54 protein-coding genes (2 of these 54 only partly in view) are annotated in these 56,107 nt (G+C 67.5%); 31 read left to right on the top strand and 23 right to left on the bottom strand.

The features are described from left to right. On the bottom strand, nt 1–750 hold the 5' portion of the coding sequence (lhgO, locus tag ACLFA2_RS16010) for an L-2-hydroxyglutarate oxidase (RefSeq protein ID WP_426621613.1). The gene continues 441 nt to the left of window position 1, outside the view; only the first 750 of its 1,191 coding nucleotides appear in the window; the start codon lies at nt 748–750; its stop codon lies off the left edge, out of view. 129 nt (nt 751–879) lie between these two features. Between lhgO and ACLFA2_RS16015 the strand changes: the two genes are divergently transcribed. The 3 genes from ACLFA2_RS16015 (at nt 880) to ACLFA2_RS16025 (ending at nt 3,510) form a co-directional block, all read left to right on the top strand. Continuing rightward, nucleotides 880–2,010: a DegT/DnrJ/EryC1/StrS family aminotransferase gene (locus ACLFA2_RS16015; RefSeq protein WP_021199807.1), complete on the top strand. Its 1,131-nt coding sequence runs from the start codon at nt 880–882 to the stop codon at nt 2,008–2,010. Between the two features lie 38 nt (nt 2,011–2,048). Further along, entirely contained in the window at nt 2,049–2,975 is a 927-nt protein-coding gene (locus ACLFA2_RS16020) for an NAD-dependent epimerase/dehydratase family protein (RefSeq protein ID WP_021199808.1), read from the top strand. A gap of 82 nt (nt 2,976–3,057) precedes the next feature. Continuing rightward, complete coding sequence (locus ACLFA2_RS16025; protein ID WP_021199809.1) at nt 3,058–3,510, top strand: acyltransferase; 453 nt, start codon at nt 3,058–3,060, stop codon at nt 3,508–3,510. On the opposite strand, the gene ACLFA2_RS16030 is transcribed toward ACLFA2_RS16025, so the two are convergent. Genes ACLFA2_RS16030 through ACLFA2_RS16040 form a run of 3 tightly spaced genes read right to left on the bottom strand, consistent with a single transcriptional unit; the run spans nt 3,496 to nt 6,987 of the window. Next, a complete protein-coding gene (locus tag ACLFA2_RS16030; protein WP_426621614.1) occupies nt 3,496–4,905 on the bottom strand; it encodes a hypothetical protein in 1,410 nt (469 codons plus the stop codon). The genes ACLFA2_RS16025 and ACLFA2_RS16030 overlap by 15 nt on opposite strands. A 22-nt stretch (nt 4,906–4,927) precedes the next feature. Continuing rightward, nucleotides 4,928–5,884, bottom strand: a complete 957-nt coding sequence (locus ACLFA2_RS16035; RefSeq protein ID WP_021199811.1) for a Gfo/Idh/MocA family protein — start codon at nt 5,882–5,884, stop codon at nt 4,928–4,930. Continuing rightward, entirely contained in the window at nt 5,881–6,987 is a 1,107-nt protein-coding gene (locus ACLFA2_RS16040) for a DegT/DnrJ/EryC1/StrS family aminotransferase (protein WP_021199812.1), read from the bottom strand. Before ACLFA2_RS16040 ends, ACLFA2_RS16035 begins: the two co-directional genes overlap by 4 nt. 84 nt (nt 6,988–7,071) lie before the next feature. Between ACLFA2_RS16040 and ACLFA2_RS16045 the strand changes: the two genes are divergently transcribed. From ACLFA2_RS16045 to ACLFA2_RS16070, 6 genes are all read left to right on the top strand, one after another. Beyond that, on the top strand, nt 7,072–8,169 hold the full coding sequence (locus ACLFA2_RS16045; protein ID WP_021199813.1) for a lysylphosphatidylglycerol synthase domain-containing protein: 1,098 nt from the start codon (nt 7,072–7,074) through the stop codon (nt 8,167–8,169). Beyond that, the gene (locus tag ACLFA2_RS16050; RefSeq protein WP_021199814.1) at nt 8,166–8,816 is read left to right on the top strand and encodes a hypothetical protein; all 651 of its coding nucleotides are present in this window, start codon (nt 8,166–8,168) and stop codon (nt 8,814–8,816) included. Before ACLFA2_RS16045 ends, ACLFA2_RS16050 begins: the two co-directional genes overlap by 4 nt. A gap of 61 nt (nt 8,817–8,877) precedes the next feature. Further along, nucleotides 8,878–10,014, top strand: a complete 1,137-nt coding sequence (glf, locus tag ACLFA2_RS16055) for a UDP-galactopyranose mutase (protein ID WP_021199815.1) — start codon at nt 8,878–8,880, stop codon at nt 10,012–10,014. A 10-nt stretch (nt 10,015–10,024) separates the two neighbouring features. Beyond that, nucleotides 10,025–10,843, top strand: coding sequence for an ABC transporter permease (locus ACLFA2_RS16060; RefSeq protein ID WP_031207347.1), 819 nt, complete (start codon nt 10,025–10,027; stop codon nt 10,841–10,843). Then, the gene (locus ACLFA2_RS16065) at nt 10,843–11,577 is read left to right on the top strand and encodes an ABC transporter ATP-binding protein (protein WP_021199817.1); all 735 of its coding nucleotides are present in this window, start codon (nt 10,843–10,845) and stop codon (nt 11,575–11,577) included. Before ACLFA2_RS16060 ends, ACLFA2_RS16065 begins: the two co-directional genes overlap by 1 nt. A gap of 80 nt (nt 11,578–11,657) precedes the next feature. Next, nucleotides 11,658–12,902: a glycosyltransferase family 4 protein gene (locus ACLFA2_RS16070; RefSeq protein ID WP_347122994.1), complete on the top strand. Its 1,245-nt coding sequence runs from the start codon at nt 11,658–11,660 to the stop codon at nt 12,900–12,902. Between the two features lie 55 nt (nt 12,903–12,957). Here the strand turns inward: ACLFA2_RS16070 and ACLFA2_RS16075 are convergent, their stop codons facing one another. Then, nucleotides 12,958–13,830 (bottom strand): hypothetical protein, encoded by an 873-nt coding sequence (locus tag ACLFA2_RS16075; RefSeq protein WP_152525883.1) that lies wholly within the window; start codon nt 13,828–13,830, stop codon nt 12,958–12,960. A 102-nt stretch (nt 13,831–13,932) separates the two neighbouring features. Here ACLFA2_RS16075 and ACLFA2_RS16080 point away from each other — a divergent pair, with 102 nt between their 5' ends. Continuing rightward, on the top strand, nt 13,933–14,160 hold the full coding sequence (locus ACLFA2_RS16080; protein ID WP_152525884.1) for a hypothetical protein: 228 nt from the start codon (nt 13,933–13,935) through the stop codon (nt 14,158–14,160). Beyond that, nucleotides 14,153–15,115, top strand: a complete 963-nt coding sequence (locus tag ACLFA2_RS16085) for a 3-oxoacyl-ACP synthase III family protein (RefSeq protein ID WP_021199821.1) — start codon at nt 14,153–14,155, stop codon at nt 15,113–15,115. The genes ACLFA2_RS16080 and ACLFA2_RS16085 overlap by 8 nt, the downstream gene beginning before the upstream one ends. 88 nt (nt 15,116–15,203) lie before the next feature. Here the strand turns inward: ACLFA2_RS16085 and ACLFA2_RS16090 are convergent, their stop codons facing one another. The 3 genes from ACLFA2_RS16090 to ACLFA2_RS16100 all read right to left on the bottom strand — a co-directional run bounded on the left by ACLFA2_RS16090 (nt 15,204) and on the right by ACLFA2_RS16100 (nt 17,545). Further along, nucleotides 15,204–15,890, bottom strand: a complete 687-nt coding sequence (locus ACLFA2_RS16090) for a hypothetical protein (RefSeq protein WP_208323582.1) — start codon at nt 15,888–15,890, stop codon at nt 15,204–15,206. Nucleotides 15,891–15,992: 102 nt separating this feature from the next. Then, on the bottom strand, nt 15,993–16,580 hold the full coding sequence (locus ACLFA2_RS16095; protein ID WP_021199823.1) for a hypothetical protein: 588 nt from the start codon (nt 16,578–16,580) through the stop codon (nt 15,993–15,995). Beyond that, a complete protein-coding gene (locus ACLFA2_RS16100; RefSeq protein WP_167254473.1) occupies nt 16,577–17,545 on the bottom strand; it encodes a glycosyltransferase family 2 protein in 969 nt (322 codons plus the stop codon). Before ACLFA2_RS16100 ends, ACLFA2_RS16095 begins: the two co-directional genes overlap by 4 nt. Nucleotides 17,546–17,719: 174 nt before the next feature. On the opposite strand from ACLFA2_RS16100, the gene galE reads away from it, so the two are divergent. Further along, a complete protein-coding gene (gene galE / locus ACLFA2_RS16105) occupies nt 17,720–18,709 on the top strand; it encodes a UDP-glucose 4-epimerase GalE (protein WP_426621615.1) in 990 nt (329 codons plus the stop codon). A 13-nt stretch (nt 18,710–18,722) separates the two neighbouring features. On the opposite strand, the gene ACLFA2_RS16110 is transcribed toward galE, so the two are convergent. Together ACLFA2_RS16110 and ACLFA2_RS16115 are read right to left on the bottom strand one after the other, a co-directional pair. After that, nucleotides 18,723–20,003 carry an O-antigen ligase family protein gene (locus tag ACLFA2_RS16110; RefSeq protein WP_208323581.1) on the bottom strand — a complete coding sequence of 427 codons (1,281 nt, stop codon included), beginning with the start codon at nt 20,001–20,003 and terminating at the stop codon, nt 18,723–18,725. A gap of 14 nt (nt 20,004–20,017) precedes the next feature. Then, nucleotides 20,018–21,433 carry an O-antigen ligase family protein gene (locus tag ACLFA2_RS16115; protein WP_021199827.1) on the bottom strand — a complete coding sequence of 472 codons (1,416 nt, stop codon included), beginning with the start codon at nt 21,431–21,433 and terminating at the stop codon, nt 20,018–20,020. A gap of 68 nt (nt 21,434–21,501) precedes the next feature. Between ACLFA2_RS16115 and manA the strand changes: the two genes are divergently transcribed. From manA to ACLFA2_RS16135, 4 genes are all read left to right on the top strand, one after another. Continuing rightward, nucleotides 21,502–22,632 (top strand): mannose-6-phosphate isomerase, class I, encoded by a 1,131-nt coding sequence (manA, locus tag ACLFA2_RS16120; RefSeq protein WP_021199828.1) that lies wholly within the window; start codon nt 21,502–21,504, stop codon nt 22,630–22,632. A 164-nt stretch (nt 22,633–22,796) separates the two neighbouring features. Continuing rightward, entirely contained in the window at nt 22,797–23,117 is a 321-nt protein-coding gene (locus ACLFA2_RS16125) for a WhiB family transcriptional regulator (protein WP_081859749.1), read from the top strand. Between the two features lie 102 nt (nt 23,118–23,219). Beyond that, nucleotides 23,220–26,324, top strand: coding sequence for a glycosyltransferase (locus tag ACLFA2_RS16130; RefSeq protein ID WP_426621616.1), 3,105 nt, complete (start codon nt 23,220–23,222; stop codon nt 26,322–26,324). Continuing rightward, on the top strand, nt 26,321–27,706 hold the full coding sequence (locus ACLFA2_RS16135; protein ID WP_426621617.1) for a DUF5719 family protein: 1,386 nt from the start codon (nt 26,321–26,323) through the stop codon (nt 27,704–27,706). The genes ACLFA2_RS16130 and ACLFA2_RS16135 overlap by 4 nt, the downstream gene beginning before the upstream one ends. Nucleotides 27,707–27,736: 30 nt before the next feature. On the opposite strand, the gene ACLFA2_RS16140 is transcribed toward ACLFA2_RS16135, so the two are convergent. After that, a complete protein-coding gene (locus tag ACLFA2_RS16140; RefSeq protein WP_021199832.1) occupies nt 27,737–28,165 on the bottom strand; it encodes a hypothetical protein in 429 nt (142 codons plus the stop codon). A 78-nt stretch (nt 28,166–28,243) separates the two neighbouring features. Here ACLFA2_RS16140 and ACLFA2_RS16145 point away from each other — a divergent pair, with 78 nt between their 5' ends. The 4 genes from ACLFA2_RS16145 (at nt 28,244) to ACLFA2_RS16160 (ending at nt 31,437) form a co-directional block, all read left to right on the top strand. Then, nucleotides 28,244–28,450, top strand: a complete 207-nt coding sequence (locus tag ACLFA2_RS16145; RefSeq protein WP_021199833.1) for a DUF3499 family protein — start codon at nt 28,244–28,246, stop codon at nt 28,448–28,450. A 100-nt stretch (nt 28,451–28,550) separates the two neighbouring features. Beyond that, nucleotides 28,551–29,477 (top strand): hypothetical protein, encoded by a 927-nt coding sequence (locus ACLFA2_RS16150; RefSeq protein ID WP_426621618.1) that lies wholly within the window; start codon nt 28,551–28,553, stop codon nt 29,475–29,477. Next, on the top strand, nt 29,474–30,226 hold the full coding sequence (locus tag ACLFA2_RS16155; protein ID WP_081859744.1) for an ABC transporter ATP-binding protein: 753 nt from the start codon (nt 29,474–29,476) through the stop codon (nt 30,224–30,226). Before ACLFA2_RS16150 ends, ACLFA2_RS16155 begins: the two co-directional genes overlap by 4 nt. Further along, the gene (locus tag ACLFA2_RS16160) at nt 30,223–31,437 is read left to right on the top strand and encodes an ABC transporter permease (protein ID WP_426621619.1); all 1,215 of its coding nucleotides are present in this window, start codon (nt 30,223–30,225) and stop codon (nt 31,435–31,437) included. Before ACLFA2_RS16155 ends, ACLFA2_RS16160 begins: the two co-directional genes overlap by 4 nt. Nucleotides 31,438–31,497: 60 nt before the next feature. Here ACLFA2_RS16160 and ACLFA2_RS16165 read toward each other — a convergent pair whose 3' ends face one another. After that, entirely contained in the window at nt 31,498–32,307 is an 810-nt protein-coding gene (locus ACLFA2_RS16165) for an RDD family protein (RefSeq protein WP_029258258.1), read from the bottom strand. Nucleotides 32,308–32,323: 16 nt separating this feature from the next. Between ACLFA2_RS16165 and ACLFA2_RS16170 the strand changes: the two genes are divergently transcribed. Continuing rightward, nucleotides 32,324–33,316 carry a stage II sporulation protein M gene (locus tag ACLFA2_RS16170; protein ID WP_426621620.1) on the top strand — a complete coding sequence of 331 codons (993 nt, stop codon included), beginning with the start codon at nt 32,324–32,326 and terminating at the stop codon, nt 33,314–33,316. A gap of 16 nt (nt 33,317–33,332) precedes the next feature. Here the strand turns inward: ACLFA2_RS16170 and ACLFA2_RS16175 are convergent, their stop codons facing one another. The 5 genes from ACLFA2_RS16175 to ACLFA2_RS16195 are packed head-to-tail and all read right to left on the bottom strand — an operon-like array spanning nt 33,333 to nt 38,909. Then, nucleotides 33,333–34,640 carry a DUF58 domain-containing protein gene (locus tag ACLFA2_RS16175; protein ID WP_021199839.1) on the bottom strand — a complete coding sequence of 436 codons (1,308 nt, stop codon included), beginning with the start codon at nt 34,638–34,640 and terminating at the stop codon, nt 33,333–33,335. Continuing rightward, nucleotides 34,641–35,564, bottom strand: coding sequence for an AAA family ATPase (locus ACLFA2_RS16180; RefSeq protein WP_208323723.1), 924 nt, complete (start codon nt 35,562–35,564; stop codon nt 34,641–34,643). Between the two features lie 44 nt (nt 35,565–35,608). After that, the gene (locus ACLFA2_RS16185) at nt 35,609–36,844 is read right to left on the bottom strand and encodes a DUF4350 domain-containing protein (RefSeq protein WP_426621621.1); all 1,236 of its coding nucleotides are present in this window, start codon (nt 36,842–36,844) and stop codon (nt 35,609–35,611) included. Beyond that, entirely contained in the window at nt 36,841–37,482 is a 642-nt protein-coding gene (locus ACLFA2_RS16190; protein ID WP_029258253.1) for a DUF4129 domain-containing protein, read from the bottom strand. The genes ACLFA2_RS16185 and ACLFA2_RS16190 overlap by 4 nt, the downstream gene beginning before the upstream one ends. Further along, a complete protein-coding gene (locus ACLFA2_RS16195; RefSeq protein WP_426621622.1) occupies nt 37,479–38,909 on the bottom strand; it encodes a glycerophosphoryl diester phosphodiesterase membrane domain-containing protein in 1,431 nt (476 codons plus the stop codon). Before ACLFA2_RS16195 ends, ACLFA2_RS16190 begins: the two co-directional genes overlap by 4 nt. 119 nt (nt 38,910–39,028) lie before the next feature. On the opposite strand from ACLFA2_RS16195, the gene mtrA reads away from it, so the two are divergent. The 5 genes from mtrA (at nt 39,029) to hpf (ending at nt 44,641) form a co-directional block, all read left to right on the top strand. After that, complete coding sequence (gene mtrA / locus ACLFA2_RS16200; RefSeq protein ID WP_426621623.1) at nt 39,029–39,709, top strand: MtrAB system response regulator MtrA; 681 nt, start codon at nt 39,029–39,031, stop codon at nt 39,707–39,709. A gap of 7 nt (nt 39,710–39,716) precedes the next feature. Then, nucleotides 39,717–41,396 carry an MtrAB system histidine kinase MtrB gene (mtrB, locus tag ACLFA2_RS16205; protein ID WP_021199845.1) on the top strand — a complete coding sequence of 560 codons (1,680 nt, stop codon included), beginning with the start codon at nt 39,717–39,719 and terminating at the stop codon, nt 41,394–41,396. Beyond that, entirely contained in the window at nt 41,393–43,111 is a 1,719-nt protein-coding gene (locus tag ACLFA2_RS16210; RefSeq protein WP_021199846.1) for an LpqB family beta-propeller domain-containing protein, read from the top strand. Before mtrB ends, ACLFA2_RS16210 begins: the two co-directional genes overlap by 4 nt. A 93-nt stretch (nt 43,112–43,204) precedes the next feature. After that, the gene (locus ACLFA2_RS16215) at nt 43,205–43,849 is read left to right on the top strand and encodes a ComF family protein (RefSeq protein WP_426621624.1); all 645 of its coding nucleotides are present in this window, start codon (nt 43,205–43,207) and stop codon (nt 43,847–43,849) included. A gap of 135 nt (nt 43,850–43,984) precedes the next feature. Further along, a complete protein-coding gene (gene hpf / locus ACLFA2_RS16220) occupies nt 43,985–44,641 on the top strand; it encodes a ribosome hibernation-promoting factor, HPF/YfiA family (RefSeq protein ID WP_029258249.1) in 657 nt (218 codons plus the stop codon). A 76-nt stretch (nt 44,642–44,717) separates the two neighbouring features. On the opposite strand, the gene ACLFA2_RS16225 is transcribed toward hpf, so the two are convergent. After that, a complete protein-coding gene (locus ACLFA2_RS16225; RefSeq protein ID WP_029258248.1) occupies nt 44,718–46,043 on the bottom strand; it encodes a hypothetical protein in 1,326 nt (441 codons plus the stop codon). A gap of 105 nt (nt 46,044–46,148) precedes the next feature. Continuing rightward, complete coding sequence (locus ACLFA2_RS16230; protein ID WP_426621625.1) at nt 46,149–46,769, bottom strand: PadR family transcriptional regulator; 621 nt, start codon at nt 46,767–46,769, stop codon at nt 46,149–46,151. A 190-nt stretch (nt 46,770–46,959) separates the two neighbouring features. Between ACLFA2_RS16230 and secA the strand changes: the two genes are divergently transcribed. Together secA and ACLFA2_RS16240 are read left to right on the top strand one after the other, a co-directional pair. Next, the gene (gene secA / locus ACLFA2_RS16235) at nt 46,960–49,761 is read left to right on the top strand and encodes a preprotein translocase subunit SecA (RefSeq protein ID WP_029258246.1); all 2,802 of its coding nucleotides are present in this window, start codon (nt 46,960–46,962) and stop codon (nt 49,759–49,761) included. Nucleotides 49,762–49,825: 64 nt separating this feature from the next. Beyond that, nucleotides 49,826–51,052 carry a pyridoxal phosphate-dependent aminotransferase gene (locus ACLFA2_RS16240; RefSeq protein ID WP_021199852.1) on the top strand — a complete coding sequence of 409 codons (1,227 nt, stop codon included), beginning with the start codon at nt 49,826–49,828 and terminating at the stop codon, nt 51,050–51,052. On the opposite strand, the gene ACLFA2_RS16245 is transcribed toward ACLFA2_RS16240, so the two are convergent. Both ACLFA2_RS16245 and ACLFA2_RS16250 read right to left on the bottom strand, forming a co-directional pair. After that, nucleotides 50,976–52,217: an AAA family ATPase gene (locus tag ACLFA2_RS16245; protein WP_297554641.1), complete on the bottom strand. Its 1,242-nt coding sequence runs from the start codon at nt 52,215–52,217 to the stop codon at nt 50,976–50,978. The genes ACLFA2_RS16240 and ACLFA2_RS16245 overlap by 77 nt on opposite strands. Next, the gene (locus ACLFA2_RS16250; protein WP_426621626.1) at nt 52,214–52,834 is read right to left on the bottom strand and encodes an SAF domain-containing protein; all 621 of its coding nucleotides are present in this window, start codon (nt 52,832–52,834) and stop codon (nt 52,214–52,216) included. The genes ACLFA2_RS16245 and ACLFA2_RS16250 overlap by 4 nt, the downstream gene beginning before the upstream one ends. A 97-nt stretch (nt 52,835–52,931) precedes the next feature. Here ACLFA2_RS16250 and ACLFA2_RS16255 point away from each other — a divergent pair, with 97 nt between their 5' ends. Next, entirely contained in the window at nt 52,932–53,210 is a 279-nt protein-coding gene (locus ACLFA2_RS16255) for a helix-turn-helix domain-containing protein (protein WP_029258242.1), read from the top strand. Here ACLFA2_RS16255 and ACLFA2_RS16260 read toward each other — a convergent pair. Continuing rightward, nucleotides 53,198–53,809: a hypothetical protein gene (locus tag ACLFA2_RS16260; protein ID WP_029258241.1), complete on the bottom strand. Its 612-nt coding sequence runs from the start codon at nt 53,807–53,809 to the stop codon at nt 53,198–53,200. The genes ACLFA2_RS16255 and ACLFA2_RS16260 overlap by 13 nt on opposite strands. Nucleotides 53,810–53,940: 131 nt before the next feature. Here ACLFA2_RS16260 and ACLFA2_RS16265 point away from each other — a divergent pair, with 131 nt between their 5' ends. After that, nucleotides 53,941–54,327 (top strand): Rv3235 family protein, encoded by a 387-nt coding sequence (locus tag ACLFA2_RS16265; RefSeq protein ID WP_021199857.1) that lies wholly within the window; start codon nt 53,941–53,943, stop codon nt 54,325–54,327. A gap of 24 nt (nt 54,328–54,351) precedes the next feature. Continuing rightward, nucleotides 54,352–55,836, top strand: coding sequence for a sensor histidine kinase (locus tag ACLFA2_RS16270; protein WP_029266826.1), 1,485 nt, complete (start codon nt 54,352–54,354; stop codon nt 55,834–55,836). Between the two features lie 63 nt (nt 55,837–55,899). On the opposite strand, the gene ACLFA2_RS16275 is transcribed toward ACLFA2_RS16270, so the two are convergent. Then, nucleotides 55,900–56,107, bottom strand: partial view of a WhiB family transcriptional regulator gene (locus ACLFA2_RS16275; RefSeq protein WP_017203224.1) — the 3' portion only. The gene runs 41 nt beyond the window's last position; the window shows 208 of its 249 coding nt (coding positions 42–249); its start codon lies beyond the right edge, outside the window; the stop codon is at nt 55,900–55,902.

The raw sequence follows: 56,107 nt of genomic DNA on the forward strand, positions 1-56,107 counted from the left end.
GAACGGGAGGTCGGGGTCCGGAACCGGGTAGATCAGTCCCCGAACGAGGTGTTCCTTCTCGGCCGAGAGGTGGAAGTACTCACCGCGGAAGGGCACGATGCGTGCCGAGGGGCGCAGCCCCGCGAGTCGCGCGACCTTGTCGCTGTGCAGACCGGCGCAGTTGATCAGGAAGTCTGCACGTGTCGTGCCCTTAGTGTGCTCGACGACGACGTGCCCGTTCTCATTGCGGATCGCTGTGGCCTGGGCTCCGAGGATCATCTCTGCGCCGTGCTCGGCCGCCATCTCCGCGAGACGTCGGCTCACGGCGGCGTAGTCGATGATTCCCGTCGTCTCGACGCGAAGTGCGGCCACACAGGCGACGTGCGGCTCGTACTCGTGCGCCTCCGCGGCCGTGAGCCAGCGGGTGGGGACGCCGTTCGCCTGGGCGCGCCGCTCCAGCTCCTTGAGGTTCGGCAACTCGGACTCATTCGTCGCGACGATGAGCTTGCCCGTGAACTCGTGTGGGATGCCGTGCTCGACCGCGAACCTCCGCATGCTCGCGTTGCCCTGGACGCACATCTTCGCCTTCAGGGAACCCGGCTTGTAGTACGGTCCCGCATGAATGACGCCGGAATTGCGGCCCGTCTGGTGCAAGGCCCACGCCTCTTCCTTCTCGAGGACCACGACGCGCTGTCCCGAGCGTGCCGCGCGCTCCGCAACGGCGAGGCCGACGATGCCGCCGCCGATGATGACGACACTGGTTCCTGGCACGGTAAATCTCCTTGACGACAACAAGCGGGTAGGATGGCGGTGGCGATTCTGGTGCCCGCACCACGTTTCGATCCTACGGCTCCGAGTGCCGTGAACTCTCCGAACCCCACTTCAAGCGAAAGGTGAACGATGGCGCACACCGTCGCTCTCGGCGAACCGACTGTCGGACCAGAAGAGCTCGCGGCGGTTCAGCGCGTGTTCGATTCGGGATGGCTTTCCGGAGCAGGACCGACGTGCCGTGAGTTCGAAGGGCGCTTCGCGGAAGCGGTCGGCACCGCGCACGCACTCGCCACGAGCAACTGCGGATCTGCGCTCCACCTCGGGCTCGATGCCCTCGGCGTCAAGCCGGGGGATGAGGTCATCGTCGGCGACTACACCTTCCCTGCCACCGGACACTCCGTCATGTGGACGGGGGCGAAGCCGGTGTTCGCGGACATCCGTCCTGACATCTGGTCGGTGGATCCGGCGGCAGTCGAGGCGTCGATCACCGAGCGCACCGTGGGCATCCTCGCCGTCGACGTGTTCGGTCAGCCTGCGGATTACGACGAACTTCGCGCCATCGCCGACAAGCACGGCTTGTTCCTCATGGAGGACGCGGCCTGTTCTGCCGGAGCCTCCTACAAGGGGCGGCCCGCGGGAAGCCTTGCGGACGTGGCGACCTTCAGCTTCCACGGGCGAAAGGGCATCACCGCCGGCGAAGGCGGAGCCCTCGTCACCGACCGTTCAGACCTCGCCGAGCGCGCACGAAAGCTCCACACTTACGGCATCGCGCCCGCCCTGTCGCGCGAGGGGAGCTCGGACCTCCCGATCCCGTCCTTCGACGAAGCGGGCTACAACTACCGTCTCTCCGACATCTCCGCGGGGATCATGCTCGCGCAGCTCGATCGGCTTCCTGGGCTCGTGGCTCGCCGCGGCGAGATCGCCGCCGCCTACGCGGAGCGTCTTCGTGGCCTCGAGGGAGTCACCGCTCCGGTCGCCCTGGACGACCGCACTCACCCGTGGCAGTCGTACGTGGTGACGCTCGATGCTGATATCGATCGTGGGCTCGTCGCCGCGCATCTGCGCAACAGCGGTGTGCAGTGCAACTTCGGAACCTACGCATCGCACATCCAGCCTGTGTACGGGTTCGAGGGTTCACTGCCGGTGTCTGCAGACCTTTTCACGCGTCATCTCGCGATCCCGATGCACGCGAATCTGACGTTCGACGACGTGGATCGTGTCGTTGAGGTCCTTGCCGAAGCCATCCCGCTCGCGCGTTGACGCGGGCTGTTTCCACTTACCAAAGGAGTATCGATTCAATGAGTGACAAGAAGGTCTTCGTCGTCGGAGGCGCCGGGTTCATCGGGCTTCACGTGGTCCAGCGACTGCTCGACGAGGGATGGACCGTTCGCATCTTCGACAACATGTGGCGCGGTGACCGCGACGCAGCGAACGAACTCACGAAGACGGGCCGTGTTGACGTCATCGATCAGGACATCCGCAACGGCGCAGCCGTTCGGAACGCCATGGAGGGATATGACTACGTCATCAACCTCGCCGCGGACTCCATCAACAAGTCTGTCGCTGATCCGTACGCTTCGTTCGACACCAACGTCGTCGGCATGCACAACGTGATCGCCTCCGCATCCGAGCTCGGCGCGAAGCGCATCGTGATCGCGTCCAGCGCATCGGTGTACGGCGACCCGGAGAAGCTCCCGATGCACGAGGATGACCGCCTCAACCCCCTCACGCCGTACTGCATCGGTAAGCGCACTGCCGAGGACATGCTCGGTTACTACCAGCGTCAGACGAATCTCCCGTGGATCGCGCTGCGCTTCTTCAACGTGTACGGCGAGGGACAGAAGACGACGGCCTACTACACGTCGGTCATCAACCACTTCGTCAACCGCCTCAAGAACGGTGAGGCACCGGTCATCGACGGCGAAGGCAAGCAGTCCATGGACTTCATCCATGTCAAGGACATCGCCCGTGCTGTGGTGCTCGCCCTCACCTCGGAGAAGGCCAACGTTCCGGTCAATGTCGGAACCGGAATCGATACGACGGTCGCCGACCTCGCGCGCATCCTGATCGCCGCGGTCGGAGCTGACGTGGAGCCGCAGTTCAATCCGCGTCCGGTGCTCGTCTCGCGTCGTGCGGCAGACACGACGCGCGCGAAGGACGTGCTCGGGTTCGAAGCCGAGATCGACGTCGTGTCGGGCATGACCCGACTCGTGCAGAACTCCTGACGCGGGTTCACCCTACGAGATGGGGGCGCGATGGCCACGCCGTCGCGCCCCCAGTTCGTTCATTCGGCGCAGAGGAGCGACCATGACCAGCCTTCCGGACAACCCCTACAATCCAAATGCCTGGATCATCGGCGAGCCGCGCATCGGTGCGGGCACCTGGATCGGCGCATTCACGCTCATCGACGGGTCGGGCGGACTGTCGATCGGCGAAGGATGCGATATCTCCTCCGGAGTGCACATCTACACCCATTCGAGCGCGAAGCGCTGCGTTTCGGGTCGCGCGTACGATCAGGTCGACCGGCAGCCCGTGGCCATTGGCGACCGCGTGTTCATCGGCGCGAACGCCGTGATCAACATGGGCGTCACGATCGGTGATGAGGCGGTGATCGGTGCCGGTGCAGTGGTCACGGGGCCCGTCGCTGCGCGGAGCATCGTCGCGGGCGTACCTGCGCGGGTGATCGGTACTGTCGACTTGTCCGAGCCTGCAGATCCGAGCTTCGAGCCTGTCACGAAATCCCGTTCAGATCGCGCCTGACACCGTACCGAGACCGGTGAGCACGGCGCTGACGGCGAGTAGCATCGCGAACCAGCGGTTGCGTATCATCAGCAGTGCGAGCATCGCGAGCAGCGGTGTGAACGCGCTGGAGTAGCGATCGACGATCGGGAAGTCGAACCCGAAGTTCATCCAGTTCATGATCCGCAACGCCGGCGGATACACGATGATGGTCGCGAGGGTCCCGAGGGCGACGAGATTCACCGAGGCGTCGAAGGCGGTCGGTGCCCAGCCCCGGGCACCAGTGACCTGCGCGCGCGGCAGGAGAGCGTCGACGGTGCTGAACTTGTACCATCGCTGGAGCAGCAGTGCGACGACGATGCCACCGAAGATGAGCGTTCCGATCCAGATGGGCGCTCCTTCGGAGAAGGCGTGCGCGAGCCGCCCGATGAAGCTCTCAGGCTGGCTCTTTATCCCGTGAGTCTCTCGCCAGGGCGTGTGCAGCAGAGAGAGCTCCAGAGTCGCCCCGACCAGAATGTCCTTCTTGCCGCTGGGGGGGAGGAAGCCATACAGCGCTTCGTTCGACACCGTTGCTCTCGCAGCGATGAATCGACCCCAGGCGATGATCGGCAGCAGGACCAGCGCTGAGAGGGTTCCCAGTTGCCACCATCGTGGGTGCCACTCCAGCTCGCGGAAGAACGCGGCTCGCTTCCAGATGAGTGCGACGAGCATTGCGAGGCCGAAGCCACCAGCCGGCAGCACGACGGTGACTGCGATGGACGACGCGAACGCCACGGAGAGCGCGAACCAGACGAAGCCCCTGCCTCGCCGCATCCATAGCAGCCCGGTACCCCCGATCAGTGCCCCTGCGAGTACGGATGTCGACGTCGGGTTCACGATCGTGCCGGCGAAGACGACCATCGAGGTCGCGATCGGCACAGCGGTGACGGCGATCAACCGGGCACCCCGCAAGCCGAGCAGCCAGCCGAAGACGGCGGTCGCCACGACACCGAGGAAAAGCGTGAGGGCGCTGAAGACGCGAAAGCCCTGGAGGAGATCCTCGGAGCCGGTGATTGCGCCGAAGATCTTCTGGAACCCCGCCGCTGCGAAGAAGTAGGTGGGATAGTGCCCGTAGCCTGTGCTGTACTTACCCGATGGAATAGCGTCGGGCGTGACTCTGGGGTCGCCGCACGGGTAGGGGATGTCTCCTCCTTCGTGCCCGACGCCGCAAACCCACTCATCCAGGAGTTCCTGGCCGAGAAGCATGCCCCGGTAGGGCAACTCGCCCTGCCCCGCCTTGACCGCCGTGTCGAAGTGGATGTGCTCGTCGATGACGGAGAGCGGATGTCCGTCCTGCGCGATGGTGAACAGCCCCGCCCCGAAAAGCGAGATGAACAACGAGAGAACTACGAGGGGGATCGCCCTCCGCGCCGCCACGACGCCTCTTCTCGGGAGATCCTTACCCACGGCCTGCGAGAAGGGCAGCGATCACCATGTGCGCGGGAGCGATCGAGCTTCGCTCGGCGTCGGCGTCGGCGTCTCCGTTCACGAGGTCGACGAAGTGGTCGAACTGCGCCGCGAGCGGCTCTCGCGAGGTCACGAGTTCGGGAATGTCGATCGTTGTCTGCTGGCGGTAACCCCGTCCGTCCACGTCTACGGCATCTGCTGAGACATGCCGGTAGACGGTGACGTCGCGACGAAGGAGGTCGATCTCCACCAGACGATCGAGTTCGTGGATCAGCAGGCTCCGTTCCTTGCGCTGGCCGATACGGCTTGCTGACAACTGTGCGACCTGACCTCCGCTGAACCCGAGCGTAGCCGTCGCGACATCCTCCGCGCCGGACTCGGAGTCCGGGTGGAAGTAGCCGAGGCTTCCCTCGATCTTGGTGGGTTCTCCACCCAGCAGGCTGATCGCCAGGTCGGCGTCGTGGATGAGGAGATCCCATGCGACACCGGTTCGAATGCGCGGGGCGTAGGGGGAGTGGCGCACGGAGGTGACGTGCAACGGTTCGTTGATCAGGTGGCGAGCGGTGAGAACAGCGGGATTGAACCGCTCGAGCAGACCGCACAAGATCGGCACGCCGGCGGCTTCCGAGAGAGCGAGGATTTCCTGCGTGCGCTCGTAGCCGTTGACGACCGGTTTCTCGACGAGGAGGGGCTTGCCTGCAGCCAGGACCTGTCGGGCGAGGGCGTCGTGCGACTCGGTGGACGCGGCGACGATCACAGCATCAATGTCGTCGAGGTCGCCCAGCTCGGGTGCCCACTCGGAGTCGTACTTCGTTGCGACTGCCTCGCCGACGGAGCGTCGGCCGTCGATCACTCGCGCCAACGAGGCCCGATCGGAGGAGGCGACGACGCGGGCGTGATACGACCCCATCGTGCCGGCTCCGACGAGTGCAATACGAGGCTGGCTCATGACTCTCCTTCAGCGACGGTGCGGACTGTTGCGATGATGGTGTCGAGCTGCTCGCGTGTCAGGTGATTGTGCACGGGGAGTGAGACGACCTGGGCCGCGAGCATCTCCGCGACCGGCGTCGGCTCGATCACCACATCGGGGCGGTTGCGGTATGCGTCGTAGTCGAACACGAGTCTCGGGTAGTACACGCCCGCGCCGATTCCCGCGTCGTTCATTCGCTCGACGAACTCGTCTCGCGTCACCGCAGCGTCGGGAGTGACACGAATCGTGTACTGGTGCCACACGTGTCGGCGACCGGGAAGCTCTCCAGGGGTGATGACCCCCTTGACGTCGGCGAGACCGGCGCTGAGGTACGCGGCATTGTCGCTGCGCGTCTCGACGATGCCGTCGTAGCGATCGAGCTGCGGCAGCACCAGAGCCGCCTGGAGGTCGGTCAGACGATAGTTCTGGCCGAGCATGGCGTAGTCGTAGCGGGCGCGCATCCCCTGGTTGCGGAGGATGCGCAGGCGGTCGGCGAGTTCGTCATCGTTCGTGGTGACCATCCCGCCTTCGCCGGTGGTCAGGTTCTTCGTCGCGTAGAAGGAGAACGAGCCGATGTCGTAGCTGCCGGCCGCCTGGTCGCCGAGCTTGCTTCCGTGGGCCTGTGCTGCGTCCTCGAGGATTCGGAGGCCGCGGTCTCTCGCGATGCCGGAGATGGCTTCCATCTCGGCGATCTGGCCGAAGATGTGGACGGGCATGATCACCTTGGTGCGGTCGCTCAGGCGCGACTCGATCGAGGCAGCCGTGATGTTGAAGTCTTCCTCGGAGATGTCCGCGAAGCGTGCGGTCGCGCCGGCCTCAAGGATCGCGTTCAGTGTCGCCGCGAAGGTGAAGGGGCTCGTGATGACCTCGTCGCCGGGCTCGAGGTCGAGGCACTGCAGGGATGCGATGAGCGAAGTAGTGCCGTTGTTCACCGCGATCGCGTGTCGAACGCCCGTGAGTTCGGCGAAGCGCTTCTCGAACTCCGCGACGAGCGGACCCTGGGCGACTCGACCGGAGCGGAGGACCTCGAGCACGAGACGCTCTTCCTCGGCTCCGAACTCGACGACGGTGATTGGTATCATGAGACCTACTCATCTGGATGAACGTGAACCAGACCAGCATAACGTCGAGTGACCGTGCCCCCAGTTCACACGGCGGAAGCCCATATGTCCGGCGTCACCGCCTTGCTTGCAAAGAAAGAGGGAATCCTCATCGCTGAATCCCGCAGCGCCCGCTCCTGGGTGCTTCTGATCCTGCGCTATGTGCTGCTGGCACTGGTCCTCGGGTTTGCTGCGTACTATCTCATCTCGCAGTGGGACGAGGTCTCGGCCGCCATCAAGCTGATCGCCTGGCAGTCTGCTGTTCTGTCGTTCCTGCTCGTGCTCGCAGGCCTCGCGCTCGGCACGATCAGTTGGATCGCCATCCTGAACGGTCTCGGTGAGGACAGGGTGCCATTTCTTCGAGCGGCCCAGATCCTCCTGGTCGGACAACTCGGGAAGTACGTGCCGGGATCGGTGTGGTCGTACGTCATGCAGATGGAACTCGGGCGCCAGTACAACGTCTCGAGGCCGCGCGTGCTCATCACCGCTCTCTACTCTGCGGGCGTCGGCGTGGTGGCCTCCCTCATCCTCGGCGCGCTGGCCGTTCCGCTGCTCTCCCAGGAGCAGCCCGAGTTGCTGTGGTTGTTCGCACTGCTTCCGGTCGGGCTGATCTGCCTGCATCCCGCAGTGATGACCTGGTTAGCTTCCCTCGTTCTGAAACTGTTCCGGCGACCGCCGCTCGATCATCGGGTCAAGGTGTCGACGGTGCTCATCGCCCTCAGCACCTCCATCGGGTCGTACATCTGCTACGGCTTGCATCTGACATTGCTGGTCAACTCCCTGGCGGATCCCGACCCGCAGACCGTGGTGTTGTTGACGGGTGCGATGGCGATCGGGTTCTCGCTCAGCCTGTTCGCCTTCATCCTTCCGTCGGGGATCGGGGTGCGCGAGGCCGTGCTCGTCGCAGCGATGGCGACGATCGTCACCGTCCCGCAGGCGGCCGCCGTGAGCGCCGTGTCGCGAATGATGTTCACCGTCGGCGACGTGGCAGCGGCCGGGGTCGCGGTGCTCTTCGTCATCATCATGCGCCGTCGACTACGTGACGAAGGGTCGATCAGCACCCTCGACCTGAGCGGGGAGCACGAAGCTCCCTCACATGAGCACCCTGCAGCGCCTGTGCGCGGCGAGGATGACGCAGCCGTGAAGAAGGATTCCTCCTCGTGAACACGATCCATCCGAGCGCACATGTTTCCCGCGGGGTCGAACTCGGCAGCGGAAACGTCGTCGGGCCCGGGGTCGTCATCCATCCCGGGGTGCGCCTCGGCGACGACAACTGGATCGGTGCGGGTGTCGTCCTCGGCGCACCGCCGGAGGTCAGATCGTTCGCCCATCCTCGCGACGAGGAGGATTCGTATGGAGCTGGCCTTCTGATCGGGTCGCAGAACGTCATCCGCGAGGCGGCGCAGGTCCATCAGGGTTCCCAGCGACCGACCGAGATCGGCGACGGCGCCTTCATCATGAACCAGGTGTACGTCGCGCATGACGGCAACATCGGGAACGGCGTGACGCTCGCGTCCAGCGTGTTGCTCGCAGGTCACGTCACGGTCGGCGAGCGGGCGAACCTCGGTCTGGGCGTGGCGGTTCATCAGTTCCGCACCGTGGGCGTGGGAGCGATGGTGGGAATGGGTTCGGTCGTGACCGCCGATGTCCCCGCCTTCGCCAAGGTCTACGGCGTGCCCGCGCGGGTCGTGGGTGCGAACGTGGTCGGCATGCAACGTTCCGGCATCGCGAACGCTGATGCCGAGGATCTCGATCGCCGCTATCGGGACGGCACAGCATTCGACGATGTCCTGTCCCGGCTGCTCGGCTGACGCGGCGCTCGCTGTCTGACCCTCACACTTCGATCAAGACTGGGAAACTGACGTGTCTACATTGGATCTCCTCGTAGTCGGTTCGGGCTTCTTCGGCCTCACCGTCGCGGAACGCGCTGCCGAGGCTGGCCGTCAGGTGACGGTCATCGACAGACGTCCTCACATCGGTGGCAACGCCTACAGCGAGGCAGAGCCCGAGACAGGGATCGAGGTCCACCGCTACGGAGCGCACCTCTTCCACACGTCGAATCCGACGGTGTGGGAGTACGTCAACCGCTTCACCTCATTCACGAACTACGTGCATCGCGTCTACAGCACGCACAAGGGCACGGTCTTCCCGATGCCGGTGAACCTCGGCACGATCAATCAATTCTTCCAATCCGCGTACACACCCGATCAGGCTCGTGCATTGATAAGGGAGCAGGCAGGCGAATTCGATGTGAAGACGGCTGCCAATTTCGAAGAGAAGGGCATCGCGCTCGTCGGGCGCCCGCTGTTCGAGGCGTTCTTCCGCGACTACACCGCGAAGCAGTGGCAGACCGATCCTCAGAAGCTCTCCGGCGACATCGTCAGCCGCCTCCCCGTGCGCTACACCTACGACAACCGCTACTTCAACGACACTTGGGAGGGGCTGCCTACGAACGGCTACACGGCGTGGCTCGAGCGGATGGCCGATCACCCGAACATCGACGTGCAGTTGGAGGTCGACTTCTTCGACGAGTCGCAGCCGTTCAACAAGAAGGCCACGGTCGGACAGGTGCCCATCGTGTACACGGGGCCCGTCGACCGCTACTTCGGTTATGCGGAGGGTGCTCTGAGCTGGCGGACCCTCGACTTCGAGCAGGAAGTCCTCGACGTCGGCGACTTCCAGGGCACCAGTGTGATGAACTACCCCGATATGGATGTGCCGTATACCCGAATCCACGAGTTCAAGCACTTCCATCCGGAGCGCAAGGACGTCTACGACTCCGACCGAACGGTGATCATGCGCGAGTTCTCGCGCTTCGCGAGCCGTGACGACGAGCCGTACTACCCGGTGAACACGGCGGCTGACAGGGGCGGCCTCCTGGCGTACCGTGAGCTCGCCAAGGGCGAGACGGGTGTCCACTTCGGCGGACGCCTCGGCACCTACCAGTACCTCGACATGCACATGGCCATCGGCTCGGCGCTGTCGATGTGGAACAACAGTCTCTCGTAGACTCGACATCGTGAGTCACGCTGCTGTCGGGGCGCCCGGGACGCCCCGGCGATATCTGCATTCGTTGTGGCTGCTGTCGTCCCGTGACCTGAAGGTCCGCTACTCGACCAGCCTCCTCGGGTATCTGTGGTCGGTGCTGGATCCGCTCGTGATGAGTGCGATCTACTGGTTCGTGTTCACACAGGTGTTCAACCGCGACGTCGGCGAAGAGCCCTACATCATCTTCCTGATCAGCGCGCTGCTCCCGTGGGTGTGGTTCAACGCTTCGGTGTCCGACTTCACCCGTGCGTTCAAGAAGGACGCCCGGCTGGTGCGCTCCACCGCCATCCCGCGCTCGATCTGGGTGAATCGGATCGTGCTCAGCAAGGGCATCGAGTACTTGTTCTCGCTGCCGGTACTGGTGCTCTTCATCGTCGTGAACCTGTTCGTCGAGCTGGATCCGGGGCGAACCGTGCACGTCGGCTGGGGCATCCTGTGGATGCCGGTGGCGATGATTCTGCAGACCGTTCTCCTCGTCGGGTTGGGCCTGCTCATTGCCCCGCTCTGCGTGCTCTTCGTCGACCTCGAACGCACGACGGCACTGGTTCTGCGCGCGATGTTCTATGCGACACCGATCATCTACAACGTCACCGATCTTCCCGGCATCTTCCAGACGCTCGGGGCATTCAACCCTCTTGCGGGAATCATGATGCTCTATCGCATGCCTTTCTTCCCTGATCAATGGAACCCGTTCACCCTGACCATCAGCGTCGTCATGAGTCTGTTGATCCTCGGACTGGGCATCTGGACATTCCGGAGCCTGGAACGACCCGTCCTGAAGGAGCTGTGATGGGCGCGGCCATCGAAGTGCGGGGGCTCGGCGTCCACTTCCGTCGCAACAGGCGCGGCAGCCGCAGCTTCAAGGATCTCTTCGCCGGTGCTTCTCGGCGTTCGCGCCCGGGTGAGTTCTGGGCACTCCGCGACGTGACGTTCTCGGTCGAACCGGGGGAGTCGATCGGTGTCGTCGGGCGCAACGGTCAGGGGAAGTCCACTCTCCTCCGTCTGGTCGCGAAGGTGCTTCTGCCGGACGAGGGCACGGTCGAGGTGAACGGCGGAGTGGCTCCGCTCATCGAGATCACCGGGGGGTTCGTCGGAGATCTCACGGTTCGGGAGAACGTGCGTCTGACCTCGGGTCTGCACGGGATGTCACGCGAAGAGGTGAGTCGACGCTATGACGGCATCATCGAGTTCGCCGAGCTCGCTGGATTCGAGGACACGCCTTACAAGCATCTCTCCAACGGGATGAAGGTCCGACTCGCCTTCGCCGTCGTCTCGCAGCTCGACGAGCCCATCCTGCTCGTCGACGAGGTGCTGGCGGTGGGCGACAAGGCTTTCCGTGAGAAGTGCTACACGCGCATCGACGAGTTGCTGGCAGACGGGCGCACGCTTTTCTTCGTGAGCCACAACGAGCGCGACCTCCGGAGGTTCTGCACTCGGGGACTCTACCTCGACAAGGGTGCGCTCGTCCTCGACGCCTCGATCGGCGAAGTCCTCGACATGTACAACGCGGACCACTCGGGGTGAGATGTCCCCAGCCGGAGTCTTGTTAGGCTGGTCAGCTGTGCGCGGATTCCCGCGGTCGCACGTATCGAAATGGACTGGGCATGAGAATTGCAGTCGTAAACAACTTCTTCCCGCCTCGCCCTGGTGGCTCGGCGCATCTCGCTCAGCACCTTGCGAAGAAGTATGCAGCAGCCGGGCACGAGGTCCTCGTGCTCACCGCGACATACGGCGAGGCGCCGCGGGAAGAGACGAAGGACGGGATAAGGATCGTGCGGATTCCCGCCTGGACCCTGCCCAAGACGCGGTTCGCCGCGAACTTCGACATCGGGTTCGTCTCTTCCCCGAGCGCGAAGCGTCGTGTGTTCGAACTGCTCGATGCGTTCGCGCCCGACGTCGTCCACCAGCACGGGCAGTTCTTCGACCTCACCTGGCTCAGTGGATGGTGGGCGAGAAAGCGACGTGTGCCCACCCTCCTGAGCATTCACACCCGGCTGGAAAGCCCGTTGAGCAAGTTCAACTCGTTCGTCTACGGGGTCGCCGACCGGATGCTCGTCGCTCCTCTCATGCGGGTCCATCGGCCGAAGCTCGTAGTGATGGACATCCTGATGGATCGCTACATCGACAAGCGGTACGCGCGCTGTATCAGTGGAAAGGTGAACATTCCGGTGGGCATCGATCCCGCCGTCATGCGAGGCGGGGATGCCTCCGTCGCGATCGCGAAGCTGGGGCAGCCGGGCAAACGCATCATCGTCTCGATCGGACACGTGATTCCGCAACGGAGCCGCATCGCGCTCGTTCGCGCTCTGCCGCAGATCCTCGTCGAGCACCCCGACACCCTGGTCGTGGTCGTCGGCGGGGTCTACCACGATGAGTTCCTGAAGATCGCGGCTGAGCTCGATGTCGAGCACGCCGTCGTCGCGCTGGGCGCTCTGCCTCAGGCAGAGGTGCCCGACTATCTCGCTGCGGCGGAGATCGAAGTCCACGAACTCGAAGGTGGTGGGTTCGGGACAGCGAGCCTCGAAGCGCTCGCATCCGGTATCCCCGTGATCGCGGCGATCGAGCCGGACAACTTCCTCGATCTCGTCGTGGAGAGCGGGCGAGAACTGTTCATCGTTCCGCCCGTGAGTTCGAAGGATCCCGGAGCCGATCCCGTGGCGCTGGCCGCTCTGATCAATCAGATTCTCGACAACCCCGAAGCGACGCGCGAGGCCGTGTCGATGAATGCTCAGGCGTTCATCGACCAGAACTTCACCATCGATGCCGTCGCCGGGCGCCACCTCGAGGTCTTGAAGGAGCTCGCGGAGGAACCGATTCAGACGGGTTCACGCTCGAACCGCGCCGGGTAGGCCGGACAGCCGGCGTGAACGTGGTTGCCGTGCCGACAGCAACCACGTCTGCCCGCTAAGAGCGGGCGACCACCCGCGCGGGGTTGCCGAGGACCTGGTCGCCGGCAGATACCTCGCGAAAGACCACGCTCCCGATTCCGATACGTGCACCCGCGCCGACCCGGACCCGGTCGATGAGCGTCGCGTTGGGGCCGACCCAGACGTCATCTCCGACTGCTGTGCTTCCTGCCAGGACCGCACCCGCGGCAACGAACACGCGTTCCCCGAGCTGGCTGCCGTGGGCGATCATCACGTTGCAATCGATGCGACAGTCTGCGCCGAGGCGAGTGTGGCGACGAGAGAAGCCACGTCCCACAACCGTGAGCGACCCGATCTCGGACCCTTCGCCGATGACCGTCTCCCCGTCGTGGACGACGCTCAACACGCCGCGGCTCGTTCGCTTGTGCTCGAATCCGCTGGTGCCGATCACTGCGCCCGCCCTGATCACGGCGTTGGCGCCGATCCGGGCCGACCGCAGAACGGTCGCGTTGGCCTCGATGATCACGTTCGCGCCGATCTCGACGCCGATGGGGTCGACGAACGCTGTCGGATGGATCGAGGCGCTGTCCGCGATGACACTGGGTTCCGTCTCGAGCGTCGAGGTCAGCGCGACCTGATTGTGCAGTGAGTAGAACGCCCACCGGGGATCGTCGGTGACGACGATCACCACGTCGTGAAGAACCGCCCGTGCATCCGTCTCCAGCGGCGTCGCGACCAGGAGGACGCGGAGGGCAGGGTTGGCTGCGGCCTCCGGCAGGAAGCGGGCGTCGTCGATGAAGCTGAGAATCGACCGACCGGGATCCGTGCCTGCCATATCCAGCCCGGCAACTTCGAATGGCTCTGCGGCTTCTATGTCGGTAGCGCGGCGGAGGTCGTCGTGAGTGATCATCTAAGTGATTCTATTCGGCCCTCGACGCCTCTCTGAGAGTCCCGAGGGATATACTTTGTGTCGTGCGTCGAGAAGTTCGATGCCTGAGAGGAGTCAGCCGTCGTGATGTCATCTGCGGAACTTAAGTCGCTCATCGATGAGGCGCTCGGCGGTGTGCAGCCCGACGGTGCTCCCAGCGATCGTCTCTGGGACTCCCTCGACCAGCTCGAGATCACCACGCACCTCCACGACCACCTCGGCGACGGCGTGAGCGACATCGACGCGCTCGCCTCGTTCAAGGATTTCGACGAGCTCGCGGGCATCCTCAGGACAGAGGGCTTCATTGAGTAAGCTCTGGGTCTACGGGCCTTCGACCGCGCTTGGTTCCGAGAGAATCGATGTCGCCGAGCTTCTCGAACAGTACGGCCCGGTGCGCCCTGACTTCATGGACAAGACCGGGTTCCACACGTTGTACGCCACACCGGACGACGTCTCGGCCATGGATCTTGCCGTCGAGTCGATCGAGAAGATCGACGATGGTTGGTGGCGGGACGCGGTCGACGGACTCGTGCATGTCTCGTCGACGAGTGTCTTGACGGCCCCGGGCAACGCACATCTCCTTCAGGCGCGGCTCGATCTCAAGAAGGAGACGTTCGTCCTCGACATCAATGACGCGTGCACCGGATTCGTCCGCGCACTGGCCGTCGTCGACGCGATTATCGCCGCGGGGCTCGCGCGTACCGTGCTTCTTGTCGCCGCTGACACCTACACGAAGCTCTACGACCCGTCGGAGCTCAAAGTCTCGCCGTTGTTCTCGGACGGAGCAAGCGTGCTCATCGTGAGCGGCGCGCCTCTGTCCAACGTTCCGGACGGTGTCGTCGCACACGAGTGGGAGATCATCGCTTCGACCTTCCGATCCGAGGGAGGCCACGCAGCGGACCTCTGCATCACACCTGATGCGCTCCGCGAGTCGGGGCATCTCACGATGAATGGTGGAGCGGTCTACACGTTCGTGCTGCGCAACATCGCCGAGGTCGTCCAGGACCTGACCGACCAAGCCGGTTCGCTCGATGATGTCTCGTGGTATGTGCATCAGGGATCGAGAACTGTGGTCACCGCCGTCGAGAAGGTCCTGAACGCAGAGCAAGGCAGTCTCTTCCGCTCCGCAGGCTACGGCAACGTGGTTCAGAGCTCCATCCCGTTCCAGCTTGCGGACGCTTCGGGTGATGAGTCGACGATCGGATTCCTCGGGTTCGGAGTTGGGCTGACCATTGCGGGTGCCGTCGTCAGGCAGCGCCGCATCTGAGGTTCCTGCGCGACCCACGCGCACGATTCATCGAACCGGGGATCGGCCCGCGTTCGACGAACCGTGCGCGTGGGTCTCTTCGTTCACCTCAGCGTGCGTCTGTGAGTCGTTTCGACTCGGCCAGGCTCCACAGCGTCGTGAACTCCGCATCGAGCGTGTTCTTGGCCTCCAGCATCGACTGGATGAAAGTGCGCGCCCCAGGGGCCGTGCCTCTGAACTCGGCGGCGTCAGCTTCCGTCACGTTGCGCATGTTGCCCAGGGCGGCTTTGAGGCGCTCATACGGGCCGACGCTCGCGCTGTTGAGAGCGAAGTGGATCGGGTGGACATCGATGATCGTAATCTCATCCGACGTACCGCGATCCGTGATGAAGCGGGGCCCGTCCCAGCGGGGTTCCTCAGCGAAGAACTCGAGGTCGTCCTCCCAGACGTAAGCGAATCGAGTCAGGCTGCGTCCATGGTCCAGAGGCAGCGTCGAAGGAGAAACCCCGCTGAGGTCTCGCAGGTAGACGCTTGCGTCGACACTGATGGGGCTCGCGTCCACGACCGTCTGCAGGATCGGGGTCGATTGCACGAGGCAATGGGTCCTCATCGTGCGCGCTTCGGGGGCGAAGCGAAGACACTCGCTGATGACCTCCTCGGGGCTCTCGCCGTGGCTGGAGCCCGGGAGGAAGTTTGGGTGAACGCCGATCTCGACGAGTGTCGGGTGCTCACGCAGAACGTCGAGCATCGGAGATTCATGCGTGACGAACCACGTCGACGGTGTCTCAGCCTCCACGAGTACATCCAGTAACTGTTTCATCGCCCAATCGGGTGCCCAATCGACATCGACGGTGAGTACGACGTTGTGCATTATTGCCCTTCCGTATTGTTCTTCCGCTCACAGACCCAGGAGGGACTGAAGTTCGTGGGCGGAGGCTCGGGCTGCGGCGACAGCCGCCTTCGTCTCGTTTCCGGCAGAGGCGGCCGTGCGCAGATCTGACAGCGTCTGACCGTAGGCGGTGACGCCATCGCGCCACATCTGGTCGATCGAGGCCGGCGGTCGCGCATCCGACAAGCGCTGCGCATCCATCTGGAGGCTGTCGATCACCGACACCGCATCCTGCGCATCTGAGCTGGAAACGATATCGAGACCGCGATCGGCGGCGCCCAGCCATCCGCCCACCTGAGCACGGAAATTCTCAAGGCTCGGGTCGGTCGGCGCGGGGGGAGTGATCTCCGGCGTGCGCGTGGGAGAGCTCGACGGTGTGGTCGTCGATGACGGGTCCGGCGATGCCGTCGCCGCTGGGCTGGGAGATCCGCTGACTCCAGGCGTCGGGCTCTCGCCGCGCGGGAGAAGGAGGATCAGCAGAATGGCGAGGACCGCCAGCCCGGCGATCGCGAGGCCGACGATCAGCCAGATTCGGCCCCTGTTCCTCGGCTTCGGTTCGATCGGTGCCCACCGGAGCTCGGGGGACGGCTCACTCATGAGGCGTCTTCCAGCGCGGGCATGGGCTTCCAGGAGCGGTCGCGGCTGATCTTGCGGCCTTCCTTGAGCCCGCGGAACAGGTTGCTCGTGCCGCGGACGGTGCGCTCGACGAAGAAGAGGCGGATGAGTTCCTTCGCGAAGGTCATCCCGGTGCCGAGTCCGAACAGCACGGGGTTGTAGTTGTCGTGCGCGCGGTAGTAGTGCTTGATGTAGGCGCGATTGCGCATGATGTAGAAGCGGTAGGCGTTGCTCGAGGCGTTCATGTGGCGGATGCCCATGTCCCACTGCTTGATCTCGCGTGTGCGGCGCAGCACGAACTCGTCGACGATGACGGCCGTGGTCTTTCGCGAGGCCAGCCACCCGTACATCTGGTCATCCCAGTAGATGAAGAAGCGGTGGTCGGGCAGGCCGATCTGCTTCACGATCGATCGGTGGATGAACATGCCTTCGAAGCAACCGCTGTTCATCTCTTTGAAGCCGGAGTCGTCGAAGCCCGAGGGAGCGAAGGGGATCGGGATGCCCATGCGCTCCGCGATGCGGTACTGCCAGTAGAACTCGCTGCCGTCGTAGTCGTAACGGCGACCCTGGATGCTCTTGAAACGAGGGGCCCACTTGCCCATCTTCGCGAGACCGTCCGGAACGACCTCGACATCGTCGTCCATCATCCAGATCCACTCGGAGCCGAGCTCATACGCGGTGCGCATGCCTTCGCTGAACCCGCCGGAGCCTCCCGTATTGGTCTCCAAGCGGCGATACACCACCTCGGTGTCGATGGTGTCGCGGAAGGATTCGACCACGTCGGTCGTGTCGTCGGAGGAGGCATTGTCGATGATCACGACGCGCCCGGGTTTCGGGTCCATCGCCGTGATGCTGGTGAGAAGTCCGGTGAGCAGATGCGATCTGTTGAAGGTGACGACGACGATCGTCGCCGCTTTCGGATCGAATGCAGCGGGCGCCGCGGTCATACCTTCTCCTCGAAGATCGATGGCAGTTCAGGGGGCTGAGGGCTCCGTCACCACGTGTCACCGTCGGGGACGATGCGGGACATGACGAGCAGTGAGTAGCCTACCGTCCGCTCCCTCGGGATCAGCGGAGAGGCTCACCTCGGCCGCAGAGAGACGATGGTTAGACTGGCTGCGATGAAGGTACTGATCACCGGCGGCGCCGGATACATCGGATCCACTGTCGCCACCGCGTGCATCGAGGCGGGGATGCAAGTGGTCATCCTCGACGACCTGTCCACGGGCCTTCGAGCGTTCTGTGAGGGGCGCGATCTCTATGAGGGCGACATCGCCGACCCGGAGATCCTCACCCGTCTCCTTTCGGATCACCCCGACATCGATGCTGTCGTCCACTGCGCGGCCCGCATCGTGGTGGCCGAATCGGTAACCGACCCCCTCGGCTACTACGACACCAACGTGGGCAGGACCATCGTGCTGCTCCAGCGACTCCGTGACGCGGGTATCTCCCGCATCGTGTTCAGCTCGTCGGCGGCGGTGTACGCGGGGGAGAGCGGTCAGGGCGCCGACGAGAACAGCCCCCTCGCACCGTCCAGCCCCTACGCCACGACAAAGGCCATGGTCGAGCAGATCTTGAAGGACGCGGCGACGAACGACGACTTCCGCGCGATCGCTCTCCGCTACTTCAATCCGATCGGAGCCGATCCGCAGATGCGTACCGGCCTGCAGAACCCCCTGCCCTCGCACGCGCTGGGGAAGATCATGCGGGCCCGCGCGACCGGCGAGCCGTTCTCGATCACGGGCACCGACTGGCCCACCCGCGACGGCTCAGGGCTGCGCGACTACATCCATGTCTGGGACCTCGCGCTCGCGCACGTGGCCGCTGTCAAGAGGTTCGACGACGTCTCCACACCCGATGAGCCCTACCAGGTGATCAATATCGGTACAGGGGAGGGCGTGACCGTCCGCGAGCTCGTGGCGGCGTTCGAGCGCGTCACCGGTGAGCCCCTTCCCACGATCGACACCGATCGCCGCCCCGGAGACCAGGCGGGCGCCTTCGCGATCGTCGATCGCGCGGCGGATGTCCTGGACTGGCGTGCGGAGCGCTCTGTGGACGACGGCGTGCGCGACGCGATCACCTGGGCGGCGAAGCTTCCCTCGGTGCGCTGACGACGCTCTCCGGCTACTCCTGCGGACGCAGCGTCGGGATGGCGCCCGTATGCGCCGCATCGATGTTCTCGCGCCACGACCGCGATTGCCCGGCACGTAGGGCGCACAGCACGAGCATGAACCACCCGGCGCCGACGAGCGTGAAGCTCTCGAACATCGAGTCGACCGCCAGGGTCACGAGCATGATCGGGGTCCACGCGTAGACGACCGATCGTCGTGTGCTCGCCACGAGCCAAGAGCGGATCAGAGCGACACCGCCCAGGAGCAGGAACACCACCAGGCCCGCGGCGCCGAGTTGCAGGAGCACGTCGAAGAACGCGTTGAGCGCACTCTGGTGGCGATCGTCGAGCTGGAAGTTGATGTAGGTGAACGGGTATTCGCCGCGAGCCCAGTCACCGAACCAGCCCCAGCCCTGGATCGGCTTCACCGCGACGAAGTCCAGGATGGTGTTCCACAGCGAGGCGCGGAGCGAGAAGTCGGATCCGGCGTCGAGCAGGGCGATGATCTGGTGGCGCAGCGCGAAGCCGGCAGCGAGAGCGAGGGTGACCACGACCCCGAGCATCCATTGCACGATCGTCCGTCGTTCCGGAGGCGCATGCCGGACGATCGTGAGCGCCACCGTGACGACGCCCACGGCACCGGCGAGCACCAGGACGGTCGGAGAGGAGGAGAGCACCGCCAGGAAGCCCGCCAGCCCTATCGAGATCACGGCGAGTGGTGCGTTCACCGATTGCGTCCGCCACTCGATCACGAACGTGATCAGTGCGATCACCGCGATGAACCCGAGCATGTTGCGACTGCCGAACAGCCCCTGGATCGGGCCGCCCGCCGCGAGGTCGCCCTGCACGCCGAGGAATGTGAACGGCAGGTCGAGAAGCACGCCCGACAGGATCTCCACGGCGAGCGAGGCGGCGAGGAGCACCCGCAGCGTGTCTCCGATCGCCCGCACGGTCTGGAGGGTGTCCCGGATGTGTCCGATCGTGATCGCCAGGAACGCATAGCCGAACAGGGACATCCAGCCGAAGATCGTGTCGGACTTGTCCGTGCTCCAGAAGACGCTCACGAGGGCCCACGCGAGGAATGCGAGCAGCGACGACGGCGCGATGCGCAGAAGGGAGAGCTCGTCCCTGCGCACCCACAGGATCGCCGCGCCGAGCAGGCACAGCGCCGCGATGATCGTCGCCAGCGTGACGGCTGAAGTCATCTGCCGGATCGCGTACGATCCGAACACCGCGGTCAGGGCAGCGAGCGTGAACGCACGAGCCAGCTCCACCGATCCGAGCAGGCGGACCATCGGGCGCGCCGGCGTCACGGCACCCGCCGCTGCCGAGCGCCGCGTTCGAACAGGAGGTCGCGCTCGCCGACGCCGACCAGCGGCACCGACTTGAGCTTGAACGACAGGAGCACCAGGAGCATCCACCCCCACAGCATGATCGGGGTGGACTCGGAGAAGCCCTGCACCAGCAGCACCACCGTGAACAGGCTGGGAAGCAGGGTCAGCGGGGAGAACGGTCGTGCGCCGTCGAGATCCCAGCGGGGACGGTCGACGGCGAAGAACCAGGAGCGCCACAGCAGCGTGCCGTACGCGACCGCCATGAGCACAACGCCGACGACACCGAGCTGGAGCAGGACGTCCAACCACATGTTGTGCGCGTGGAACACGGTGATGCCGTGGTCGGTGATCCACTCGTCGAAAGCGGGGTCCGTCGGGATCCAGGGGCTCGAGAAGCCGTTGCCGAAGATCGGGTGCTCGCCGGCGCGCTGCAGCACCTTGGTCCAGATCTTGTCCGAACGGCCGGTCAGATCGGCGCTGCGGCCGAGGAGACCGAGCAGCGGCTCGCGCAGCAGCCAGACGCCCAGGGCCGCGATCGCCGCGCCGCCGATGGCCACGATGTAGATGCGCGTGCGTGCGCCGGGGGTGCGGGCGCGGCGCATCAGGAGTGCGACGACGAGGACCACCGCGACGGCGGCTGCGCACACCATCGCGGTGGCCGATGCCGTACGGAACAGGAAGTACGCCGCGAGGAGCATCCACAGGGCGAGCGTCGTGCGCCACCGCGCTCTGGCGGCGAACAGCACTCCGAATGTGATGATCGCGAAGAGCGAGATGATCGCCAGGAGATTCGCGTTTCCGACGATGCCCTGGATCCTGCCCCCGTCGAACAGGTTGTCGCGCACCCAGTACCACTGCGGATCGATCTTTCCGTCCGGGAGTTCGAGGAAGTTCGGCAGCAGCGGTCCATGAAGCACCAGAGAGACCCAGAGCTCGATCGCCAGGGAGAGGCCGAGGATCCACTTGAACGCGGAGGAGAGAGCGCGGACGATCTCATGCCAGGTGAGCACGTGGGCGATGAAGAGAGCGTTGACCGTGACGGACGCGAGCAGGACCCAGGTGATGAGCGTCGGCCCGCGCCACTGCGACCAGGCCACGGATACGAGCGCGAGGGTCGTGTAGCCGAGCGCGGTCCAGGGCAGGCGACGCCAGCGGAAAGGCTGCGGGCGATTGCGGGCGAGCATCGGGACGCCGATGCCGAGCGTCGCCAGCGTGAAGACGGCGAGCGTGATCGCGGCGCCCTCCGGCCCGAGCAGGTTGTAGACGGCAGAGTGGGCGAAGGTGACGAATAGCACGATGATCGCATACCCGCGCAGCAGGAGATGCCCCGTCGACTCGCGCTCCGGCGCGGTGGGCGGGGCAGACACCGGATGCTTCGTGTACTGGGCCATCGCGTTCAGGCTACCGCCCCGCGCTCCCGACGTCGCTGAACGCGGCGACGCGGCTCTACGCTGGTGGCATGCTGCTGAGCCTCACCAACACGCCCCGTGATTACGCCTGGGGATCGGACTCCCTCCTCGCCGGACTCGAGGGACGCACACCGACCGGCGCTCCGGAGGCGGAGGTCTGGTTCGGCGATCACCCCGGTGACCCCGCCGACGTCGCCGGTGGTGGCACACTCGATCAGGTCACGGGAGGCACGCTTCCCTACCTCCTCAAGCTGCTCGCGGCGGGACGCCCGCTCTCGATCCAGGTGCATCCGACGATCGAGCAGGCGCGCGCGGGGTGGGCGCGGGAGAGCGGTCTCGACGCCGACGACCCGCAGCGCAACTATCGGGATGACAACCACAAACCCGAACTCCTGGTGGCGCTCAGCGATCGGTTCGAGTCGCTGAGCGGACTGCGTCCCGTCCCCGACACGCTCTCTCTGCTCGAGGCGCTCGATGACAGCCGTGGGGTCCGACAGCTGCGCGCACGTCTGCGCGCCGAGGGCGACGCCCTCCGCGACGTGATCGCCTGGCTGCTCGGCGGTGAGGCGGACGACGAGGTCGACGAGATCATCGGCGCGATCGTCACGGCCGCGGCTCGGGGCGAGGCGGGGGAGTGGAGCACGACGCTCCGCGCTATCGCCGACGTCGCGGAGACGTACCCGGGGGACCCGGGGGTCGTCGTGGCGCTGCTCATGAACCATGTGGTGCTCGCGCGTGGAGAAGGCGTGTTCCTGCGCGCCGGTCTGCTGCACGCCTATCTCTCCGGGCTCGGCGTCGAGATCATGGCCGCGAGCGACAACGTGCTCCGCGGGGGCCTCACGCCGAAGCGCATCGATGTGCCCGAGCTCCTGGCCATCCTCGACACCACTCCCGGGGAGGTGCCGGTGCTGCGCGCAGAGAGCGCGGGGCCGGTCACGCCGTATCCCGTTCCGGTATCCGACTTCGCCCTCGAGCGCGTCGTGGTCGACGGAGCCGTCCTCACCCTCGACGTCTCCGGGCCGACGATGGTGCTCGCCACCGCGGGCGAGGTCACCGTCTCTTCGGCCTCCGGGGACGAACTCGTGCTCGCGGTCGGCACGGTCGCCTTCGCCGACGCGGACGAGGCGACCGTCACGCTCTCGGGCGTGGGCGAGGTCTTCATCGCTGGTCCAGGGCGATGATCCCCGCGGCCGATCACCGCATCCCGACACGCCGGTGATGGTCCATGAACCTTCAAGAGTCGCTTGAGGGTTTACTATCCGCGACTTGACCGGAGCGAATGACACGGGTGTAATTAGTCATGCGCACGGCCCGCCGGGGGGCGGAGACAGGGTTGGAGATCGAGATGACGGGTTACCGTTCAGACGTACCGGAGAACTGGTTCGTCGATCCGATCAACCTCGGTGTTCCCGGGGTTCGACGCACCGATGCCGGCGATGACGACAACGCTCTCGCCTGGCAGAGCGACGCTCTCTGCTCGCAGACCGACCCGGAGGCGTTCTTCCCCGAGAAGGGTGGATCGACGAGGGACGCCAAGCGGATCTGCACGTCGTGCGACGTCCGCGGGGAGTGCCTGGAATACGCTCTCAACAACGATGAGCGGTTCGGCATCTGGGGTGGCCTGTCCGAGCGCGAGCGCCGGAAGCTCAAGCGCCGCGCGAGCTGAACGGACCCGCATCGGCGCGAGAGCGACGATGCCACCGGCTTCGCGGGCGCGCCGTATCCGGTGCGTCGACGTCGCCCCTCGCGCGCATAGGCTGACGACGTCATGCCAGCCCGAGTTCACGCCATCATCGTCGCGCGCACTGGATCCTCTTCCCGAGCGCAACTCCTCCGCACTCTCGACGCCCTTCGCACGCAGACCACCCCCGCGGCGGCGGTGACCCTCGTCGTATGCGGCGATGCGTCGTCCGTGCGCGAGAGCGAGGTCGTGGCGGGCACCGTCGAAGGGATCATCGAGGCGCGTGCGTCGACGTCCTTCGCCGAGGCGGTGGAGCTCGCCCGACCTCGAGTGCCCGAGGGGTCTGCGGTCTGGCTGCTGGCACAGGACACGACGCCGCACCCTCGGGCGCTGGAGCGTCTGAGCGGCACGCTGGAGCGCTCGCCGTCCGCCGCCATCGTCGCCCCCAAGCTCGTCGCCACGGACAACGAGCGCGAGATCGTCTCGCTCGGCGTCAGCATGACCGCGTGGGGCCGCTCCGTCGAACTCGCGGCGGGAGAGCTCGATCAGGGTCAGCACGACCGTTCCGACGATGCTCTCGGCGCCGATGTGCGGGGGATGCTCATCCGTGGCGAGGTGCGCGATGCCCTGCGACCCGATCCGGCCCTCGCGGGGGCCGATGAGGGACTTGACCTCGGGGTCCGTGCACGCCTCGGCGGTGGCCGTGTCGTCCTCGCGCCGAGTGCGCGGGTCTCAGCATCATCGGGCGGTCCTGCTGCGCTTCCGCCGGGTCGATCGCGCCGCGCCTACGTGACCCGCCTGGCCCAGCTGCACCGACGGCTGGCGTACGCGCCGGCCGCGGCCGTGCCGCTGCACTGGCTCAGCCTGCTTCCTCTCGCGCTGTGGCGCTCCATCACCGACCTCGTCGGCAAGCGGCCCGAGGCTGTTTTCCCCGAATGGGGGGCTGCCCTCACGGCCATGTTCCGATTCGGTGCGGTCGCACGTTCCCGCGCCGGCATCCGCGCCTTCCGCACTTCCGCCTGGGCCGGCATCGCTCCGTTGCGCGTGACGTCCTCCGAGCTCCGACGGCGTCTGGATGACGGGCACGGAAGCGAGGGAGGTGCGGTCAGCGAACTGCGTTTCTTCTCCGGTGGTGGGGCCTGGGCCGTACTCGCGGCCCTGGTCGTCAGCATCGCGTCCTTCACGAGCCTGCTCGCCTGGCCGACGCTCGGGGGCGGGGGACTGCTGCCGCTCCGTCAGACCATCGCCGCGCTCTGGAGCGATGCGGCGTGGGGAACCCGCGACGTCGCCCTCGGCCTCGTCGGCCCTGCCGACCCCTTCGCCTCCGTGGTCGCGGTACTCGGGACGCTCTGGCCTGCCGGTCCTTCCTTCGCCATGGTGCTGTTGTGGATCCTCGCCCTCCCGCTCGCAGTTCTGGGAGGGTGGTTCGCCGCCACGCGAGTGACCGATCGCGGAGGGCTCCGGATCTTCGCCGGCATCGCGTGGGCGCTCGCGCCCACGTTCCTCACCGCCCTGGTCGACGGACGTCCGGCCGCGGTGCTCGTCCATCTCCTGCTTCCCTGGCTCTTCCACAGCGCTGTGGTCGCCCATCGGTCATGGGGCGCCGCCGGGAGCGCGTCGCTGCTCCTCGCCGCCGTGCTCGCCTGCGCACCGTCGCTGGCACCTGCCCTTGCGCTGCTCTGGATCGTCGCCCTGGGCATCGTGCTGGGAACGGCGCAGTTCCGTGGCGCGGGGCGACTGCTCTGGCTGCCGGTGCCGACGATCGCCCTGTTCGCACCACTGGTGATCTGGCAGCTCGCTCACGGCACGCCTCTGGGGATCCTCGGCGACCCCGGACTCATCTGGGCGGGCCCCCAGGCCGCCGCTGACGCCGCCGGACGCCTCGCGATCGCCGGTGGCTTCCCGACATCGGAGCTGGGCGGCTGGATGGCGCTTCTGCCCGCACCCATCGCCGTGTGGGCGCCACTCCTGTGCGCACCTCTCGCCGTGCTGGCGCTCGGTGCGGCGGTCGCTCCACGCTGGCGCGCGGGGATCACCCTGCTCGTGGTCGCCCTGTCCGGGCTCGCCACGGCGTTCCTCGCGGTCGGGGTCACGGTGAGCTTCGCGCAGGGGACGCCGGTGGCGATCTGGCCGGGTACCGGACTCAGCTTGGCGTGGATCGGTGTCGTAGGGGCTGCCCTCGTGACGCTCGACACCGCGCTCACGCTTCCGCGTCTGCGGATCTTCGCGGCCGTCGCCGCGGCGGTGACACTGGCGGTCTGCGCGATCCCGGCGCTCAGCGCGCTGCACATGGGGCGCTCGGTGCTCACGAACGGTCCTGAGTCGACGCTGCCCTCGTATGTGGCCGCACAGGCCGCAGGGGATCGGCCGATCGCGACCCTCGTGCTCACCCCGCAGAACGACGGAGGACTGGCCGCAGAAGTGGCCTGGGGAGCCAGCGAGACGCTGGGGTCGCAGTCGACGATGATCTCCACCGCGGTCGAGCCGCAGGGAGCCGACATCTCCGCCCTGGCCGTGGATCTCCTCTCGGCCCGCGACTTCGATGCGCCCGGAGCATTGGCCGCCGAAGGGATCAGCTACGTCCTGGTCGCTGAGGTTCCTGGTGAAGGGGACAAGGCGCGGGCGCTTCGTACCGCGGCGGTCGCCTCGATCGATCAGCGTGCCGGCCTCGTGCACGCGGGCACCACCGATCGCGGCGTGCTCTGGCGTCTCGATGCCGACGCCGCCGAACAGCCACCGCTGACATCCGCCCAGCAGGGCACTGCTCGCCTCGTGATCACCGTGCAGCTGCTCGCAGTCTTCGCGGCCCTCCTGCTGTCCATCCCGACCCGTGCGTCGCGTCGTGCGGCTCGCGCCCAGTCGCGCATCGTCGGTCGCGTGCCTGAGGAGCCGATCGTGCTGCCTCGGCACGCGGAGGACAGGGATTCCCTCGATGAAGCGCCCGTCGGGGTGATCGAGGACCCCCAGGACGCGCCCGCCCTGAATGACGAGGCACTGGCGCCGATCGCTGATCCGGTGATCGATGACGCCGCTGGGCCGGTGGACGAGGTGACAGTGGGCGACGCGACAGTGGGCGACGCGACGGTGGGCGACGCGACGGTGAGCGAGGCGACAGCGGACGGCGGGTCGGCGGACGGCGCTTCGGCGAGCCCCCACGACGAACACGCGAAGCCGATGGAGGAGGACCGATGAGCAACGGGAACCGCGCCTTCCGGGTCGCCGCGACCAGCGCCCGTGTCATCACGGGCGTGGCCGTGATCGCCGCCTGCGTCGTCGGTGTCGCCACGGCGATCCATGCGCCGTGGCCGACCGTCGCGCACGACCCCGCGCAGGTCGAGGTCACACCCGTGCCTGGCGACAGCGTGCTGGTCTGCAACGGCGATCTCCGTGCTCTCGGTCGTGACGCGTCGGCCCCCCTGGACATGCTCTCGGCGGCATCGACGAGCCTCACGTCCGGAGGCACGGCCGGAAGACCGTCGTCCGAGACGCTTGAGGTACCCGATCTGCCCGATGCGGGTGGACCGCAGGTGCTCACCGGCCCGGTCGATGGGCGTTCGGCACCGCTGATCGCCGGTGCCGAGTCCGTCACGATCGCCGCGGACGACCTCGCGGGGTACGCCGCCCTGCCCTGCGGCGTGCCGAGGCTGGAGTCGTGGCTCGTGGGCGGGAGCATCGACACCGGCACCGAAGACATCATCACCCTCACCAACGCGACCGAGGTCCCGTCGACGGTGACCCTCGCCGTGTACGGAGCCGCCCGCAGCACCCGGACGGTCATCGTCCCTCCGCGCTCGCAGACGGCGCTCCCTCTGACCTCGTTCGCCGCCGGCAACGATCTGCCGGTGGTCAAGGTGAGCGCGGTGGGAGCCCCGGTGAGAGCGGCCCTCCAGTCCTCGCTCGTGCGCGTCCTCGATCCTGCCGGCATCGATCTCCAGGACTCGGTCGCGGGACCCCAGCAGAGACTCGTCTTCACCGGAGTGCAGGCGTTCCCAGCCAACGGCGATGACGCGGAGATGGCCGTTCTCCGGGTGCTGGCCCCCGGCGTCGACGCTCGGGTCCAGGTGAAGGTGCAGGCCGAGGGCGCCACGGTGCCTGTAGACGAGTTCACCGTGCCCGTCGAGGCGGATCTTCCCGCTCAGGTCTCGCTCTCCGGCCTCGAGCCCGGTCGGTACACCGTCGAGGTCGAATCCGACGTGCCGCTCCTCGCCGGGGTCAGGCAGCAGGACGGCTTCGGTCTCGATTCGGACTTCGCGTGGGTCACTCCCGCGCCGGAGATCGACGCCGAGGTGGTCTTCGCCGTGCCCTCCGGTCCCGATGCACGACTGCAGGTGTCGAACACCTCGGACCGGGACGCGACCGTCACACTCGAGCCGGTCGACGGCGGTCAGGCCCAGGAGGTCGTCATCCCCGCGGGGGAGACCGGCGGGATCGCGGTGGAGGGGCGGACGACGTACCGGATGCGGACGACGGCGCCCATGCACGCGGCCGTGACCCTCACGGCACCCGGGGCGCTCGCAGTGCTCCCGGTGCAGGCGAGCAGCGGCGGAGAGAAGCCGATCACGGTCTATCCCTGACGGAACGCGGGTGCCCCGGCCGCCGGAGTGTCAGTGCTCGTGACCGAGATCCCACGGTTCACGGCCGACGTACTCCGCGGCGGCCCGGAACACCGCGCTCTCGATGGCCATGCGTCTGTGGGCGGCATCGTCGTGCCCCGGAGGCAGGAGCCGCTCGATGGGAAGTCGGAACAGGACGATACGTCGATTGTCGCGATCGAGGTACCAGCGCGGCACCTCTTCGCCGGCGTCGAAACCCGGGATCGCGCCGATCTCGAACCGGACGTTCTGCAACTCTGGCCATGTCCCGCGGAGGAACTCCACGGCCGTTCCGACGGTGAGGTCGAATCTGTCGAGGCGGCCGTCGAGCGGAGCCAGCGGTGGTCGTACGACCTCGCTGCGGCCGAGACGCCCGTGTCGTCCGTGCCGTGCACCGCGCCGCGGGGCAGCGGAGGCATGAGCGGTGCGGCGGCGGGGCATGACGAAAGTCTAGGCGGTGCCAGGATCACTCGGCGCGGCATCCGGCGCTCACCCGGGGCGCGCCGTACGCTGGCGGAGATGGACGGACGACTGTGCTCGAAGGTCGGCTGCGCGCGCGAAGCCGTAGCCACCCTCACCTACGACTACGGCGATCAGATGGCGGCGCTCGGCCCGCTCGGCGCCGCGAACGACCCGCAGGCACATGATCTGTGCTCACCGCATGCGGACCGGCTCTCGGTTCCCGCGGGCTGGCTGGTGGTCCGTCACGAGGCCCTCCGCGCCTGACGGCGTTGCGTCGACACGCGGACGCAGCCGTCGGCGAGGATCCGAAGTCTGGATACGCTGACCGCAGGCGTGCCAGGGCGGCACGGCTGGAAAGGCACTCGTGATCGTCTGGCGCCGCTGGATCTTCCCCCTGCTTCTCGTGGTGGTCTTCGGAGCGTGTGCCGCGGCACTCGTCAAGATCGCGTTCTTTCCCGACCGCGCGGAGAGCGTCGTCAGCCCTGAGGCGGGGATCACGGATCCGGTGGTGGTGGTGGAACGCGGTTCGGTGGTCAACGCGCTGAGCCTGAGTGGGAACGTGGCCCGCGACGACGCCTACGTCGTCCCCGGCGAGCTCAACGGCACCGTCCTCGCCGTGCACGTGGGTGAAGGAGCAGCGGTGGCCGCCGGCCAGAAGCTCTACACCGTGCGCCAGGAAGAGCCGCGCAAGGACATCGACGTCGTCGCGCCGGAAGCGGGCGACGTGTCGGAGTTCGCCATGGTCAAAGGCCAGGCCACCACGGTCGGGACAGAGGCGTACAAGCTCACCCCGGCCAAGTACCACCTGCTCGCGACGGTCGACCCTGTGCAGCTGTACCGCCTCGTCAACGCGCCCACGGAGGCGACGGTCACCATCACCGGCGGTCCCGCGCCGTTCGCGTGCACCGGAGTCGGGGTGCAGGTCACCGCGGAGGGCACGGCGAGTGTGCGCTGCGCCATCCCCGTCGATCAGACCGTCTTCGCCGGACTCCCCGCGAAGATGGACCTCGCCCTCGGCCAGGTCGACGATGCTCTGGTGATCCCGGTCACCGCCGTCCAGGGCGGCGCGGGATCCGGCAAGGTCTGGGTGGACGCGGGCGACGGATCCGACCCCGAGGAGCGCGCCGTGACGCTCGGCGTCAACGACGGCGTCACGGTCGAGGTGACGGAGGGGCTGGCCGAGGGGGACAGCATCCGTCAGTTCGTCCCCGGCTTCGTGGCTCCCGTCGAGGAGTTCTGCTACGAGGTCTCCCCGGGAGTGGAGCAGTGCGACAGCGGGATGAACTGGTGAGTCTCGTCGCGCTCGACGACGTCTCCAAGAGCGTGCTCCTGGCGGACGACTCCCGGCTGGAGATCCTCCGCGGGATCACCCTCGAGGTGGGAGCCGGTGACCACGTCTCGATCGTGGGTCGGTCGGGATCCGGGAAATCCACCCTGCTCAACATCCTGGGCATGCTGGACGCACCGACATCGGGCTCCGTCGCATTCGAAGGACGCGAGGTGCGCAGGATGCGCTCCGGTCGGCTCGACCGCCTGCGCGGGGACAACGTCGGCTTCGTCTTCCAGCAGTTCAATCTTCTTCCCGGGCGCACGGCGATCGACAACGTGATGATGCCGCTGGGCCACGCCAAGGGGAAGATGTTCTGGAACCGTCGTCAGATCGCCGCCGACATGCTGGAGCGGGTCGGCCTCGGGCATCGTGTCGAGCAGATCGCGGACAAGCTCTCCGGCGGCGAACAGCAGCGCGTCGCGATCGCCAGGGCGCTGGTCCGCCGACCCGTCCTGATCCTCGCCGACGAGCCGACGGGCGCGCTCGACATCGACACCGGCGCATCCGTGATGTCGCTCCTCGACGAGGTGGCCACCGAGACGGACGCTGCACTGGTCACGATCACCCATGACCTCCATGTCGCGGCACGGGCACGTCGGCACTACCGCCTCGATGCGGGCCGCCTGGAAGCCGCCGACCTCAGCCGCGCCTTCGAAGCGTCGACCCTCGCGGCGTCGGTGCCTTCGGCGCCGCCGGAGGTGATCGCATGACCGGCTTCCTCGGTGCTCTCTCCGACGCCTGGGCCGAGATCCGGGTGCACAAGCTGCGTGTGCTGCTCAGCCTGATCGGCATCGCGGTGTCGGTGGGCGCTCTGACCGCGGTCGTCGCGTTCTCCGAGTACCAGCGCCAGTTCCAGGCCGAGCAGTCCGACCGGTGGGGCGGGCGCGCCGCGACCGTCGTCGTCTCCGTCAACAGCGATGACGGCGCTCCCGTCGACGCCGACGGCTTCGATGCCCGCTTCAGTCGTGTGTCCGAGCGGTTCGGCTTCAGCCACACCGCGCGCATCTCCCAGGGGCTGACGGTCGACCTGCAGCTTCCCGACGGCATAGCGCCGGTTCCGGCGCGCATCATGGATCCTGCGTTCTCGCAGATCCATCGCGAGCGGCTTCTGGACGGGCGCTGGTTCATCGACTCGGACACCGAGGCGATGGCACCCCCCGTCGTGATCACCGAGCCCCTCTGGGACCGTCTGGGGCGTGTGCCGCTGTCGCAGCACCCGACGGTGGCCCTGAGCGGTCCGGCCGGTGGCACGTACCAGGTGATCGGAGTCACACCTCGCCAGGGCTTCGGCGACGAAGAGCTTCGCGTCGATCTGCTCTACGACGCGTACCGGGCTCGCGTGGACGCGTTGCCCACGGAGGCGTGGACCCAGTACGAGATCTGGATGGGCACGGGGCAGGTCGACCAGATCGCCCCGGTGCTCGCGATGGACCTCCGGGCGGGCCTGCCTGCGGGACAGACGGTCACGGTGAACAGATCGGACTGGGCGGCGCAGCCCGGCGCGATGGACGCCCAGGCGACCTTCGAGATGATCACCGGAGGAATCGCCGCGCTGATCCTCGCCCTCGGAGCGCTGAGCCTCATCAACATCCAGCTCGTGGCGATGCGCCAGCGCGTGCGCGAGATCGGTGTGCGACGCGCGTTCGGGGCGAGCTCGGGGCGGGTCTTCTTCGCGGTGTTCCTGGAGAGTCTGGTGGCGACGACGGTGGCCGGCGTGATCGGGATCGCGATCGTCGTCGCGGTGCTGCGGTCGGAATGGGTCATCACGTCGCTGTTCTACGGCATCCAGGACATCCCGCCGTTCCCGATGCGGGCGGCGCTCATCGGGCTTCTCGCCTCCGTCATCGTCGGCGCGGTGTCGGGCTTCATCCCCGCCCTCGTCGCCCTGCGGGTGAAGGTGATCGACGCGATCCGTTTCTGACGCACCGGCGGGCTCGATCGGGTCGCCCGGTGGTGGTGGGAGGGTGCCTGCGGACGTCCGCTAGACGCCGACCCGACGGCCGGTGAGCCGTTCGGCACGACGATCGGAGTTCTCCAGCGCGCGCCGCTCGCGCTCGCGACGCAGAACGGTGATGCCGATCAGAACCTGCTCGGGCGGCGCCGAGGGCAGCGGTGAGACGAACGGGCTCGCCTCGGTGAGCAGATCCTGGGCGACGCGTGCCCGCGCCGCCGGGATCATGCGCGGGGCACTCTGCAGGAACTGGGAGATCCGGCGTGCGAGACGGTCGGGCAACCGGGCGACGTCGGCGATCTGCGCCCAGCCGGCCAGCGGTGAGGGAAGGACGGGGACGTGCGAGCTCAGAGCGGGTGTGCGCACGCGCTGGCTGTAGGTCCCGGCGACGAGGTCGCCCAGACGCTGCGATCGCGCGGTGAACGCGCCCGTGAGCACGGCGATCCCGCCGAAGGTCATGTAGATCTCGAGGACGCCGAGCAGCCCGCGGATGAACGCGTGACGGAAACCCGCGGCGCCGCCGTCCATGCGCACGATCCGTCCACCAACCGCGAGCTTGCCGAGGCTGCGTCCCTTCAACGCGACCTCCATCGTGATCGGGAGCACGACGAAGCTCACCACGAACGCCGAGACCACGGCGATGCGATCCGTCGTCTCATCGAGCACCCCCGCGTCCAGCAGCCAGATGCGCAGGAAGATCCACAGGATGAAGACGGCGTAGCCGAGGAGCATGTCGATCGCGGCGCCGAGCGCTCGCAGCAGGAACCCGACGGGCTGCACGTCGAGCGCGACGGCCTCGCCGGACAGGACCTCGTCGGAGACGTCGATCGGGACGGACATGAGTACAGTAAATCAGGTGGATGCCGATGCGCTGACAGATGCACGCCGCGCCGAATGGGAGCGGCTCGACCAGCTCAGTCGCGCCGGTCTCGACGGCGACGGGGTCGATGAGCTCATCGTCCGGTATCGGGCGGCCTCCGCCGATCTCGCCGAACTGAAGACGTCCGTCGGCGACTCGCCGCAGGGCGCGTACCTGTCGACGATCCTGGTCCGCGCCCGGCTGCGGCTCACCGGCGCATCCGACAGCATCCTCACCCAGACGAGCCGCTTCTTCCGGTGGCAGCTGCCCGCGGCCCTGTACCGCTTGCGTTGGACGACGCTGGTCATCGCGATCTCGTTCATCGCGGTCGCCGTCGGCACCGCCGCATGGATCGCGAGCGACCCGGCGATCGTGGCCACCCTGGGGCCGCCTGCGGCCCTCGCGCAGTATGCGGAGGAGAGTTTCACGGGCTACTACACGGAGAACCCGGCAGCGGCGTTCATGGGCATGGTCTGGACGAACAACGCCTGGATCGCCATGCAGTGCGTGCTCTTCGGCGTCACGGGGATCTGGCCGGTGTACGTGCTGGTGCAGAACGCGATGGGTCTCGGCACGACCGGGGCGATCATGGCCGTCCACGACAAAGCCGACCTCATGGTGCTCTACATCCTTCCGCACGGGATGCTCGAGATGACCTGCATCTTCGTCGCGGCCGCCGCCGGGCTGCACGTCTTCTGGGCCTGGGTCGCCCCGGGGCACCGTACGCGTGGGCAGGCGCTCGCCGAGCAGGGAAGGGCGCTGGCGACCGTCGCGATGGGTCTGGTCTTCGCGCTGTTCCTCGCCGGGCTCGTCGAGGGATTCGTGACGGGCTGGGCACTGCCCTGGCCGGTGAAGATCGGGATCGGTGCGGCCGCGCTCGCCGTGTTCCTCATCTACATGCTGGTGATCGGCGGGAGGGCGCATCGCGCGGGTGAGACCGGCGACCTCGTCGAATACGAAGCGGGCACCCCGCGCCTGGTCGTCGGCTGACGCGATCGGTTGGGCGTCAGAGTCGACCGGCGGCCTTCAGCTCGAGGTAGCGGTCGGCGATCCGCGGTGGGAGGTCTTCCGGATCGGCGGCGATCGCTTCGCCCCCGGCCCTGCGGATCGCGTCGGCGACGTTCTCCGCGTCGCGGAGAGTTCGCTCGGCGGCCGCGGCGAGATACACGTCCTCGCGGGAATCACGACGGCGCGCGAGAGCGGAGATGCCGTCGTCGGTCACGGATCCGACGAGGACCGTGGTCGCACGTGAGGCGTTCGGGAAGGCACCGAGGAAGCCACGGGCCGACTCGGCCGCGTCCTGCGCCGTCAGGGCCACGATCAGCGAGGGCCGCGTCGTGAGCGAGCGCACGGCGGCGAATGCGCCGTGCCAGTCCGTGTCGACGAGCCGCGCGTGCACGGGAGCCATGGCGTCGGTCAGAGCCGGAAGCAACGCGGCGCCGTCGACCCCGGTGACCCGACCGCGGACGACCCTGTCGTACATCAGCAGGTGCACGTGATCACCGGCACGCGAGGCGAGCGCCGCCAGCAGCAGTGCCGCCTCGAGCGCGGCATCAACGCGCGTACCGTCGCCGACACGAGCTGCCGCTGTACGTCCGGTGTCGATGATGATCACCACATGACGGTCCCGTTCCGGTCGCCAGGTGCGCAGCATCGTCGTTCCTGCGCGGGCGGTCGCCCGCCAGTCGATCGAGCGCACGTCGTCCCCGCGCACGTACTCACGCAATGAATCGAACTCGGTACCCTGACCGCGCACCTGGATGCTCGTGTTGCCATCCAGCTCGCGCAGCCGAGCGAGGCGGGACGGAAGGTGCTTGCGCGAGGAGAAGGCAGGGAGCACGCGGATCGCTCCGCGGACGGAATGCCGTGCCTGCCGCCCCGCGATGCCGAGTGGTCCGCGGGAGCGGATCATCACGAACTCGCTGGCCAGTTCCCCGCGACGGCGGGGGAGGAGCGGAATGGCGACACGGCCGCGCTCACCCGGCGGGACGACCAGGTGCTGCCGGTCCGACGGCGCCCCCGCCGTCGGCTGCCATGCGTCGCGAAGCAGGGCGTGCAGTGGCTTGGTGCCGTGGTTGTGCACGGCCACGCTCACCGGGACCGGCTCCCCGATGCGCACACGCGCGGGCACTCTGCGACTCACCGTCACCGATCGGGGGCTCGCCGCGAGCGCGACGTCGACGGCGACGAGCAGCGCGCACAGGCCGATCCAGGCGCCGAGGACCGCGTACGCCGGATAGCCCGCGAGTCCAGCGATGACGAGCGGGAAGACGCCCACGGCGAGGGCGACGGCGAGGCGGCCGGTGACGAACACCTAGATCGGCACCCGGGTCTGCTGCACCACGGAGGTGAGCACCGCGTCGGCGGACACGCCTTCCATCTGCGCGTCGGGTCGCAACTGGAGGCGGTGACGCCACACGGGCACCAGCATCGTCTGCACGTGGTCGGGGGTCACCGCGGAGGAGGCGTTGAGCCACGCCCACGCCTTCGCCGCCGCGAGCAGACCGGTCGATGCGCGCGGGCTGGCACCGAGTTCGACCGACGGAGACTGACGGGTCGCCCGAGCGAGGTCGACGACGTAGCCGAGCACGTCGTCCGTGACCTCGACGGCGGCGGCCGCCTGCTGGGCTGCGCGGATCTCGTCGGCGGTGACCACCGCCTCCACACCGGTCAGCTCGCGCGGCGAGAAGCCCTCCGCGTGCCGACGCAGCACCGAGACCTCCGCGTCGCGTTCGGGCATGCCGACGACGAGCTTCATCAGGAAGCGGTCCAGCTGCGCCTCGGGCAGTGAGTAGGTGCCCTCGTGTTCGATCGGGTTCTGCGTCGCGGCGACGAGGAACGGGTCGGGCAGGGGGCGACTGACACCGTCAGCCGACACCTGGCGCTCCTCCATGGCTTCCAGGAGCGCGGCCTGGGTCTTCGGCGGCGTGCGGTTGATCTCGTCCGCGAGCAGGATGTTCGTGAACACCGGGCCGGCGCGGAAGTCGAACTCGCCGGTGCGCGCGTCGTACACGAGCGAGCCGGTGACATCGCCCGGCATCAGGTCGGGAGTGAACTGGACGCGTTTGGTGTCGAGGCCGAGCGCTCGTGCGAAGGAGCGGACGACCAGCGTCTTCGCGACGCCCGGCACACCCTCGAGGAGCACATGGCCTCGGGCGAGCAGCGACACGAGCAGCCCGGTGACGGTGCCGGCCTGGCCGACCACCGCCTTGTCGACCTCGGTGCGCACCCGGTGCATGGCCTGGCGCAGTGCGGCGTCGTCGGTGGGATGGTTCTCAACGGTCACGTGTTTCCCTCTGCTTCTCGGGGATGGGTGGTCGGTTCTGATCGGTCGACGTGCGTGCTGTCGTCCACTGCGGTCTCGAGCTCGTCGAGGCGTCTGGCGAGGTCGACCAGAGCGGCGTCGTTCTCGGGGAGCGGCCCGGCGAGCAGCGCCTGGAGCGTGCCCCGGGGAATCTGCAGTCGATCAGAGGCCGCATCCGCGACCTCGTCTGCGCCTGCGTGGACGGCGAGTCCGAGCCGTCGAGCCAGTCGTCGCTGGGTTCCGTCGCGGAGCGCCTGCCCGGCGTGCGGTGCATCTGCGGCTCTGGCCGTGAGACGCGCACGTCCGTGCATCGTCTCCGACGCCCGCACGGTGACCGGCAGCGTCTCGGCGACCAGGGGACCGAACCGCTGACCACGCCAGATCGCCGTGGCGATCCCCGCGATGATCAGCAGCAGGATCGCAGGTGTGACCCAGGGAGGCGTGAGACTGCCGAGGGTGTCGACCGGCTCGGCCTCGATGTCGGAGTCCGCGAAGCTGGGGACGTACCAGACGACGCGATCGGTCTGACCCAGCAGCGCCAACCCGAGGGCGGCGTTGCCGTTCTCGGCGAGATAGGCGTTGCCGAAGAGCCTGGTGCCCTCCACCACCACTCGTTCGGGCGTGGAACGGCGGTCCACGAGGACGGCGGCGCCCTCGGCATCGCCGAAGCAGGCCTGCACGCCGTCCGCCGGGGTGAACAGGCGGTCGGCACGGATGGTCCCGACCCTCGCGAACTCGGCGACGTCGCAGTCGGGGGCCGCCGCCGGCAGTGTTCCCGTGGCGTTCTCTCCGATGCCGAGCTCGTTCAGCAGGTGCGTGCCGGTCGAGAGGAACACGACGCGCCCCGCCGGAGCGGTGAGCGTCTCCAGGGCTTCGTCGGTCAGGGTGTACGGGTTGGCCATCACGAGTGTCGTGTCTTCGTCGATCGCTGTGAGCGCCTCGGCCCGCGAGCGGCGGACGTCGACCTCGACGCCCTGATCGCGCAGGATGTCCGCGAGCGCGAGGGCGCCGCCGTCGTCTCGGGCTTCGGGGTCGAGGGCACCGCGCGCGCCGGGGGCGGTCACGGCGACACGCAGTCCGACCGCAGCGACGATCAGGACCAGGGCGGCGACGATCGTCCATCCGATGATCGTCTTGGCCCGGCTCGGGCGGTGTTCCGCCGTGGAAGGGGCAGCCGGAGAGGAGGCGGCGTGGTCAGGCTCGATCACGGTCATGCCGGCACCGCCTCGGGGCGGCGTGCGCGGATCCGATCATCGATGTCGACGAGATCCCGATAGGTCTCGGCGCTCGCGGTGTGCCCGAGGTAGCGGACGTCGTCGAAGGAGGAGGCTGCTCGACGCATGGCGGCTGCCTCGTCGACGAACACCGTGCTCGCCTCGCGGGCGATCGACTGCGCCGTCGCGCCCGGCGCCGGATCGATCAGATCGCGCTCCCGCAGGCTGCGCGCGATCGCCCGGTACCGGAGGATCGTCGCGGCGTCCCAGTCTCGTTCGCGGGCGGCCCGCTCGGCATCCGATCTCAGCTGCGCCGCACTGCGGTCGTCGGCCGCTCCGAGGAGGTCCCCCTGTGCCCGCCTGACGGCGCGAGAGCTGCGCGGTCTGCCCCAGATGATGAGAGCGGCGACCAGCGCGGCCGCGATGATGACGATGACGATGATGAGGGCGGACGGCCCGATGCCCGCCCCGTTGCCGGAGCTGAACAGGTCGGCGAGGAAACGGCCGATGTCACGCGCCAGGAGATCGAACCACGTGGGCTTCGCGTCGGCGTAGCGAGGGTTGGAGAGCTCTTCCTCCGCCCAGCGTCGGGCTTCGTCCCCGTCGGGGACGAACAGGTCGTCGAACGGTCGGATCATGCGGTGCCGTCTGCGCCGGGCGCGGCCCACCCGCCGTCATCGGGTGCTGCTTCCGCTGAGGGCACGCTCGGCATGGTGGATGTTCCCGATGCGGCGGTCGGCGCGGGAGGCGGCGGTGGCGGGAACGCGACGGCAGGCGGTGTCACGGGCGCCGCCGCCGGATACGGCATCGAAGGCTGCGCCGGCTGGCCCTGCGCCGGCTGGCCCTGCGCGGGGTACGGCTGTGCGGGGTACGGCTGTGCGGGATATGCCTGAGGCGCTCCCGGCTCTCCGAACGTCGTCTGTGCGCCGTAGGGCGGATACCCGTAGCCCTGCGACATCATGACGTGCTCCGGCACCTGGCGGGGCGGCGGTGCAGAGGTGACGGCCCGTGACGGATCGACGCGGAACGGATCGTCCTGCTGCTCGTCGGTCCAGCCGAGGTCACGGCGCTCTACGTATGCGATCAAGGTCTGGTCCAGACCCTCGTAGCGCATCCGGCAGTCGAGGTAGACGAGCGCCGATCCGGTGCTCTGGACCACGAGGGTGATCGCCTGGATGACGAGGAGCAGGATCTGCGGGGCGATCAAGGTCACGACGAAGGCGACCACCGCACTAGGGTCCTCTGCTCCTGTGGGTGCGACGACCGAGCCGAGGAGAGAGCCGAGCAGCGTGGCGGGGACGCTGACGACCTGGGCCGCGATGCCCATGATCGCGCTGATGAGGAAGGTCACACCGAACGCGACCCAGAAGCGCCCGCGGGTGAGCCTCCAGGAGCGGACGAAAGCGTCTCGGAAACGTGCACGCTCGAGGACCAGGATCGACGGTACGAGCAGCAGCTTCGTGGTGAGCCACACCGCCAGCGGGATGCAGGCGAGGACGATGACGATCACCACGAGCACGACGACGCCGACCATCTCGGCGCTCCCGCCCATGCCGCCGGCGATGAAGGCCGCGATGATGACGGCAGCGATGATGAAGATGCCGAACACGGCCGCGACGGAGAGGGAGGCGAAGCCGGCGAGTCGCCAGAACGCCGGGGCCATCCGGCGCCACAGCATCCGCAGCGTCGCCTTCACTCCGATCGCGGCATAGCCGATCTCCGCGGCGACGACGCCTTGCATCATCGCCGTGAAGGCGATCGAGGCGACACCCACGGCGAGCCCGGCGATCAGGTTCACCGCGATGGTCCCCGCCATCACCGCTTCGAAGTCCGGAGAAGAGGGAGAGACGGTCTCCAGGCGGCTGAACGTCGTGAAGAAGACGACGCCCATGACCACGGCCGTGACGACCACCACGACGAGCTGGATGACCACGGCGAAGCCGAAGAGCACCTTCGGGTTGTGCCGAAGCGCGGCGAAGGCCTTTCCCAGCAGCATTCCGAACGAGAGCGGATGAAGGGGGATGATGCCCTTCTTCGGGGCAGGCGTCCACGTCTGTCCGGTCACAGGCACTCCCTCTCCATCGTGCGCTCCCATCGTGTCATATCCCTCGCGCGGCGCGTCATATCCCGCACACGGTGCGCAGACCTGGGATCGCTGGGACTCGGTGCCATAAGGTAACTCTTATGACCTCACGTATTCTCGTGGTCGACGACGACACCGCGCTCGCCGAGATGATCGGGATCGTGCTGCGGACCGAAGGCTTCGAGCCGGTCTTCTGCGCGGACGGTGCGCGCGCCGTCAACGAGTGGCGAGCGCAGCGACCCGACCTCGTGCTGCTCGACCTCATGCTCCCCGGCATGGACGGGATCGAGATCTGCACCCGCATCCGTGCCGAGTCCGGCGTGCCGATCATCATGCTCACCGCGCGCAGCGACACCGCCGACGTCGTCCGCGGGCTCGAGGTGGGCGCCGACGACTACATGGTCAAGCCTTTCAACCCGAAGGAACTGGTCGCCCGCATCCGCACCCGGCTTCGTCCCACGCCGCAGGCCACGAGCGAGCAGCTCCGCGTCGGCGACCTCACCGTCGACGTCGATGCGCACGAGGTCCGTCGGGGGACGGCTCCGATCGCGCTCACGCCGTTGGAGTTCCAGCTTCTCGTCGCACTCGCGTCGAAGCCCCAGCAGGTGTTCTCCCGGGAGATGCTCCTGGAGCAGGTGTGGGGCTACCACTACAAGGCCGACACCCGACTGGTGAACGTGCATGTGCAGCGCCTGCGCGCGAAGGTGGAGCTCGACCCCGACAACCCGAAGATCGTCATGACGGTGCGCGGCGTGGGCTACCGCGCCGGGAGCGTCGGCTAGGAGCACGATGGCCGCGACGACAGCGACCACCGCGACGGTCGCTGTCCTGCGCGACTGGCGAGGTTGGCCGACGATGCTCGGCATCCTGTGGCGCCGCTCTTTGCGGTTCCGCACGCTCTCGATCACCCTGCTCGCGACCTCCCTGGCGATCTTCATCACGTGCGTGACGATGGCTCTCGTCATCCAGAACGATCTGTTCATCTCCCGCAAGGACGTCGCCCTCGAAGACTCCCGCCGCGCGGTCGATCAGGCGCAGGGGATCCTGGACGTGGCCGAGGTGGGGGATGACTCCGCGGCCCTCACCGAACTGTGGAACAGCGTCCAGTCGAATCTCACCCGCACGTCGAGCACCGATCAGCTCGCCGGCTTCAAGATCGACAATGCGAACGGTGTCCGACTGAACGGCTTCGAGGCCGGGCTGAGCAGGAGCCTGCTGAGCCCGGAGCTCCAGGCGCGCGTCGTGGAGTTCGACGACCGCCAGGCCTGGCAGTCGGTGGCTCTGCCCTCCCCGGACGGGGGAGAGGTTCCCGGAATCATCGTCGGGCAGCAGCTCCAAGTGCCGGAAGCCGGGGCGTTCGCGATCTACTTCGCCTACGACCTCGGCGACGCGGACCAGACCCTGGTGTTCGTGCAGCGGACGCTGTGGATCGCGGGGATCGGTCTCGTGGCGATCGTCGCCGCGATCTCATGGATCGTCCTCCGCGCCGTCTCGACCCCGATCGTGCAGGCTGCGGAGACCAGCGCGCGGCTGGCGGCGGGGGATCTCGGCGTGCGCCTCGAAGTACACGGAGAAGACGAACTCGCCACTCTCGGACGGTCGTTCAACGCGATGGCCGACAGCATCGAGTCGCAGATCAAGGAACTCGGCGAGCTGTCGATGGTGCAGCAGCGGTTCGTGTCGGACGTGTCGCACGAGCTGCGGACTCCGCTGACCACCATCCGTCTCGCCGCGGACATGCTCAACGATCAGCGTGAGGAGTTCGACCCCACCACCGCCCGCACGGCCGAGTTGCTGCACGCCCAGGTGCAGCGCTTCGAGACCTTGCTGTCGGATCTGCTCGAGATCAGCCGTTATGACGCGGGATCGGTGCAGCTCGAGTTGGAGGCGACGAGTCTCACCCACCTGGCCGAGGACATCATCGAGCAGATGCGTCCGCTGGCCGAGGGGCACGGCACCGAGCTGCGGCTGGTGGCACCGGGCGGCTACTCGCCCGTCGACATGGATCCGCGTCGGGTGCGCCGGGTGCTGCGCAACCTGATCGGCAACGCGATCGAGCACGGCGAGGGACGCCCGGTCGTCGTCACGGTCGACAGCAACCAGCACGCGGTCGCCGCCGGGGTGCGGGATTTCGGCCTGGGCATGGAGCCGGCCGATGCGGAGCGTGTCTTCGATCGCTTCTGGCGCGCCGACCCTTCGCGTCAGCGCACGATCGGGGGGACGGGACTCGGGCTCTCGATCGCCCTGGGAGATGCGACCCTGCACGGCGGTACCCTCGACGTCTGGTCCGAACTCGGCGTCGGGACGAACTTCGTGCTCACGATTCCCCGACACGGTGGAGTGCTGGACGGTCCGAGCCCGATCCCGATCGAACCCCAGGAGCCCTTCGCGGAGCTCGGCGACGCGACCCAGCCGATCTCGCTGACGGACGCGCCCGCCGGCATGTTCGATGAGGAGGACTGGTCGTGACCGAGCGGAGACCGAATCGGCGGCTGCGAGGCCTCGCGCTGATACTCGTCGCAGCGCTGCTTCCCGCATGCGCGGGGTTGCCGACGAGTGGTGACGTCGCGGTCGGCCTCAAGCTGGGGGAGTCCCCGCAGGACGTCGACATCCTCCCCGTGGCCTCCGGCCCGATCACCGGTGCGGGACCCGAGGAGATCGTCGAGGGCTTCCTCGAGGCCGGTATCACGACGACCGACAACTGGGACACCGCACGCGACTTCCTCGCGCCTTCGTTGCAGCGCAGCTGGAGCCCGTCGGCAGGGGTGTCGATCGACATCGGCACGGACACCAGGACCGTCACCTCTTCGGTCCCCGACGATGAGGTGGAGAGTGCGGACACCGCAGAGGTCCAGGTCACGCTCGACCTGGTCGCGAGTGTCGATGACGCCGGAGAGTACTCCGAGGCCCTCGGATCGTCCAACGTGGCATTCACGCTGCAGCGGATGGAGAACGGCGAATGGCGCATCACGCAGGCGCCGGACGGCGTGGTGATCGATGAGACGCGATTCACCAAGGTGTTCGAAGGGTATCCGTTGCAGTACTTCGACCTCGGCTGGTCGAGGCTGGTGCCCGACATGCGCTGGTTCCCGCGGCGCCAGAGCCCCGCGACGACGGTGGCACGGGCGCTCATCGGCGGCGAGCCCAGCGAGTGGTTGGACCCCGCAGTGCAGAACGCGTTCCCCGCCGACGTGCAGTTGGCGCAGGACGCGGTTCCCATCGTCGGCCAGGTGGCGGATGTCGCGCTCACCCGCCCCGCCTCGGGCCTCGATGCCGCCACGCTCTCCCGGATGCGCACCCAGCTCCAGGCAACCCTCCGCGCTGCCGGCGTCGCGGTGACCGAGGTCCGGTTCACGGTGGACGGCCGCAACCTCGAGGCCGGGGTGGCGGATGTCGTCCCCCCGTCGGCCACGACGGGCACTCTCGTGCTGCAGAACGGCGCGTTCGGGCGGATCGTCGGCGATGAGATCTCGCCCATCCCCGGTATCAGCTCGGAGATCAGCGCCGTCACGCAGCCGATCGTCTCCATCGACGTCGCCGCCGATGACTCCCGCGCCGCCGTGCAGCTCGCCGATCAGCACGTGTATCTGATCGGCGAAGGCAGCCTCGACGAGCTGGACGCCCGTCCTGGTCTCATCAAGCCCTCACTCGATCCGTACGGCTACACCTGGTCGGTCCCCGCGGGAGCACCGGCGGCGGTGCAGGCGGCGGGAAGCGATGCCGTCGGGCATCAGATCGCGAAGGCATGGCCGAGCGCATCGACGATCTCTCATCTGCGGGTATCGGCAGACGGCGCCAGGGTGGCGGCCGTGGTGACCGTCGGCAAGCAGATGTGGGTGGTCGTCGCGGCGGTCGTCCGTGACGCCGCCGGCATCCCGATCGAGCTCGGCGAGTTCACGCAGCTGACCCAGCTCTCCGAGCCGGCGATGGGTTTGGTGTGGCTGGGGGCCGATCGTGTGGGTGTGCTCGCCGACCAGAGCAGCCCGCGTCTCCTCACCCAGGTGGTCGGCGGTCCGGGGTCTGCGGAGGCCGCACCGAGCAACGCCCTCTCGATCGCCGGCGCACGCACCGCGTCCGGGGTGAGGATCCTCGGCTCCAACGGCGAGCTGTTCGCGCACGCGGGGTCGGCCTGGCGCGAGGTCGCCTCCGACGTCTCCGTGCTCGCGACACGCGTGGGTGAATGACCTTCCCTGCACGGAGGGGACCTGCCTTCAGCTCATTCGCGCAACGGGGATGATCGGCAACTCCGGCGGAGGTCGAGGGCGCAGGATCTTCGAATGTGGAAGACAAGGGGTCCCCGCGGCGTCGGTGCCGAGATCGCCGCATTCCTCCTCGCTGCCACGTGTGCCGGATGCGATGAGCCGGCCACGCTCCTGTGCGGGCGGTGTGAAGCGGCGCTCCGGCCCGCCCTGCAGCTCGGGCAGACCCCTCGAGGCATTCCGGTCAGAACCGCCCTCGTGTTCGATGGGGTGGCCGCGCGCTGCATCCGCCGTCTGAAGGGAGAGGGGGAGACGCTTCTCGCCCGCCCCCTCGGCGCCGCCCTGGCGGCGGTGCTCGAGCCTGTGGTCACGCCGAGCACGTGGATCGTGCCGGTCCCGACCAGGAGAAGCGCGTTTCGGCGTCGCGGATACCGCGTGCCCGAGCTCTTGATCCGTCGCGCGCACGCAGAGCCTCAGCGATTGCTCTCGTTTGCGGACCGTACCGCCGATCAGCGCGGCCTCGGTGCACGCGCACGAGAGTCCAACGTGCATGGTGCGATGCAAGCACGCCGGTCAGGTGGGGGCGCAGAGGCGGTCATCGTCGACGACGTCGTCACGACGGGGGCGACCCTCGACGAAGCGGCACGAGCACTGGCATCGACCGGCTTCCGCGTCGTGGCGGCGGTCGCGCTCGCCGCCACGCCGCGTCGTGGCGGATTCTGATGAAGCTCATCGGGAATGCACCGGCGACACAGCGGAATGATCCCGTGACATCCGTCGGCGGGCGGACTACGGTGGGGGGACACAAGGCGACCACGGTCCGCCCTTGGCCGGGAGGACCGGGACAAGGAGGCAGCAATGGAAACAAGCATCGTTGGCGTCGGAGTGGGTATCACCGATCGCTTCCGAACCGTTGTCGAAGAGAAGATCGCCAAGATCCAGATGCTCGCGTCTCGCGCGCAACGGCTGGACGTGAAAGTCACCCATCGCGTATATCGCAACGGTCATGTCCCGGATGAGACCGTCGAGCTGACCTTGATCGGCAAGGGTCCGGTCGTCCGCGCAGAGGCGACGGATGGAGACAAGTTCGTGGCCCTCGACCTCGCGGTCGACAAGATGTCGGAGCAGCTGCGTCGCGCGAAGGAGAAGCGAGTCGACGGACGACAGCACCCGCGCGGCGCGCATTTCGAGAAGGAGAGTGGAGCGCTCGAGGGCATCGACGTCCAGCCGGCATCGGCCGACATCCTCCACGCGGTCGCGACCGGCAGCGTGCCGGTGCAGCAGACCGAAGAAGACGACTATTCGCCCGTCGTCATCCGCACGAAGAGCTTCGACGCCGAATGGATGACCGTCGAAGAGGCGGTCGACAGGATGGAGCTGGTCGGACACGACTTCTTCCTCTTCGTCGACGTCCGCACCGACCACCCGAGCGTCGTCTATCGACGCAAGGGCTGGGACTACGGTGTCATCGCGTTGAGCACTCAGGCTCCGCCGTCCGAGGCGCTCGCCTCCTGATCTGAATCGCAGAACGGCCCGATCCCGTGAGGGACCGGGCCGTTTCTGTGTCGAGGGATGCGGCGGAGACTGAATGTCAGTCGAAGATGCCGTCCAGCAGACTGCCGATCACGAGGCCACCGAGGATGCCCGAGGCGAGATCGCCGCCGCCGCCGCCGCGCCGTCCGCCGCCGCCCCAGCCGCCACCGCCGCCCCAGTTCTGATCCTGGGGACGCGAGGAATCGATGTCGCGCTGCGCGAGCTGCAGCGCTTCGGAGGCCAGGTGCGCGACGCGACGCGCCTGGACGAGCGCCGCTTCGCGAGTGTCCTCGGCGGGGAGGAGGTCGGACAGATCGACGCGAAGGCGCTCCGCCTCGGCGAGGCGGGTGCGGGCGTCGGCACCGATCCAGCCGCGGTGTCCGGAGATGAGGCCGCGCGCCACCCCCAGCTGCCGGTCGGCATCGTCGATCGCGTGCTGCACCTGAGCGATGCTCGGGAGAGGGTTCTCGGCGCGGTGACGGGCCTGAGCGATCGCCTGGTCGAGGGCCGAGTTCGCGTCGCGCAGCTGGGACAGCTCGGCAAACGGATCGTTGGGCTGTCCGGAGGGCGTCAGCGCGCCCAGCGCGGCCTGGAGTGCGGCGACCGCCTGGGCGACGGCAGGCACGTTCGGGGCTGTCCGCGCCGCGATGAGATCGCCGCGGGAGTCGGCGACGACCTCGGCCAGGGTGGATTCGGCGCGCAGGGCCTCGATCTCGAAGTCCTCCACCGCATCGAGCAGGGCAGACGCACGGCGGGTGGCTTCCGTCGCCGTCTCGAGGGCGACGTTGGCCTCCTCGTTCTGCTTCGCCGCGCGACGGCGTTCCGACACGTCGGCGCTGTGCGTAGCGAAGCTGATGAGCTGCTCCGCCTCCGCCGCGCTGGCGGTGATCTGGTGCATGGCGGAATCGGCGTACCGGGCCGAGAGACGGGAGACGGCTTCGTTGGTCTGGGGGATGCGGGCGCTGAGCGCGGCTGCCTCGGCCCGCACCTGCGCGATGATCTCCGGGGCGCGTCGCACCTTGGCGACCGACTCGGCGAGGACGGAGGTCTTCTCGTCGAGCAGGTCCTGCGCCCAGTCGCAGAGCTGGAGGATGCGCGCGTTGCGCGTACGCAGCTCCTCGTCGGTGTCCGGGATCTCGTCGTGGTTCAGCTGGTGGAGCTGGAACGCTTCGCGCAAGTGGGTGCGCACCGCAGCGAGTGCCGTGCGCAGATCAGCGGTGAGCGACTCGCCGAGCTCGGCTTCCGCGAAGGAGAGCTCGTCGGAGGTCGTGCGGATCCGCTCGTCGGCGCTGACCAGGGCCTGCTCAGCACGTCGAGCCAGATCGGCATCCTGTGCGGCGAGTTCTTCCTGTTCGCGTTTGCGTCTGCCCCAAAATCCAGCCATGACCCGATCCTAGTTTCCCCGGGCACAGGGATGGCTGAGCATCCGCTCGGGGCGAACGGCGATCCCGTGTCCGTCTTGGCGTGCGGAGCACGCCTGTGACGTGGGTCAGAGTGCCGGGAGGGCGTCGGACATCGCCGACACGGTCTTCGCGGGTCGCCCGCGCTTGGGGCGATCGGCGGTGAGCTCGAGCGCCATCGCATGGCGGGGATGCCCGCTGAGGCGCTGAGCGGTGTGATCGAGCCAGCGCACCTCGGCCTCCGCGGCGAAGATCATGGAGTCGGTCAGGAGGGCCCACGCGAGTCCTTCGGGATCGTCGGCGTCGCCCCGCGCTCGGCGCTCCTGCCGAAGAGCTTCCAGCTGTCGCAGGGAGGCCGATTGCTGAGCGAGGATCGCTGCGGTCGCATCGACGCCCGGAAGAGTCGCCGCGACCGCGAGCTTGATCGCGAGTTCGTCCCGGGTGCCCTGGGGGCGCACGACGGGGGAGGAGAGCCACTCGTCGACGTCGGCGATGCCGGCATCCGTGATCCGCCAGTACACGTGTCCGCGATCGTCGGCCTCGCCGCGCGACACCAGGCCGTCACGTTCGAGGCGCTCGAGGGTGTTGTAGATCTGTCCGACGTTCAACGGCCAGACCGATCCGGTGCGGCGATCGAATTCGTGGCGGAGCTGGTATCCGTAGCAGGGCCCCTGCGCGAGGATGGCGAGCAGACTCTGGCGTACTGACATCGTTCGTCCCCCGTGACCGTTCTTTGGAATGCGATACCGAGTATATGGTTGCCGGGCAACCCGACGATCCGACGCGCGGGACCGCCATGCAGGCGACGTGCAGGTCACAGCCCGGTAACATGGCGAAGTATGCCTGGCGTCGGGTTCACCGATGACCGGCGATTTACCCACTGACAGGGAGATGACATCCGTGGCCAATCCTCTTGAGAAGCTGCTGCGCGCGGGCGAAGGGCGGGTCATCCGCCGCCTGAATCAGGTCGTCAAGGCAGTGGGGGCGCTGGAAGAGGACATCTCCAAGCTCACCGACGACGAGCTGCGCAACGAGACCACGGAGCTGCGTGCTCGCTTCGAGAAGGGCGAGACGCTCGACCAGCTGATGCCCGAGGCGTTCGCCGCGGTGCGCGAGGCCGCCAAGCGCACGCTCGGAATGCGCGCGTACGACGTGCAGATCATGGGCGGCGCCGCCCTCCATCTCGGCAACATCGCCGAGATGAAGACCGGTGAGGGCAAGACGCTGGTCGCCACGCTCCCGGCCTACCTGAACGCGATCGCCGGCAAGGGCGTCCACGTCATCACGGTCAACGACTTCCTCGCCAGCTATCAGGCCGAGCTCATGGGACGCGTGTTCCGCGCGCTCGGGATGACCACCGGCATCATCGTCTCCGGTCAGACTCCCGCGGTGCGCCGCGAGCAGTACGCCGCTGACATCACCTACGGCACGAACAATGAGTTCGGCTTCGACTACCTGCGCGACAACATGGCGTGGCGCAAGGAAGACCTCGTGCAGCGCGAGCACTTCTTCGCCATCGTCGACGAGGTCGACTCGATCCTCATCGACGAGGCGCGCACGCCGCTCATCATCTCGGGTCCGTCGTCGGGCGAGGCCAACCGCTGGTTCGCCGAGTTCGCGAAGATCGCCCGCACGCTCGAAGTCGGCGAGGACTACGAGGTCGACGAGAAGAAGCGCACCGTCGGCGTGCTCGAGCCCGGTATCGAGAAGGTCGAGGACTACCTCGGCATCGACAACCTCTACGAGTCCGCGAACACCCCGCTGATCTCCTTCCTCAACAACTCGATCAAGGCGCTGGCCCTGTTCAAGAAGGACACCGACTACGTCGTCATGAACGACGAGGTCATGATCGTCGACGAGCACACCGGCCGGATCCTGGTCGGTCGTCGCTACAACGAGGGCATCCACCAGGCCATCGAGGCCAAGGAGGGCGTGCCGGTCAAGGCCGAGAACCAGACCCTCGCCACCGTCACCCTGCAGAACTACTTCCGCCTGTACGACAAGCTCGCCGGCATGACCGGTACGGCCGAGACCGAGGCCGCCGAGTTCATGTCCACGTACAAGCTCGGCGTCATCCCGATCCCGACGAACCGTCCGATGATCCGCAAGGACCAGTCCGACCTCGTCTACAAGAACGAGACGGCGAAGTTCGCACAGGTCGTCGAGGACATCGCCGAGCGTCACGCATCCGGTCAGCCGGTGCTGGTGGGAACGGTGAGCGTCGAGAAGAGCGAATACCTGTCGCGCCTGCTCGCGAAGAAGGGCGTCAAGCACGAGGTCCTCAACGCGAAGAACCACGCACGCGAGGCCGAGATCGTCGCTCGGGCCGGTCGCCTGGGAGCCGTCACCGTCGCCACGAACATGGCCGGACGAGGAACCGACATCATGCTCGGTGGTAACGCCGAGTTCCTCGCCGTCCAGGAGCTCAAGGGCAAGGGCCTCGACCCCGTGGAGACGCCCGAGGAGTACGAGGTCGCGTGGGATGAGACCTACGAGGCGATGAAGGCCGTCGTCGCGGAGGAGGCCGAGAAGGTCATCGAGGCCGGCGGCCTCTACGTGCTCGGCACCGAGCGTCACGAGTCCCGCCGCATCGACAACCAGCTCCGTGGCCGTTCCGGACGTCAGGGCGACCCCGGTGAGAGCCGCTTCTACCTGAGCCTCACCGATGACCTGATGCGTCTGTTCCAGTCGGGGGCGGCCGAGGCGATCCTCGCCCGCACGAACTTCCCGGACGACGTGCCGATCGAGTCGGGGCTCGTGTCCCGTGCGATCCGCAGCGCGCAGTCGCAGGTCGAATCCCGCAACGCGGAGATGCGCAAGAACGTCCTCAAGTACGACGACGTCCTGAACCGCCAGCGCGAGGCCATCTACGCCGACCGCCGACACATCCTCCAGGGCGATGACATCGCCGACCGGGTGCAGCACTTCATCGAAGACGCCATCAGCGGCGTCGTGAAGGATCACACCGGGGAAGGTCACAACGAGAGCTGGGACTTCGATGCTCTCTGGACCGAGCTCAAGACCCTTTACCCCGTCGGCGTGACGATCGATGAGGTCGTGGCCGAGGCCGCCGACCGCAAGGGCGGAATCGATGCCGATGGACTCACCCGCGAGCTGCTCTCCGACGCCAAGATCGCGTATGAGGCGCGCGAGGAGTCGCTCGGCGAAGCCGCCACACGTGAACTCGAGCGTCGTGTCGTGCTCCAGGTGCTCGACCGCCGCTGGCGCGACCACCTCTACGAGATGGACTACCTCAAGGACGGCATCGGCCTGCGTGCGATGGCTCAGCGCGACCCGCTCATCGAGTACCAGCGCGAGGGCTACGCGATGTTCCAGTCGATGATGGGGCAGATCAAGGAGGAGTCGGTCGGCTACCTCTACAACCTCGAGGTCGAGGTGCGCCGTGCCGGTGACTCGCAGACCGCAGAGGTCGAGGCGAAGGGCCTCGCCACGGACGGCGGCGAGCAGCGACTCGAGTACTCCGCCGCGAACGATGCGGGAGAGGTCGAGGTGCGCAACGACCGCGGTCAGGTCCAGCAGGCGGCCACCGATCGCGTACGCCAGGCGGCGGCTCGCGCGCAGGCTCCGCAGACCGAGCCGGAGGAAGCGCCGCGCGGGGCTTTCGGTCAGCGCACCGATGCAGAGGCGCCCGCTGCCGGGAACCGCGAGCAGCGGCGCGCCCAGGGCAAGAAGAAGAAGTAGCGTCAGCGCAGGGAGGGCCAGTCCGCGTGGATTGGCCCTCCTTTCGTCGCTGTAGGCTTGGCCGATGACCCCAACGCGCAACTTCGACCAGTCGTCGAAGCTCAAGAACGTCCTGTACGAGATTCGCGGAAACGCCCTCGTCGAGGCGGCGCGGTTGGAAGCCGAGGGACACAAGATCCTCAAGCTGAACACGGGCAATCCGGCGATCTTCGGTTTCGACGCTCCGCACCAGATCGTGCGCGACATGCTCGCGGCGCTGCCGACGGCGCACGGCTACAGCGACAGCAAGGGCATCATCTCCGCCCGGCGTGCTGTCGTGAGCCGCTATGAGGAGATCGAGGGCTTCCCTCGATTCGACCCCGATGACGTGTATCTCGGCAACGGTGTCTCCGAGCTCATCACGATGACCATGCAGGCGCTGCTGGATGAGGGCGACGAAGTGCTCATTCCGGCGCCGGACTACCCGCTCTGGACGGCGATGACCAGCCTCGCCGGCGGGACGCCCGTGCACTACCTCTGCGACGAGGATGACGAGTGGCAGCCGGACCTCGAGGACATCCGCTCGAAGATCACCCCACGCACCAAGGCGCTCGTCATCATCAACCCGAACAACCCCACGGGCGTCGTGTACTCCCGTCAGATCCTCGAGGGGCTGGTGCAGATCGCCCGCGAGCACCAGCTGCTGCTGCTGTCGGACGAGATCTACGACCGCATCCTGTTCGACGGCGCCGTGCACATCCCGACAGCGACCCTTGCTCCCGATCTGCTGTGCCTGACCTTCAACGGCCTGTCCAAGACGTATCGGGTGGCGGGATACCGGTCGGGATGGATGGTCATCACGGGACCACAGGACCACGCCAAGGGCTTCCTGGAGGGCATCACGCTCTTGGCGTCCACGCGACTCTGCCCGAACGTCCCGGCACAGCATGCCGTGCAGGCGGCGCTCTCCGGAGTGCAGTCGATCGAGGCGCTGATCGCTCCGACCGGTCGCCTGCACGAGCAGCGCGACATCGCGTGGGAGGGGCTCGAGTCGATCCCCGGCGTCTCCTGCGTCAAGCCGCAGGGGGCCCTGTACGCATTCCCGCGGCTCGACCCGAATGTGCACGAGATCCGGGATGACGCACGGCTGGTGTACGACCTGCTGGTCTCGGAGCACATCCTGCTCGTTCAGGGCACCGGCTTCAACTGGGCGACCCCGGACCACCTCCGGCTCGTCACGCTCCCCGAACCCCGAGTGCTGAGCGAAGCCGTCGAACGACTGGGGAACTTCCTCTCGAGCTACCGGCAGTAGCGGTCTCCGCCTCGGCGGGACAGAGCGTCGTCGCCAGTCGTCTCACGGCGGCAGCGAAGGGCGAGCGGGGAGCCACATCGGTCATGGGGCGCGCATGCAGCAGCGCCGCGTCGGCCGCGCGCTGGTCGAACGGCAGGAAGACGACGTCGGTGATGCCCGCGAACCTCTCGAGCGTGCGCCGCACCTGCCCTCGCGCATCGATCCCGAGGGGCCCCGATCGCACCCGATTGACCACGACGACCACGGGAGTGCGTGCGGCGATGCGTCGCAGCTCGGCATGGTCGCGCACGAACCTGCTGATTCCGAGCGGATCGGCCGAGGCGACCGCGATGATCAGATCAGCCTCTTCCAATGTCGCCGAGGTCGCCGCGTGACGACGTGGCCCCGCGAGATCGTAGGTGACCTCGTCGTCGGCATCGAAGGCGTCGGACACATCGACGACGGTCTCCTCGATCCACTCGCGGCAGGCGGCGAACGTGGCTCTGAGGCGCGTTGCAGAGAGCTCCGGCCAACGGCTGGGACGGTTGATGCCGGGCAGCACCTCGACGTCCCCTCCGCCCGTGGGGACCGTGGTGGCGAGTCTGGTCAGTTCGGCGGAGTCGAGAGCCCCGCGCTCCGCCCGCCGGCACGCGGCGGCCACGCCCGGTGAGTCGTCGCCGAGCCCGAGCAGGAGAGCGAGAGCCGGAGCGACGGTATCGGCGTCGACCAGAGCGGTCCGGCGTCCGGTGCGGGCGAGCTCGGCCGCCAGCTGGATAGCCAGCGTGGATCGCCCCGGGGCGCCGTGCGGACCCCAGACGGCGATGACGCGGTGGGGGAGGATGGACGGCGGCCGCGGCGCCGCATCCGCCTCTGTCGCCAACGTCGCTGCGACCTCCCATCCCGCGGCGTCGGCGCGCAGGGCCGCGGACAGCCCGAGACGGCCCAGCAAACGGCTGTCCGCTCCGCCGAGAGCCAGGATGCGCACGCCGGCCCGATCGCAGGTGGAGATCAGTTCTGGGGTCAGCACCGCGCGCGTGGCGGGGACGATGACGGCTTCGGTGCCGGGAGGGATCTCGACGCCCGGGGCGGGCACGACGATCGAGACCACCTCGATGCCTTCCAGTCCGAGTTCCGCGGCCAGCACGCTCGCGCGGGGCTCGGGAACCGCCACGACGACAGCCGTCACGATCCGGACCCGACCGGCACGACTGAGAGGGCGGCCCCACCGGTGATCGCGGCGAGCACGTCGGCCACATCGGCGCGGTCGATCACGACTTCGAGCTGGCTTCCGGTATCGGCGAGCACGCCCTCCTGGTCGAGCACGTCGTGCACGATCACGTCGGCGACGAGGATGCGCGGGACATCGTAGGACCTGCCCTCGTCGAGGGGCGGCGCCTGCCAGATCTCCACAACCGTGCCCGCCTCGACTCCTTCCGGGATCCTGGTGCTGCTCTGGATCACGACGGTCGTGGAACGGCTGCTGTCGGCGTCGGTCAGGGCTGACGTCGGAACGAGCTCGCCGCTCTGCAGAGTGCGCGCCGCCACGCTGCCAGGACGGACGTCTTCGGGCCCGAGATAGTCGTCGGCCAACGAGCCCAGACCGACGTCGACGACCTGGAAGTCCGAGGAGGTCAGCTCCTCTCCCTGCGCGATCGTCCGCATGGCCTGGAGGGCCGGTACCGCATGGTCTGATGCCGACACGATCAGCCAGACGCCTGCGATGGAGAGCGCTACCAGTGCGATGCCCACGAGGAAGCGGACGTCGCCCCAGAACGCACGCCGAGGAGGAGGGAGGGATGCCATGGCGATATCGTCACAGAAACGGCGTCGATGGTCCGTGAGTTATCCACAGGAGGCGATCGGACCGGAATTCTGGCTCTCCGCGGGAGAGAATGAGGACATGTCCGCCTCTCCTGTTCGCGCCTCGCGTTATCTCGCGCCGGCACAGGTGGCCGAGCTGCTGAGCATCGAGGTGGATGAGGTCATCGCGCTCGTGCATGAGGGACGACTTCGGGGCGCACAACTCGGATCGCCGCCTCGGTGGCGGGTGGAGGAGACCAGTCTCGAGGGGTATCTGGCCGAGGAGTCCGAGAACTCCCGACGGATGGCGCTGTGGCATCAGTCCCAGACCGCGAGCTTCCCCGAGGTCTGGGGCACATCATCGGCTCATCGCAACTGATCGCCGGGGGCGCGTACCGCGACCAGCGCTGAGAACGGGATGATGCGGAACCCGTGCACGGCCCCGGCGAGCCGAGCCTGGCCCGCGTCGTGCACGGCCAGATCGAGGTGATCGGCAGCGGCGCGGTCGATCGTGCCATGGACGTCGTCGCCCACCCGTGTGCTGATGTGCACCGGGACGCGTCGCCGCGCGAGGTCACGCAGCACGAAACCGAGAGTCATCCGCTCTCGTAGCGGTATGTCAGCAGACGGCGGTGCGTCGAGACTCGCCAGGAGCATGCCGTGATCCGTCGCGACACCGCTGACGGCCGCGAGCGGAAGGAAGAGGGCGGTGGAGTCGCCGTGTGCCGCGCCAGTGCCGCGCGTGGAAACCGCGACCCAATCCGCACCGAGGCACTGCAGCGAGACCGGAATTCGTCTCCCGTTCGTGAGGTCGATCGTGGCGTCCGCACCGGTGCGGCACAGCGCGCGCAGCCGAGAGCGCAGATCCAATCGCGCGATGCGAAGCCGTTCCGACTCGGCGTCCAGCACCGCGCGCTCGGCCTCCCATTCCGATGCCAGCTGGCCTTCGAGGTCTTCGAACAGTCGGTCCCAGTGCATTCGACAGAGCGTAGGCGACACCATTCCCCGGCTGTACGAGTTATCCACATTCCTCCACCTTTTCCGCCCTCGTCCGGGCATCGCGGTGCTGTACTTGCTCACTCGCAGACCTCCCCGATCGAGAGTTCGACATGATGCCGCACGAGTACTTCGCACCCCAGCCGACACCGACCATCGAGCTGCCCGACCCTGTTCCGCTTCTGCGCAGCCTCACGCACGGCGTGCTCGAGGTTCTCGCGGGTGTCAGAGAAATCGATCAGCTCGCCCGATGGTTCAGCGAAGAGGCGTTCCGCAGCCTGGTCACCCGATCGAACCTCTCCGCGCGAGCACGCAGTGCACGCGGAGTGCCTCCTGCACGTCCGACCTTCGAGATCCGCGCGCTACGAGTCACCGAGCCCCTCGACGGTGTCATCGAAGCCGTGGTGGTGGTCGCGGGTCCCGGTCGAACCCGGGCGGTCGCGGTGCGCCTGGAAGGGACGGATCGTCGCTGGCGCGCGACTTCGCTGGCGATTCTCTGAGGCATGTGACCGTAGGCTGGTCAGGTGTCAACCCTCAGCGATCTCGCCCATGCCCAGGGACTCCTGAACGACAGCGATGTCGAATGGCTCCATCGTCTCGCCGGCGACGGACAGCTCCTCGCGGACCTGGCCTCGGCCGACATCGTGATCTGGATCCAGACCGACGACGGCTCCTTCATCGCGGTCGCGCACGCGCGACCGAGCGGCGCCGCGACCCTCTTCTATCGCGACATCGTCGGTGAACGGGTGCGGCCGCAGTGGCGCACGCAGGTCCAGGGCGCCTTCGAGTCCGCCGAGATCGTCGATTCCTCTTCGCCTGACTGGTTCGAAGAGACGCCGACCAGAGTGCGAGCCGTGCCGATCGTGAGTGTCCGCCGCGGCGCCGACGCCCAGTCCACCGTGATCGGAGTGGTCACCCGGCACACCAACCTCGGCGAGGTGCGCACGCCCTCCCGTCAGCAGATCACCTTCGACGAGTGCGCGAACGATCTTTTCCGCATGATCGCCGACGGAAGCTTCCCCGACCTCACCGCACCGACGTCACCGCGTCGCGGCGCCCCGCGAGCCTCCGACGGACTCATCCGCATCGACGTCGACGGGATCACCACATTCGCCAGCCCGAATGCGCTCTCCGCCTTCAACCGGATGGGTTTCGACGACGAGCTCGAGGGGGAGTCGCTCGCCGAGGTCACCACTCGGCTGGTGCCGCCTTCCCGACAGGTAGACGAGTCTCTGCCCGTCGTCGTCACCGGACGCGCGCCGTGGCGCACCGATATCGAGGCCCGCGGGGTGACGGTGTCGCTGCGCGCCATTCCGCTGAAGGACCACGGCACCCGGATCGGGGCGATCGTCCTCTGTCGCGATGTGTCGGAGCTGCGTCATCAGGAGCAGGAGCTCATCACCAAGGATGCGACGATCCGGGAGATCCACCACCGGGTGAAGAACAATCTGCAGACGGTGGCCTCCCTGCTGCGGATCCAGGCACGTCGCACGCATTCCGACGAGGCGCGGGACGCGCTCACGCAGGCCATGCGCCGCGTGGATGCCATCGCCGTCGTGCATGACACGCTCGCTCAGGGCCTCACGCAGAAGGTCGATTTCGATGAGGTCTTCCACCGCGTGCTCAAGCTCGTCGCCGAGGTCGCCTCCGCGCCCAACACGCGCGCACGCACGCAGTCGACCGGACGCTTCGGTGTGCTGCCGAGCGAGTACGCGACTCCGCTCGCGCTCGCGCTGACGGAGGTCGTGACCAACGCGGTGGAGCATGGTCTCGCCGGGCAGGAGGGCGTCGTGACGATCGACGCCAAGCGCACCGAGGAGAATCTCCGCGTGACGGTGCGGGACACCGGACTCGGCCTGCCGGAGGGGCGGATCGGCCAGGGGCTCGGCACTCAGATCATCCGCACCCTCATCCAGGGCGAACTCGGTGGAACGATCGAATGGCACGGGAGCGACGGAGAAGGCACCGAGGTGGTCATCGACATCCCGCTGCGCTGGCTCGAGAGGTGAGCACGGCCGCTCCCGAACAGACGGAAGCGGCCTGAGAGTCGATCTCAGGCCGCTTCCGGACGATCAGGAGGCGCGGCGGGCGCGGGCGGCGCGACGCTTCAGAGCGCGGCGCTCGTCTTCGGAGAGACCGCCCCACACGCCCGAGTCCTGGCTGGTCTCCAGGGCGTACTGCAGGCAGATCTCGGTGACGGTGCAGGTGGCGCACACAGTCTTCGCCTTCTCGATCTGATCGACGGCCGGGCCGGTGTTCCCCACGGGGAAGAAAAGCTCG

The organism is Microbacterium sp. As-52 (genome assembly GCF_049949185.1).
GTDB classification, from domain to species: Bacteria; Actinomycetota; Actinomycetes; order Actinomycetales; family Microbacteriaceae; genus Microbacterium; species Microbacterium maritypicum_A.

Coding starts and splice junctions, on each gene's coding strand:
- manA (WP_021199828.1), top strand. CDS start 21,502: ATGCTGCTGAGCCTCACCAACACGCCCCGTGATTACGCCTGGGGATCG.
- ACLFA2_RS16070 (WP_347122994.1), top strand. CDS start 11,658: ATGAGAATTGCAGTCGTAAACAACTTCTTCCCGCCTCGCCCTGGTGGC.
- ACLFA2_RS16265 (WP_021199857.1), top strand. CDS start 53,941: ATGATGCCGCACGAGTACTTCGCACCCCAGCCGACACCGACCATCGAG.
- ACLFA2_RS16140 (WP_021199832.1), bottom strand. CDS start 28,165: ATGCCCCGCCGCCGCACCGCTCATGCCTCCGCTGCCCCGCGGCGCGGT.
- ACLFA2_RS16025 (WP_021199809.1), top strand. CDS start 3,058: ATGACCAGCCTTCCGGACAACCCCTACAATCCAAATGCCTGGATCATC.
- ACLFA2_RS16020 (WP_021199808.1), top strand. CDS start 2,049: ATGAGTGACAAGAAGGTCTTCGTCGTCGGAGGCGCCGGGTTCATCGGG.
- ACLFA2_RS16130 (WP_426621616.1), top strand. CDS start 23,220: ATGCCAGCCCGAGTTCACGCCATCATCGTCGCGCGCACTGGATCCTCT.
- ACLFA2_RS16135 (WP_426621617.1), top strand. CDS start 26,321: ATGAGCAACGGGAACCGCGCCTTCCGGGTCGCCGCGACCAGCGCCCGT.
- ACLFA2_RS16145 (WP_021199833.1), top strand. CDS start 28,244: ATGGACGGACGACTGTGCTCGAAGGTCGGCTGCGCGCGCGAAGCCGTA.
- ACLFA2_RS16230 (WP_426621625.1), bottom strand. CDS start 46,769: ATGTCAGTACGCCAGAGTCTGCTCGCCATCCTCGCGCAGGGGCCCTGC.
- ACLFA2_RS16260 (WP_029258241.1), bottom strand. CDS start 53,809: ATGCACTGGGACCGACTGTTCGAAGACCTCGAAGGCCAGCTGGCATCG.
- ACLFA2_RS16160 (WP_426621619.1), top strand. CDS start 30,223: ATGACCGGCTTCCTCGGTGCTCTCTCCGACGCCTGGGCCGAGATCCGG.
- ACLFA2_RS16045 (WP_021199813.1), top strand. CDS start 7,072: ATGTCCGGCGTCACCGCCTTGCTTGCAAAGAAAGAGGGAATCCTCATC.
- ACLFA2_RS16065 (WP_021199817.1), top strand. CDS start 10,843: ATGGGCGCGGCCATCGAAGTGCGGGGGCTCGGCGTCCACTTCCGTCGC.
- ACLFA2_RS16240 (WP_021199852.1), top strand. CDS start 49,826: ATGACCCCAACGCGCAACTTCGACCAGTCGTCGAAGCTCAAGAACGTC.
- ACLFA2_RS16125 (WP_081859749.1), top strand. CDS start 22,797: ATGACGGGTTACCGTTCAGACGTACCGGAGAACTGGTTCGTCGATCCG.
- ACLFA2_RS16165 (WP_029258258.1), bottom strand. CDS start 32,307: ATGTCCGTCCCGATCGACGTCTCCGACGAGGTCCTGTCCGGCGAGGCC.
- mtrA (WP_426621623.1), top strand. CDS start 39,029: ATGACCTCACGTATTCTCGTGGTCGACGACGACACCGCGCTCGCCGAG.
- galE (WP_426621615.1), top strand. CDS start 17,720: ATGAAGGTACTGATCACCGGCGGCGCCGGATACATCGGATCCACTGTC.
- ACLFA2_RS16100 (WP_167254473.1), bottom strand. CDS start 17,545: ATGACCGCGGCGCCCGCTGCATTCGATCCGAAAGCGGCGACGATCGTC.
- ACLFA2_RS16040 (WP_021199812.1), bottom strand. CDS start 6,987: ATGATACCAATCACCGTCGTCGAGTTCGGAGCCGAGGAAGAGCGTCTC.
- ACLFA2_RS16215 (WP_426621624.1), top strand. CDS start 43,205: ATGTGGAAGACAAGGGGTCCCCGCGGCGTCGGTGCCGAGATCGCCGCA.
- ACLFA2_RS16185 (WP_426621621.1), bottom strand. CDS start 36,844: ATGACCGTGATCGAGCCTGACCACGCCGCCTCCTCTCCGGCTGCCCCT.
- mtrB (WP_021199845.1), top strand. CDS start 39,717: ATGGCCGCGACGACAGCGACCACCGCGACGGTCGCTGTCCTGCGCGAC.
- ACLFA2_RS16110 (WP_208323581.1), bottom strand. CDS start 20,003: ATGGTCCGCCTGCTCGGATCGGTGGAGCTGGCTCGTGCGTTCACGCTC.
- hpf (WP_029258249.1), top strand. CDS start 43,985: ATGGAAACAAGCATCGTTGGCGTCGGAGTGGGTATCACCGATCGCTTC.
- ACLFA2_RS16250 (WP_426621626.1), bottom strand. CDS start 52,834: ATGGCATCCCTCCCTCCTCCTCGGCGTGCGTTCTGGGGCGACGTCCGC.
- ACLFA2_RS16115 (WP_021199827.1), bottom strand. CDS start 21,433: ATGGCCCAGTACACGAAGCATCCGGTGTCTGCCCCGCCCACCGCGCCG.
- ACLFA2_RS16075 (WP_152525883.1), bottom strand. CDS start 13,830: ATGATCACTCACGACGACCTCCGCCGCGCTACCGACATAGAAGCCGCA.
- ACLFA2_RS16180 (WP_208323723.1), bottom strand. CDS start 35,564: ATGCACCGGGTGCGCACCGAGGTCGACAAGGCGGTGGTCGGCCAGGCC.
- ACLFA2_RS16035 (WP_021199811.1), bottom strand. CDS start 5,884: ATGAGCCAGCCTCGTATTGCACTCGTCGGAGCCGGCACGATGGGGTCG.
- ACLFA2_RS16255 (WP_029258242.1), top strand. CDS start 52,932: ATGTCCGCCTCTCCTGTTCGCGCCTCGCGTTATCTCGCGCCGGCACAG.
- ACLFA2_RS16095 (WP_021199823.1), bottom strand. CDS start 16,580: ATGAGTGAGCCGTCCCCCGAGCTCCGGTGGGCACCGATCGAACCGAAG.
- ACLFA2_RS16190 (WP_029258253.1), bottom strand. CDS start 37,482: ATGATCCGACCGTTCGACGACCTGTTCGTCCCCGACGGGGACGAAGCC.
- ACLFA2_RS16015 (WP_021199807.1), top strand. CDS start 880: ATGGCGCACACCGTCGCTCTCGGCGAACCGACTGTCGGACCAGAAGAG.
- ACLFA2_RS16225 (WP_029258248.1), bottom strand. CDS start 46,043: ATGGCTGGATTTTGGGGCAGACGCAAACGCGAACAGGAAGAACTCGCC.